The organism is Vibrio ishigakensis (assembly GCF_024347675.1).
In the GTDB taxonomy this organism is placed as follows: Bacteria; Pseudomonadota; Gammaproteobacteria; order Enterobacterales; family Vibrionaceae; genus Vibrio; species Vibrio ishigakensis.
The window spans coordinates 57,672-114,784 of sequence record NZ_AP024882.1; the positions used below are offsets into that span (position 1 = coordinate 57,672).

The 57,113-nt window shown below is 45.5% G+C and carries 55 protein-coding genes and 1 pseudogene (2 of these 56 cut by a window edge); 25 read left to right on the forward strand and 31 right to left on the reverse strand.

All coding sequences use genetic code 11. From position 1 onward, the window contains the following. On the forward strand, positions 1–849 hold the 3' portion of the coding sequence (locus Pcarn_RS14065) for an SMP-30/gluconolactonase/LRE family protein (protein WP_261836550.1). 78 nt of this gene lie to the left of the window's left edge; the window shows 849 of its 927 coding nt (coding positions 79–927); its start codon lies off the left edge, out of view; it ends in the stop codon at positions 847–849. 6 nt (positions 850–855) lie between these two features. Here the strand turns inward: Pcarn_RS14065 and Pcarn_RS14070 are convergent, their stop codons facing one another. Continuing rightward, the gene (locus Pcarn_RS14070) at positions 856–1,272 is read right to left on the reverse strand and encodes a MarR family winged helix-turn-helix transcriptional regulator (protein ID WP_261836551.1); all 417 of its coding nucleotides are present in this window, start codon (positions 1,270–1,272) and stop codon (positions 856–858) included. Further along, positions 1,226–2,165, reverse strand: a pseudogene (gene dmeF, locus Pcarn_RS14075) (CDF family Co(II)/Ni(II) efflux transporter DmeF). The gene Pcarn_RS14070 and the pseudogene dmeF overlap by 47 nt, the downstream one beginning before the upstream one ends. A gap of 163 nt (positions 2,166–2,328) precedes the next feature. Here dmeF and Pcarn_RS14080 point away from each other — a divergent pair. Next, entirely contained in the window at positions 2,329–2,649 is a 321-nt protein-coding gene (locus Pcarn_RS14080; RefSeq protein WP_261836552.1) for an NGG1p interacting factor NIF3, read from the forward strand. 4 nt (positions 2,650–2,653) lie between these two features. Here Pcarn_RS14080 and Pcarn_RS14085 read toward each other — a convergent pair whose 3' ends face one another. Continuing rightward, complete coding sequence (locus Pcarn_RS14085) at positions 2,654–3,562, reverse strand: LysR family transcriptional regulator (protein WP_261836553.1); 909 nt, start codon at positions 3,560–3,562, stop codon at positions 2,654–2,656. Positions 3,563–3,768: 206 nt separating this feature from the next. Here Pcarn_RS14085 and Pcarn_RS14090 point away from each other — a divergent pair, with 206 nt between their 5' ends. Together Pcarn_RS14090 and Pcarn_RS14095 are read left to right on the forward strand one after the other, a co-directional pair. Then, positions 3,769–4,089: a DUF3302 domain-containing protein gene (locus tag Pcarn_RS14090; protein ID WP_261836554.1), complete on the forward strand. Its 321-nt coding sequence runs from the start codon at positions 3,769–3,771 to the stop codon at positions 4,087–4,089. 4 nt (positions 4,090–4,093) lie between these two features. After that, positions 4,094–5,089, forward strand: a complete 996-nt coding sequence (locus Pcarn_RS14095) for an HlyD family secretion protein (RefSeq protein ID WP_261836555.1) — start codon at positions 4,094–4,096, stop codon at positions 5,087–5,089. Positions 5,090–5,124: 35 nt separating this feature from the next. Here the strand turns inward: Pcarn_RS14095 and Pcarn_RS14100 are convergent, their stop codons facing one another. Next, positions 5,125–6,201, reverse strand: a complete 1,077-nt coding sequence (locus Pcarn_RS14100; RefSeq protein WP_261836556.1) for an NAD(P)-dependent alcohol dehydrogenase — start codon at positions 6,199–6,201, stop codon at positions 5,125–5,127. A 384-nt stretch (positions 6,202–6,585) separates the two neighbouring features. On the opposite strand from Pcarn_RS14100, the gene Pcarn_RS14105 reads away from it, so the two are divergent. Continuing rightward, on the forward strand, positions 6,586–7,257 hold the full coding sequence (locus Pcarn_RS14105; protein WP_261836557.1) for a hypothetical protein: 672 nt from the start codon (positions 6,586–6,588) through the stop codon (positions 7,255–7,257). A gap of 181 nt (positions 7,258–7,438) precedes the next feature. Next, the gene (locus tag Pcarn_RS14110) at positions 7,439–8,221 is read left to right on the forward strand and encodes a polysaccharide lyase (protein ID WP_261836558.1); all 783 of its coding nucleotides are present in this window, start codon (positions 7,439–7,441) and stop codon (positions 8,219–8,221) included. Here the strand turns inward: Pcarn_RS14110 and Pcarn_RS14115 are convergent. Further along, on the reverse strand, positions 8,218–8,766 hold the full coding sequence (locus Pcarn_RS14115; protein ID WP_261836559.1) for a hypothetical protein: 549 nt from the start codon (positions 8,764–8,766) through the stop codon (positions 8,218–8,220). The two genes, Pcarn_RS14110 and Pcarn_RS14115, sit on opposite strands and share 4 nt — an antisense overlap. A gap of 200 nt (positions 8,767–8,966) precedes the next feature. On the opposite strand from Pcarn_RS14115, the gene Pcarn_RS14120 reads away from it, so the two are divergent. After that, a complete protein-coding gene (locus Pcarn_RS14120) occupies positions 8,967–10,409 on the forward strand; it encodes a cryptochrome/deoxyribodipyrimidine photo-lyase family protein (protein ID WP_261836560.1) in 1,443 nt (480 codons plus the stop codon). A 141-nt stretch (positions 10,410–10,550) separates the two neighbouring features. On the opposite strand, the gene Pcarn_RS14125 is transcribed toward Pcarn_RS14120, so the two are convergent. From Pcarn_RS14125 to Pcarn_RS14145, 5 genes are all read right to left on the reverse strand, one after another. Next, the gene (locus tag Pcarn_RS14125) at positions 10,551–11,369 is read right to left on the reverse strand and encodes an ETEC_3214 domain-containing protein (RefSeq protein WP_261836561.1); all 819 of its coding nucleotides are present in this window, start codon (positions 11,367–11,369) and stop codon (positions 10,551–10,553) included. A 73-nt stretch (positions 11,370–11,442) separates the two neighbouring features. Beyond that, positions 11,443–12,999, reverse strand: coding sequence for a transglycosylase SLT domain-containing protein (locus tag Pcarn_RS14130; protein WP_261836562.1), 1,557 nt, complete (start codon positions 12,997–12,999; stop codon positions 11,443–11,445). A gap of 83 nt (positions 13,000–13,082) precedes the next feature. Then, the gene (locus Pcarn_RS14135; RefSeq protein WP_261836563.1) at positions 13,083–13,691 is read right to left on the reverse strand and encodes an LPP20 family lipoprotein; all 609 of its coding nucleotides are present in this window, start codon (positions 13,689–13,691) and stop codon (positions 13,083–13,085) included. Between the two features lie 3 nt (positions 13,692–13,694). Continuing rightward, positions 13,695–14,696 carry a hypothetical protein gene (locus tag Pcarn_RS14140; protein WP_261836564.1) on the reverse strand — a complete coding sequence of 334 codons (1,002 nt, stop codon included), beginning with the start codon at positions 14,694–14,696 and terminating at the stop codon, positions 13,695–13,697. A gap of 48 nt (positions 14,697–14,744) precedes the next feature. Beyond that, entirely contained in the window at positions 14,745–15,728 is a 984-nt protein-coding gene (locus tag Pcarn_RS14145) for an LPP20 family lipoprotein (RefSeq protein WP_261836565.1), read from the reverse strand. 586 nt (positions 15,729–16,314) lie between these two features. Here Pcarn_RS14145 and Pcarn_RS14150 point away from each other — a divergent pair. Beyond that, entirely contained in the window at positions 16,315–17,493 is a 1,179-nt protein-coding gene (locus Pcarn_RS14150; protein WP_261836566.1) for a mechanosensitive ion channel family protein, read from the forward strand. A gap of 329 nt (positions 17,494–17,822) precedes the next feature. Here Pcarn_RS14150 and Pcarn_RS14155 read toward each other — a convergent pair whose 3' ends face one another. The 6 genes from Pcarn_RS14155 to Pcarn_RS14180 all read right to left on the reverse strand — a co-directional run bounded on the left by Pcarn_RS14155 (position 17,823) and on the right by Pcarn_RS14180 (position 26,255). Beyond that, positions 17,823–18,482 carry a CatB-related O-acetyltransferase gene (locus Pcarn_RS14155; protein ID WP_261836567.1) on the reverse strand — a complete coding sequence of 220 codons (660 nt, stop codon included), beginning with the start codon at positions 18,480–18,482 and terminating at the stop codon, positions 17,823–17,825. 150 nt (positions 18,483–18,632) lie between these two features. Beyond that, entirely contained in the window at positions 18,633–19,820 is a 1,188-nt protein-coding gene (gene manA, locus Pcarn_RS14160; RefSeq protein WP_261836568.1) for a mannose-6-phosphate isomerase, class I, read from the reverse strand. A gap of 66 nt (positions 19,821–19,886) precedes the next feature. After that, positions 19,887–20,468 (reverse strand): fructose PTS transporter subunit IIA, encoded by a 582-nt coding sequence (locus Pcarn_RS14165; RefSeq protein WP_261836569.1) that lies wholly within the window; start codon positions 20,466–20,468, stop codon positions 19,887–19,889. Positions 20,469–20,479: 11 nt separating this feature from the next. Beyond that, a complete protein-coding gene (locus Pcarn_RS14170) occupies positions 20,480–22,171 on the reverse strand; it encodes an alpha-amylase family glycosyl hydrolase (RefSeq protein WP_261836570.1) in 1,692 nt (563 codons plus the stop codon). 4 nt (positions 22,172–22,175) lie between these two features. After that, positions 22,176–24,797 (reverse strand): glycoside hydrolase family 38 N-terminal domain-containing protein, encoded by a 2,622-nt coding sequence (locus Pcarn_RS14175; RefSeq protein ID WP_261836571.1) that lies wholly within the window; start codon positions 24,795–24,797, stop codon positions 22,176–22,178. Positions 24,798–24,854: 57 nt separating this feature from the next. Next, positions 24,855–26,255 (reverse strand): PTS fructose transporter subunit IIC, encoded by a 1,401-nt coding sequence (locus tag Pcarn_RS14180; protein WP_261836572.1) that lies wholly within the window; start codon positions 26,253–26,255, stop codon positions 24,855–24,857. Between the two features lie 173 nt (positions 26,256–26,428). Between Pcarn_RS14180 and Pcarn_RS14185 the strand changes: the two genes are divergently transcribed. From Pcarn_RS14185 to Pcarn_RS14200, 4 genes are all read left to right on the forward strand, one after another. Then, positions 26,429–27,076: a MurR/RpiR family transcriptional regulator gene (locus Pcarn_RS14185; protein WP_261836573.1), complete on the forward strand. Its 648-nt coding sequence runs from the start codon at positions 26,429–26,431 to the stop codon at positions 27,074–27,076. An 18-nt stretch (positions 27,077–27,094) separates the two neighbouring features. Next, positions 27,095–27,781: a DNA alkylation repair protein gene (locus Pcarn_RS14190; RefSeq protein ID WP_261836574.1), complete on the forward strand. Its 687-nt coding sequence runs from the start codon at positions 27,095–27,097 to the stop codon at positions 27,779–27,781. A 105-nt stretch (positions 27,782–27,886) separates the two neighbouring features. Then, a complete protein-coding gene (locus Pcarn_RS14195; protein WP_261836575.1) occupies positions 27,887–28,306 on the forward strand; it encodes a hypothetical protein in 420 nt (139 codons plus the stop codon). Positions 28,307–28,402: 96 nt separating this feature from the next. Then, positions 28,403–28,843, forward strand: a complete 441-nt coding sequence (locus Pcarn_RS14200; protein ID WP_261836576.1) for a GNAT family N-acetyltransferase — start codon at positions 28,403–28,405, stop codon at positions 28,841–28,843. On the opposite strand, the gene Pcarn_RS14205 is transcribed toward Pcarn_RS14200, so the two are convergent. Then, the gene (locus Pcarn_RS14205; RefSeq protein WP_261836577.1) at positions 28,805–29,677 is read right to left on the reverse strand and encodes an ROK family protein; all 873 of its coding nucleotides are present in this window, start codon (positions 29,675–29,677) and stop codon (positions 28,805–28,807) included. The two genes, Pcarn_RS14200 and Pcarn_RS14205, sit on opposite strands and share 39 nt — an antisense overlap. A gap of 8 nt (positions 29,678–29,685) precedes the next feature. Further along, positions 29,686–31,644, reverse strand: coding sequence for a metallophosphoesterase family protein (locus Pcarn_RS14210; RefSeq protein ID WP_261836578.1), 1,959 nt, complete (start codon positions 31,642–31,644; stop codon positions 29,686–29,688). Between the two features lie 171 nt (positions 31,645–31,815). Between Pcarn_RS14210 and Pcarn_RS14215 the strand changes: the two genes are divergently transcribed. Further along, positions 31,816–34,224, forward strand: a complete 2,409-nt coding sequence (locus tag Pcarn_RS14215) for a phosphoethanolamine transferase (RefSeq protein ID WP_261836579.1) — start codon at positions 31,816–31,818, stop codon at positions 34,222–34,224. Here the strand turns inward: Pcarn_RS14215 and Pcarn_RS14220 are convergent. Then, the gene (locus tag Pcarn_RS14220) at positions 34,221–35,105 is read right to left on the reverse strand and encodes a LysR family transcriptional regulator (protein ID WP_261836580.1); all 885 of its coding nucleotides are present in this window, start codon (positions 35,103–35,105) and stop codon (positions 34,221–34,223) included. The genes Pcarn_RS14215 and Pcarn_RS14220 overlap by 4 nt on opposite strands. Positions 35,106–35,231: 126 nt before the next feature. On the opposite strand from Pcarn_RS14220, the gene Pcarn_RS14225 reads away from it, so the two are divergent. Together Pcarn_RS14225 and Pcarn_RS14230 are read left to right on the forward strand one after the other, a co-directional pair. After that, entirely contained in the window at positions 35,232–36,128 is an 897-nt protein-coding gene (locus tag Pcarn_RS14225; RefSeq protein ID WP_261836581.1) for an NmrA family NAD(P)-binding protein, read from the forward strand. Between the two features lie 114 nt (positions 36,129–36,242). After that, positions 36,243–36,845, forward strand: a complete 603-nt coding sequence (locus tag Pcarn_RS14230) for a LysE/ArgO family amino acid transporter (protein WP_261836582.1) — start codon at positions 36,243–36,245, stop codon at positions 36,843–36,845. Positions 36,846–36,894: 49 nt separating this feature from the next. On the opposite strand, the gene Pcarn_RS14235 is transcribed toward Pcarn_RS14230, so the two are convergent. Further along, positions 36,895–37,878, reverse strand: a complete 984-nt coding sequence (locus Pcarn_RS14235; RefSeq protein ID WP_261836583.1) for an HAD family hydrolase — start codon at positions 37,876–37,878, stop codon at positions 36,895–36,897. A 169-nt stretch (positions 37,879–38,047) separates the two neighbouring features. On the opposite strand from Pcarn_RS14235, the gene Pcarn_RS14240 reads away from it, so the two are divergent. Next, positions 38,048–38,419 carry a DUF2237 family protein gene (locus Pcarn_RS14240; RefSeq protein ID WP_261836584.1) on the forward strand — a complete coding sequence of 124 codons (372 nt, stop codon included), beginning with the start codon at positions 38,048–38,050 and terminating at the stop codon, positions 38,417–38,419. Between the two features lie 71 nt (positions 38,420–38,490). On the opposite strand, the gene zigA is transcribed toward Pcarn_RS14240, so the two are convergent. Continuing rightward, a complete protein-coding gene (gene zigA / locus Pcarn_RS14245; RefSeq protein WP_261836585.1) occupies positions 38,491–39,702 on the reverse strand; it encodes a zinc metallochaperone GTPase ZigA in 1,212 nt (403 codons plus the stop codon). Positions 39,703–39,796: 94 nt separating this feature from the next. On the opposite strand from zigA, the gene Pcarn_RS14250 reads away from it, so the two are divergent. Next, positions 39,797–40,222, forward strand: a complete 426-nt coding sequence (locus Pcarn_RS14250) for a TraR/DksA family transcriptional regulator (protein WP_261836586.1) — start codon at positions 39,797–39,799, stop codon at positions 40,220–40,222. Between the two features lie 63 nt (positions 40,223–40,285). Here Pcarn_RS14250 and Pcarn_RS14255 read toward each other — a convergent pair whose 3' ends face one another. The 4 genes from Pcarn_RS14255 to Pcarn_RS14270 all read right to left on the reverse strand — a co-directional run bounded on the left by Pcarn_RS14255 (position 40,286) and on the right by Pcarn_RS14270 (position 43,608). Next, complete coding sequence (locus Pcarn_RS14255; protein WP_261836587.1) at positions 40,286–41,143, reverse strand: DUF2608 domain-containing protein; 858 nt, start codon at positions 41,141–41,143, stop codon at positions 40,286–40,288. A 254-nt stretch (positions 41,144–41,397) separates the two neighbouring features. After that, entirely contained in the window at positions 41,398–41,625 is a 228-nt protein-coding gene (locus Pcarn_RS14260) for a hypothetical protein (protein WP_261836588.1), read from the reverse strand. 82 nt (positions 41,626–41,707) lie between these two features. Beyond that, positions 41,708–42,358 carry a flavodoxin family protein gene (locus Pcarn_RS14265; protein WP_261836589.1) on the reverse strand — a complete coding sequence of 217 codons (651 nt, stop codon included), beginning with the start codon at positions 42,356–42,358 and terminating at the stop codon, positions 41,708–41,710. A gap of 92 nt (positions 42,359–42,450) precedes the next feature. Next, on the reverse strand, positions 42,451–43,608 hold the full coding sequence (locus Pcarn_RS14270; protein WP_261836590.1) for an iron-containing alcohol dehydrogenase: 1,158 nt from the start codon (positions 43,606–43,608) through the stop codon (positions 42,451–42,453). Positions 43,609–44,536: 928 nt separating this feature from the next. Here Pcarn_RS14270 and Pcarn_RS14275 point away from each other — a divergent pair. The 5 genes from Pcarn_RS14275 to Pcarn_RS14295 all read left to right on the forward strand — a co-directional run bounded on the left by Pcarn_RS14275 (position 44,537) and on the right by Pcarn_RS14295 (position 47,037). After that, on the forward strand, positions 44,537–44,941 hold the full coding sequence (locus tag Pcarn_RS14275) for a helix-turn-helix domain-containing protein (RefSeq protein ID WP_261836591.1): 405 nt from the start codon (positions 44,537–44,539) through the stop codon (positions 44,939–44,941). Positions 44,942–45,001: 60 nt separating this feature from the next. After that, positions 45,002–45,391, forward strand: coding sequence for a VOC family protein (locus tag Pcarn_RS14280; RefSeq protein ID WP_315972691.1), 390 nt, complete (start codon positions 45,002–45,004; stop codon positions 45,389–45,391). A gap of 183 nt (positions 45,392–45,574) precedes the next feature. Continuing rightward, entirely contained in the window at positions 45,575–46,114 is a 540-nt protein-coding gene (locus tag Pcarn_RS14285; RefSeq protein WP_261836592.1) for a TetR/AcrR family transcriptional regulator, read from the forward strand. A 94-nt stretch (positions 46,115–46,208) separates the two neighbouring features. Next, a complete protein-coding gene (locus tag Pcarn_RS14290; protein ID WP_261836593.1) occupies positions 46,209–46,715 on the forward strand; it encodes a GNAT family N-acetyltransferase in 507 nt (168 codons plus the stop codon). Positions 46,716–46,779: 64 nt separating this feature from the next. Next, on the forward strand, positions 46,780–47,037 hold the full coding sequence (locus Pcarn_RS14295) for a YjhX family toxin (RefSeq protein ID WP_261836594.1): 258 nt from the start codon (positions 46,780–46,782) through the stop codon (positions 47,035–47,037). Positions 47,038–47,144: 107 nt separating this feature from the next. Here the strand turns inward: Pcarn_RS14295 and Pcarn_RS14300 are convergent, their stop codons facing one another. From Pcarn_RS14300 to Pcarn_RS14315, 4 genes are all read right to left on the reverse strand, one after another. Continuing rightward, complete coding sequence (locus Pcarn_RS14300; RefSeq protein WP_261836595.1) at positions 47,145–47,972, reverse strand: CPBP family intramembrane glutamic endopeptidase; 828 nt, start codon at positions 47,970–47,972, stop codon at positions 47,145–47,147. 39 nt (positions 47,973–48,011) lie between these two features. Further along, positions 48,012–48,464: a GNAT family N-acetyltransferase gene (locus Pcarn_RS14305; RefSeq protein ID WP_261836596.1), complete on the reverse strand. Its 453-nt coding sequence runs from the start codon at positions 48,462–48,464 to the stop codon at positions 48,012–48,014. Between the two features lie 76 nt (positions 48,465–48,540). Beyond that, on the reverse strand, positions 48,541–49,143 hold the full coding sequence (locus tag Pcarn_RS14310; protein ID WP_261836597.1) for a response regulator transcription factor: 603 nt from the start codon (positions 49,141–49,143) through the stop codon (positions 48,541–48,543). A 23-nt stretch (positions 49,144–49,166) separates the two neighbouring features. Beyond that, positions 49,167–50,978 carry a sensor histidine kinase gene (locus Pcarn_RS14315; protein WP_261836598.1) on the reverse strand — a complete coding sequence of 604 codons (1,812 nt, stop codon included), beginning with the start codon at positions 50,976–50,978 and terminating at the stop codon, positions 49,167–49,169. A 170-nt stretch (positions 50,979–51,148) separates the two neighbouring features. On the opposite strand from Pcarn_RS14315, the gene dsrO reads away from it, so the two are divergent. The 3 genes from dsrO to Pcarn_RS14330 are packed head-to-tail and all read left to right on the forward strand — an operon-like array spanning position 51,149 to position 56,102. Next, complete coding sequence (dsrO, locus tag Pcarn_RS14320; protein WP_261836599.1) at positions 51,149–51,916, forward strand: sulfate reduction electron transfer complex DsrMKJOP subunit DsrO; 768 nt, start codon at positions 51,149–51,151, stop codon at positions 51,914–51,916. Continuing rightward, positions 51,913–52,992, forward strand: coding sequence for an NrfD/PsrC family molybdoenzyme membrane anchor subunit (gene nrfD, locus Pcarn_RS14325; protein WP_261836600.1), 1,080 nt, complete (start codon positions 51,913–51,915; stop codon positions 52,990–52,992). The genes dsrO and nrfD overlap by 4 nt, the downstream gene beginning before the upstream one ends. A gap of 17 nt (positions 52,993–53,009) precedes the next feature. Further along, complete coding sequence (locus Pcarn_RS14330) at positions 53,010–56,102, forward strand: tetrathionate reductase subunit A (RefSeq protein ID WP_261836601.1); 3,093 nt, start codon at positions 53,010–53,012, stop codon at positions 56,100–56,102. 56 nt (positions 56,103–56,158) lie between these two features. Here Pcarn_RS14330 and Pcarn_RS14335 read toward each other — a convergent pair whose 3' ends face one another. Both Pcarn_RS14335 and Pcarn_RS14340 read right to left on the reverse strand, forming a co-directional pair. After that, positions 56,159–56,842 (reverse strand): fibrobacter succinogenes major paralogous domain-containing protein, encoded by a 684-nt coding sequence (locus Pcarn_RS14335; RefSeq protein ID WP_261836602.1) that lies wholly within the window; start codon positions 56,840–56,842, stop codon positions 56,159–56,161. 103 nt (positions 56,843–56,945) lie between these two features. Further along, on the reverse strand, positions 56,946–57,113 hold the 3' portion of the coding sequence (locus Pcarn_RS14340; protein ID WP_261836603.1) for an AraC family transcriptional regulator. 726 nt of this gene lie beyond the right edge of the window; only the last 168 of its 894 coding nucleotides appear in the window; the start codon falls outside the window, past its right edge; the stop codon is at positions 56,946–56,948.

The following is a 57,113-nucleotide window of genomic DNA, read 5'->3' on the forward strand; positions in this document are numbered from 1 at the left end:
GCAAGTGATGTAAATATTGATTCAGTAATCTCTATGCCGGTGGGACACTTCTTCGAAAACCTCACCTATCTCAACGACCAAGAGCTGATCACCTCAGATTACACAGGTCAGTCTCTATATAAATATAATGAGCAAGGCTTGGCATCACTATGGGCAAAGGTAGACGGTCACCCGGTATCTATCCGCTTTGATGAAAAGGGACAAGGGCTTCTTGCTGTGCATGAAATGTCTATCCTTGAGGGCGCAGATTTTGTAAATCATATGGCGCTATACAAGGTATCGAACGAAGGTAAACTCACTCGCTTGATGGGATTAGATACGCCTGCGTTTCTAAATGGCATGGTTTACCTTGGCGAGCAGCAATACCTAATTTCAGATGCGGCAAACGGCAAGATCTATCGATTTGATATGGCGAGCAATGAACTCTCAACATGGTTTGAAGATGAGCTCCTGCAGCCATTGAAAGATCGCCCAGGATTACCAGGCATTAACGGTATGCAGCTATACAAAGGTGCGATTTACTTCACCAACTCAGCGCAGCAACTGCTAGGTAAGATAAATATTGATGGCAATCAAGCTACCAAACTTGAGACGGTAGAGAAAGGCATTCAGGCGGATGACTTTATTATCGACGAGCAAGGCACGTGGTTTATCACCACTCACCACCACGAGATCATCAAGTACACTGCAGACAAAGAGAAATCTGTTGTGTTAAACCACGGTGTCGAGGGCAGCACTGCAATCCAAATAAGTAACCAAGACCCAGGCTACTTCTATATCACTAACGATGGCGGTCTACTATTTGGTGGCACCGACCACCCTGGTCTTCACAAGGTGCAACTTAAATAATTAGGTCTAGAACTCACGGTTCATCTTGGTTAACGCTGAGATGAGCCTTTCTTGTTCCTCAGACTCAATATTTCGAGTCAGGTCTTTAACTAAATCCAAATGAAGCTGATTATGATGGCGATGGATCTCTTCCCCTTTATCGGTAAGAGATACCACAATCGCTCGTCGGTCGGTTGGATGGGGCAAGCGCTCAATTAGGTCAGCCGACACTAGCTTATCCACCTGCACCGTTAAGGTGCCTGTGGTAATACTGAGCTTATCCGCCAACTCTTTCATCCTCATGGCGCCATGCACTCCCAGCACTTCTATGGTGTGCACTTGGGCTAGAGAGTAGCCTGTCTCACGAACAACAGACTGCTCCCAAGACGACATCTTGTCATAAAATTCTGTAAGTAGCTGATTTAACTGCTCTATGTTTCGCATGCTGATGAATGTACCTCGAGTGTAAGGTGATGGATCTTATCAAACTTTGCCAGCTTCTGCTTATACTCAGACACACTAATGTCGCTGTCTGAGACCAAGGTAATGGCTGCCGAATAATGATGACCACTTACCTTCCATACGTGCAGATCAGTAACCTCAGCATCAGCTGCTAACTCTTGCCTAATGGCCGCACGATACTCCTGCTCAATACTCTCGTCTAACAAGATAGGGCTGGTCTGTTTCAGCAGGTTAAAGGTCCATTTTCCGATAACCAAAGCACCGACCATACCCATGATGGCATCCAGCCAGTTCCATCCGTAGAACTTGCCAAATAACAGCGCGACGATAGCCAGCAACGAAGTAAGCGTATCTGCCAGCACATGCATATACGCTGCTCTTAAATTGTGATCGTGATGATGGTGGTGATGATCTTCATGGTCATCATGATGGTGATGATCACCAAGCAAAAACATACTCGCCAGATTCACAGCCAGCCCAATGCACGCCACCAGTATCGCTTCATTGAAGCGAATGGTCTCTGGGTTAAACAAACGAAATGCAGACTCTACAAACATCAGCAAGGCGACGATTCCAAGGGCGATGGCACTGGTGTATCCACCAAGCACACTGACCTTACCGGTTCCAAATGAGAACCTATCATCGTCCTGGTGGTTCTTTGCATAGCGATAAGCAAACAAGGTTATACAAAATGCGGCGGCGTGGGTGCCCATATGCCAACCATCGGCGAGCAGTGCCATAGAGCCGTAGGCAATACCTGCCGATATCTCCACCACCATGGTAGTAACAGTAAGCAAGAGCACGTAAAAAGTGCGTTTTTCACCGTGATGATTATGCCCAGAAAAATTATGTGAATGGGAAAGAGAAGAGTCCATCTTAAGTTACTCATTTAGTTTGACTGTCAAAATATCTAATCTAAATTTAGTTTGACCATCAAATTAAGTCAACGCATGATTCATTTTTGTTTTGAGATAGAGAAATAAGCCATTGAAAACGCTAAGCTAATCTCTATAGATTCAAAGATAGAGACACTGACTTATGAAAAAGATTATCTTCTTCGTGCCAGTTGAAGACGCAGAGAGCGTTAAAGAGGCAGTATTTGACGCAGGTGCCGGCAAGATTGGTGACTACGATAGGTGCTGTTTTGAAACCCAAGGCACAGGACAATTTCGTCCCCTAGCCGGAGCTAACCCACACCTCGGTTCTCATGGAGAATTAGAAAAGGTAAACGAACTCAAAGTAGAGCTGGTGTGTGATGACAAGTATGCAAAACAAAGCACTCAAGCACTTCTGGATGCTCACCCTTATGAAGAGGTGGCGTTTGAGGTGTATGACATTTTAGATTGGACGACGCTTTAACCTCCTAGGCAATATCGACTTCCGCAAGGGAAGCAATGATGGCACTCCTCAACCATTGATGTCCTTGGTCCCTCTTTTGCGATTGATGCCATGTCATATAGACTGGGACCTTTTGCGTCTCAAACGGGAGTGCAAATAGATTTAGATCAAACTTGTCTGCCATCTTGAGCGCATGCCACTTGCTGGTCACACACAGCCAATCCGTTTCTGAGGCGAGCATAAGCGCCGTCACCGTCGAACCAGTAGAGTAAGCAATCTTTCTTGGAGGCAGGTTAGCGTCAACCGCAACCGAGTCTAGTGTATTGGTATTTTGACGCTGAGTACGCCAAAGCAAGTGCGACTCTCGCATGAAATCCTCTTTGGTTAGCACATCTTGGATGCGTGGGTGAGACTTACTCACCGTCACCACCAACTCTTGCTCAAGCAGCAATTGATTGTGATATCCATGATCTTTCAGTGGTACCGTCGCCAAAATCACGTCTACTCGGCGTCTTCTGAGGTCTTCTTGACGATCCTGCTCATTAAGATGCTCGATGTCCGCTTGAATAGAAACATGCGGCGCGTGCTTTTGCTTGTATCGTTTAAGTGATGGAACCAAAAGTAAGTCTATGTCTTTATGGCTAGATACTCTAAAGGTACGTTGACTGCTCATTGGGTCAAAGGTCTCTCGAGATTCCGCGCCATCGATTAGCAAGCTCAAAGGTTCTTGAATATCGGCGTGAAGCTCAACAGCAAAATTGGTAGGAACAATTCCTCTTCCCTGACGTACAAACAGGGGGTCCTGATACTGCTCTCTCAGACGATTTAGGGCATGACTGACCGCCGGTGCAGTTATGTTCAGCGCTAGCGCCGCCTCATTAACACTCTGTGTTTTCATCACCGCATCAAAGGTTTTAAGAAGATTCAGATCCATACACTATCTCATTGATATTCATACATTAAACATAGTCTACCCAATTCAAAGCGGTGACTATTAAATATTGGTTAATCCAGATTGAAACAGACTTCAATAGTCCCCTCCACTGACCACGATTACTATTTACAGCAAAGGAAACCCACCAAGGAAATTAAGTGGTAGTTCCCGCCACTAAAGGTCATCAAACTAATAAAGGGGGTTCTATGAATCCGTTTCTAGATTACCTATCACTGGGAATCCTATTTCTGGTTTTAATCATATTCATCTATGGGTTGATACTGCTGCACGACATCCCCTATGAAATCGCCAAAAAGCGGAATCATCCCCACTCTGAGGCTATCCATGTCGCTGGCTGGATCAGTCTGTTCTTTATGCATGTTTTATGGCCGCTGCTCTGGGTATGGGCAAGCATGTATGACAAAGATAAACCGCAATGGCTGGGTAGCGAATCAACCGTTTCAAAAGATGAATATCAGGCCCTACTAAAACGTATTTCACAACTCGAAAAGACCGCACAGGAGTAGCACTATGGAAACCCTAATTATCCTAAGTTATATCGCCCTATGCGTGATTGTTTTTAAGGTATGTAAGCTACCAGTCAACAAATGGAGCGTCACCACCGCCAGTGTAATTGGCCTGTTCATTGTAGGCTGGATATTTTTGTATATGGCCATGTACCAGCCCGTTTCTCGCATGGCGCGACTCTACAGTGTCACTACCCCTATCACCTCTCAGGTTGAGGGCTTGGTGAACGACGTTTATGTCAAAGGCAATGAGCAGTTGAAAGCCGGAGATCCTCTGTATCAAATCGATCCAACGCCATTTCAGGATGAGGTAAACCGTATCCAGAGTGACCTAAAGCGCACTCAATCGGCTATCGATTACTTCCAAGCAGAATTGGCTCGCTATCAAAAATTGGGAAGCAAAGGATTCTCTTCTCAAGAGAAAGTGGACCAAGTTAAAACCAACTTGCTGAAACAAAAAGCGAGCAAGAGTGAATACCAATCTCAGCTGCAACTGGCTAAATTCAATCTAAGTAAAACCCTAGTGACCGCACCTACCGATGGTTATGTTACTCAGGTAGCGTTAAGACCGGGAATGAAGAGTCGCGTTGTGCCATTTCAGGGCAACCTGACCTTTGTACACAAAGAGGACAAACAGCTGTTCGCTGCATTCAAACAAGCACCGGCACGCTATATCAAAACCGGCTATCCGGCTGAAGTGACCTTCAACACTATTCTTGGTCATGCCTATAAAGCTCATGTGGTGCAGGTGAACGACATCTTTGCACAGGGCGCAGTGAGTGCTTCAGGCCAGATGACAGCACCAGAACAGTCGGCTCAACAAGGCAGAATCTTAGTTAAGGTTGAACTGGATAATCCAGATCTTGTAAAGGATATGCCATTACCCTCAGGTACAGATGCGCACGTGGCTGTCTACTCACCTAAATGGGAGATGTTTAGCGTAGTTCGTAAAGTGATATTGCGTATGCAAAGTTGGCAAAACTGGTTGTTTGAAGGCTAAAAGAACAAGCCCCTCATTTGAGGGGCTCGCTTTTGTCATTTCATCGACTGCATATCGATGACGAATCGATACTTAACATCAGATTTCATAACCCTTTCATAGGCATCGTTGATGTCCTGCATATTAATCATCTCTACGTCTGAAACTACATTGTGCTCAGCGCAGAAGTCCAGCATCTCTTGAGTCTCTTTAATGCCACCTATCAAGGAGCCTGAGATAATTTTGCGACCAAACGAGAGCGCTATGGTATTGACTTCGGTAACTGCCACACCGACCACCGCCATGGTTTTTCCCAGTTTAAGAAGAGGAATATAAGGGTTCATGTTGTGGGCAACTGGAATTGTATTGAGCAGGAAGTCGAACTTGCCCACTGCAGCAGCCATCTGCTCGTCATCTCTCGAAACCAAAACGCCACTGGCACCCAAGCGCTTGGCATCCTCACCCTTCTCTGGAGAAGTGGTAATCATGGTCACTTCTGCGCCCATAGCGACAGCTATTTTAACGCCCATATGACCAAGGCCACCCAAGCCTATTACTCCGACCTTATCCCCAGCTTTCACATCCCACTGTTTTAGAGGAGAGTATACTGTGATGCCCGCACACAGCAGTGGTGCCACGGCTTTAACATCCAGAGATTCTGAAACGCTAAGCACGAAGTCTTGGTCTACGACTATCTGGGTTGAGTAGCCACCTTGGGTAATGGCATCTGCGCCCGATTCATCAGGGCTACCATAGGTCATGATCATGCCCTTCTCGCAATGCTGCTCGAGATGATTCTTACACGGCTCACAAGTACGACAAGAGTCCACCATGCAACCTACACCAACAAGATCACCCGCCTTAAAGCGGCTCACATCCCCGCCCGTAGACACAACCCGCCCGATGATTTCATGTCCTGGGACAATAGGATATTGAGTAAAGCCCCAATCATTGTGCGCCATATGAATATCACTGTGGCATACCCCGCAGTATAAGATTTCGATATGCACATCCTTGGCACCAACCTGACGACGATTGAAATTATAGGGTTTGAGATCATCATCGCTATTGAACGCGGCGTAAGACGAAGTAGGTAGCGTAGTTTTCTCCCCGAATAGTCTGAATAAAACCACAATTGAGTATAGCTACTTTCCTGCTCATAAAATAAACAGAAAAGCCGCTCCTTCTTATATCAGGCTGAGCATTAACTTAGATCAATTAAACATCCTTAAATCCACTCTTAAAAATCAATCAATAGAGGGAGAACCATGTGCGATTTACTATCTTGCCATGCAAAGGAATTAACGCAGAGGAGGCATTAGACAATTAAATAGAGTAAGTAATGCAGTACAAGAAATTGATAGCAGCCACCACCTTATTAGGCCTGTATCTATCTACTGGGCTTTCACCGGCTTACGCCCAGGACAGCGAGGCACGCAAAGAATCAATCAAAGTGAGTAACCCGATAGCCTATGCAACCAAAATCATCGCCGATGAAATGTATCTTCCGGGGCAAAATGGCGCTCCCTCTCAGCGAGTTTCAACTCAACCTAGTCGCCCCCTACCCACTCACCGAAAATATCAAACTCATCAACAAGGTCAAACTTCCATGGGATACAAGACCTACAGGAGAGGGAACCGAAACCGCACTTGGTAAGGTGAACTATCAAGCATACTTCAGCCAAGCGACTCCGATGAGCTTTGGTGATGACTTTGAGGTCTCTTTTGGCTTAGGACCGAGCGTCAACTTTAATACCTCACAATTTGACAACCAGATGTTTGGTGATGATTCCACTCAAGCTGGCGTTGCCGGTGTTGCCTTCGCTAAGTCGGGTGGGTTTTCCGGTATTGCAGGCTACCAAAAGCTCTGGGCCGTTTCAGGGGATGACCTTGACACGCAGAGCATTCAACTGGTCGCTGGATACACGTGGAATAGTGGTTTCTCTGTCAATATGGCGCCCTACTTAACTCAAACCGGTGATGAAGACTGGTATATTCCGGTAGGTTTAGGCGTAGGCCAATTCTTCAAGCTAGGAGGGAAAGTGCCGATGAAGATCATTGCCAATGCTTACTACAATGCCAAAGTACCTGAGAGCATGGGGGATGACCACCAATGGCAGGCTCAGGTTGGCGTGATAATCATGGCACCAAGCGTGTTTGGCATTCCGTTGGGGTCAATGCCTCACTAAGGTGTCTAAGCAAACGATTCTTGGTCATCCCAGTAGCCTTTCCTAGGGTCAGAACAGTGACCAAAAACTCAGTAGCCCCGCTGTCATGGGGCTCAAATTCAGAATCCTTGTCTGTACAGCCATTTTAGATCTTATAATCTGGTGTCGCACACTCACAATAAGGCTTGGAAAAACTAACGGCATGAACCTCAAAGCACTGTTAATTGCGACTCTCTTCCTATCATCGGCAGCCAGTAGTGAAGAGCTACTCCAATGCCCTGAACTGAAAAACAAAACTGCACCTACTAGTCGATACAGCAGTTTTGATTCCTTGGCTGGCTGGGGCAAGCACTTTGGTTACGAGCACTCTGCTCAAATAGTCGATGACCCGACAGGCAAAGCAAATCAAGTATTACGAGTAGAGCTCAGAGACGGTGATGTTTATAGAACTCGCAGTGGAGAGCACTATCGAGCAGAGGTCTATGAAACTTTCAGAGCCAAGTTCGACACTCCCATGCAATACAGTTTTAAAGTGCTCATTACAGACGAATGGCAAACCGCAGACGTGCGTGCCTTGATAGCTCAATGGCACGGCACACCGGATAGGCACCTAGGTGAGATCAGTCGTAGCCCCAACCTAGGAATAGAGCTAAGAAACGACCGTTTCCTGATAAGGGGACAAACCAGTAGTGAGCCTATTAATCAGCACAATAAGATAGGCATGCACAGAGAAACCTTCTTTTTAAGTGAGCCCATCAAGCGCAACCACTGGTATCATTTTGATATCGATGTCACATGGAGTCATACAAACCGCGGCTCACTAAAACTCAAACTCGATGGTGATACCGTCATTGGCCACCAAGGTCCCACCAGCTATTACGACTGTGTCGGCCCTTACTTTAAAATGGGCATTTACCGAGATAAAACGCCAATGCCTTTTGTCATCTACTTTGACGACTTTAGCCGGCAAAACAATGCAGACTAACGAGGCGCAAGCACGCGTATCTTGGTTTGCTCCAGTTCCCAGAAAGGGGCGTTCCAAGAATAGGAATCTATTCTGTCAACCAATCCATTGTGCACAAAAAAGAGCTCTGCGCTTTGTTCCGCTGCTTCTTGGTTCTCGCTACGCTCAATTAAGACATCTTGAACAATACAGCCAACTCCTGAGGTATGGTTTGGCCAAGAGGTAATAGAGTGCTCTAGTACTGAATCATCGCCTTGTTTCTCTTGGAAGTTTGCGGTCTCTCCACATAGCTGAATGGACGAAAGATCTACCTTAAAGCTCCGCCTACCAGAATTAGAAAGTTGGTCTAACCCATCACCTGAATACTCCCCCTCTAGAAGACCATTGGAAATTTCCAAACGAATATGGTGCCCGTTAGATAGAAGTACTTCCGATAGTGGTTCGTCATGCCACACTTTCTCAGAGTCTTGGCTACTCGAAAACATAAAGGAAAGAGGTGTGCTTTGCGAACCGCCACAACCATTCAGTATGGTCGCCACGGCTAAAACGAATAGATATCTCTTCATGAGTGAACTCGGCTTAGAAAATAAGCATCGAGTATAATATTGCGTGATTTTTATACGAGGTTAGGAATTAATAGAATTGTTCCGCTTTTAGTTCTGGTTCTTGTCCTGACTCAATCAAAAAGGCTAAATGTCAATTGAGCTTCCATTTGTGAGCCAATTACTCTGTTCCTCGTAAGCACTTTTATTTTCAACATGTGAATATGCAGAAAATAAACATAGTGTGGTTTAAACGAGACTTGCGTTTAACTGACCACCAACCGCTCAAAGAAGCGATTTCAACCGGTACGCCTACCCTGCTGTTGTACATCTTTGAGCCATCGCTTCTGGATGACCAGCACTATTCAGAGCGTCATTGGCGATTCGTGTGGCAATCTCTTCAAGATATGAACCAGAAACTGGGCAACAACTCAGTACATATCATGCATGGTGAGACGGTTGAGTGTCTTGAGAGATTATCCCAAGACTACCAGATAGCTAGTCTCTACTCTCACCAAGAAATAGGGATACAGAAGACCTTTGATAGAGATAAGCGAGTAGCTGATTGGCTAGCAAACAAAGGCATTAGTTGGAAAGAAACGCCCTATGGCGCTGTGATTCGAGGCGCAACCAACAGAGAAGGTTGGGATAAACACTGGAAACAGGTGATGCGAGGTGAATGTGCCAACCCTGATATAGAGCGGAGTAACCTGATTTCTGTTGATATTGAAGAGTTTCAGCCTCCACAGAACTGGATTACTGAAAACCCCAAAATGCAGATCGGTGGTGCAAGCCATGCATGGCAGTGCCTTAGAAGCTTCTTCGAGGCCCGAGGGCAAGATTATTACCGCAAGCTCTCCAGCCCAGAAACCGCAGCTCAAGCCTGCAGTCGCATGTCGGCCTATCTCGCGTGGGGAAACATTTCGTTGCGAGAGATGTATCAGCAAGTACCCCTTCGTTGGAATACTAAAGGTTGGCGAAGAAGCTTAGTCGCCCTCTCCTCCCGTCTGCATTGGCACTGTCACTTTATTCAAAAGTTCGAGTCCGAATCCAGAATGGAGTCTCGATGCTTGAACCGCGGCTATGAGCCTCTACTCGACGCCAATCACAACCAAAGGCTAGTTGAGGCCTGGAAATCAGGACAAACTGGCTTCCCCCTGGTAGATGCCTGCATGCATAGCCTTGAGCAAACCGGTTATCTGAATTTTAGAATGCGCGCCATGCTGGTGAGCTTTTTAACCCATCACCTCAACTGCGACTGGCGCGATGGTGTTCATCATCTTGCTCGAGTTTTTTTGGACTTTGAGCCAGGTATCCACTACCCACAATTTCAGATGCAAGCAGGTGTTACTGGCGTCAACACCATACGCATCTATAACCCTACCAAGCAAGCAATAGACCAAGATCCCGACGGCATCTTCATTAAGCGCTGGATACCAGAACTTGCGGAAGTTCCGGTTCCCCTTCTGTTCGAGCCATGGAAGCTCACACCAATGGAACAGCAGATGTACGGAATCGCAGAAGATAGTATCTATCTGAGCCCCACCATCGACCTTAGACAAGCGGCCAAAGAGGCACGAGACCGACTGTGGGCATGGCGAAAACTGCCTAGCGTGCGACAAGAAGCGGATAAGATATTGGCTCGGCATGTAAGAACCAGGACATAAAAAAGCACAAGCGAAACCCTATGCTTCTATGCTGAAAGACTCCATAAACATTCTTTAACAATACCAGTTGCCTGTGAATTACAGTGCTTATGCCACGATTTTTTCACACTCGTTAATAAAAACGCAAGAGCCTATTATCAATTAACGTTTATTTATCAGTCTATATTCTGTGTTTGATAGAATTCCATCCTCTAATGAATTTATTCCTAAGGTACTGTAACCGAAAAAGTTTGGCTTAACTTTAGAGCGTAGCGCTTGAATAGATTCGGTAATATTTTCATCAAGCATAAATGCGTCTGCTACAGATGACAATAGTTGACGACTAGTTGAATCCATCGGTGAGGTGAATTCACTAACACCACTAATTGAAGAGTACAAGAATCCAAACTCTCCACCATTGTTTTCTTCAATATAATAATTACCAGTACGAGCATAAGAAGCTCGGGCATCGCTCACACTTTCTATAGCTTCAAAGTATTCATCAAAAAAACTTACACCTCCAGCATGCTCGATTGTCTCAGGCAAAAAGCCTTCACTTGGAAAAACAAGGTAGGCCACAATTGCATTGTCTCGACTAATGGCAGAAATAACAAAATTTTCGTCTTGATAGTATTTTATGACATCGCCCTCTGAAGACCTTTTAATATATACAGGGGCTCCAAATGTTTGGTCCAATACTTCAGAGGATGACCTTATATAGATTTTATTCAACTTTTTATGAGATGGAATATCCGTTAGTTGAGATAACCCAAAATCAGCCATCTTCTCTATCGCATCCACACTGTCGTTAAAACCTCCAAGAGCTATAGATACTATAGAGGCCAAACCAATAGTCCGAGCCCAACCTCCAGACCATATATTTTTTTTCTGAGCTTCAACAAGTTCTTCCTGAGTCTCCTGAAGCTCTTCTAATTCACCGTGTATATTTTTTTCCACTTCGCTCATATGAGTGACAGACATGATAATCCTTATTTATATCTAATAGTGCTTAAATATGTTAGAACCTTAATAAATAGAATTTCTAGACTATTGGCTATTTGTATAAAGCTATTCTACTACTTACCTTTTTCAAATAACCTTTTGTTTCATCATAAGGCAATTTCACCATAAGCTGTTCATATACCTCTTCAGGAGACATAGAGTTAATAATCTTAGAAGCCTTTCCGATATTTGTTGAGCGATCTAGGTTAAAAGCTCGAGCAACATTCCCTGCCCCAGTATTGTAAGCAGCTATGACACAGTAAAGCCTGCTTTCATCATTTTCAATTTTCCTCAGATATTTTCTATTCAAAATATCTAAGTAAGCGGTACCAGTTTCAACATTAATTAAAGGCTGATACAACTCAGAAGGCTTCATAGGCGCATCAATATTACGAACTTGTTTATTAACATCATGACCTGCGCTAGTTGGAACTACTTGCATCAAACCAAACGCAGGAATATGAGATTTAGCATCAGCTCGGAATGCCGATTCTGAATGCATGATCGCCATGATTAAAGCAGCATCCACCTCCCAGTTTTTACTCTCTTTTTCAGCAAGAGGCGCATATTTACTGGCACGTGTTTTTAAACTGTTTTCTGGCAACTGAACTTTATAGCTAACAACCTTTTTAGGTTTCTCTACCAAACTGGAGACAGTTGAAGTTTCAGGCTTAACAGTGCCTTGAACAGGCTCCATCTCAACTTTTGCAGTTTCCGGTGCAACTGCTCCCACATCCCGCTGACTAGCTTTTTCCTCTTGAGAATTCGTCGCAATCGATTCCGGTTGGACTTCTATGTTTTGGGACTGCTTTACAATAACCTCTTTGTTCTTAACCTCAGGTTCTTCGTTGTTTTTGATACTCTCAGCAACTTTAGATTTCTCTGCACGCTTAACTACGATGCCATATCGAGCTCGCATTCGTTCGTAAAGCTGACTTTGAGCTTCTATTCGCTCTTGTGCTTGTGTAATCAAAGCCATCTTTTTATTGTGTGCTCGCTGATAAATAAAAGAATCAGGAATGCCAGTATTTGAGTTTATCAATCGCTCTGCTTGAACATCTAACTCATTCATTTGACGTTGAGTTTGTTGAATAACAAATTCTTTTTCCGCATTTTCTTTTTCTAAAGAAAATTTAACTGCTTGATCTGTTGGCTTAAGCTCACTTAGGTCAACATTTTCCCCTAACACTTCTACCGGTAAACTATTAACTAATTTCTGAACTTCTTCTGGAGAACTATCTTTCTCTACCAGTACAGATATTATTGCTTCATTAGCCTCATAATCTACTGCGGTTTTAACAGAGTCATTTTTTGAGTAAGAAACCTCTTTAGTTTGAGATGAAACTTCACCCTCCCCCCAGGTCTCAATCAAACTGGATCGTCGAGAATCTAACTCCTTGGTATATTGATCTCTCCAAGCTTCGTATTCATCTAAGTAAGAATTAACGTAAGCATAAAACTCTTCTAGTTTTGCCTGTTTAGGTTGGGATACGTTCTTGACCGCTTCATCCAGGCGTTTTAACTGATCTGAAGAGGCTGCTGAAGCAGGTAAGTTAATTGAAAATGAGACTACTGTTGCTAATATCGTTTTGCCAAATTTTGAATACATATATCACTCGCTATGGCCATAAAAGAAATAAAGGCCACCAACAAGGTGGCCTCGACAGCGTTTAGTGAAGCTTTAAATCGCAATTACTTTTTGAGAGCTTGAAAGGCTGCTGCTAAATCTTCTTGCGCTTTCTCATTATTAAATTGGTTCCAAAGCTCTGAGTCTGAGTTACTTACAGAGTCAATTACCTCATTAACATGCTGGTCATAAGTAGGCTTATCCATGCTTACTAGGGCATACATATTACCTTTGGGATCAGTCGTGACCATTGCTACACGGGTATTTGCAAGTGTCTTTGAGACCACAGTTTGAAGCACTCTCTCAATATTTTCTTCGGCTTTATCAACGCTGGTTTCTGCGCCATTTTCTACTACAACTTCTTTATAGGTTGCAATGGCCTCGGTCAGCATATCATTGACGTCGGTTTGCAACGCCGCTGCCAAGTCTGCTCTGGCATTTTCAGTTGCACGTTTGCGCATCAAACTCATGCCACCCGCAGACTTCTTAGCAAGGCCTACTCCCATCAACTCAATGTCTGTTGGTGTTTGGCCACAGATCCATGAGGGAGCCTCTACTCCATATGCTTCAGGGTAGTAACAAGTCATTGCCGAATGGGTATCTTGCACGGATTTAGTACTTTGGCAGCCAGCTAACCCAAAAGTAAATACTAGTCCAATGATTATTTTTTTCATCAATTAGAACCCTAGTTTTGATTTGAGGTGGCATTCGGGATCTAGCATAGAACACTCGACTGAGGCGTTTACTTTACCCATAGAGCCTTTTTGCACTTTGAGAGCTGTTTCTTCATCTATCACAACCCAAGAATATTTGTCAGTTACAGCATTAATTTCATTATTCACGACATAACCTTCACCAATTGGGAAAACTTCAGTTTCACCTTCAAGAGATTTCACCGCATTAGTAAACAAAATATCAGCACCAGGCTTTATCTTCTGTTTCTTACCCATAGCGAGTTTAACTTGGCTACCAACTTCACATTGGCGCATCTCAATAACAGGAGCGCTTGCTGCCAGTGTCTTCCTCAACTCTGCAGAATAATTAACAGCCTCAGATGCTGACTTACTTGCCATACTTGTGTACTGAGCACCACTAATCGGGCAACTAGAGTTGCGAGCCTCTGTTGAAGCGTAAGTATCACCTTCAAGTTCAATGCGCTTTACAACATCCATACTTGGTAGAGCTACTATTTTTGCAATTGCCTTGACGTCAACGTCATAACGACACTTTGCAGGCACGACTTTTGTTTCACCGTCATCATTTTCGTACGTGTAACTTTCTTTAAAGCTCTTGCTCAGTTCAGAGGAAGTAATTTCAGTAATAACTGCATAGTCAGCAATTGGGACCCCTTTGGTGTTCAAACGGCCACTTTGCTCAGCGAGCTTAATCTCACTTTTAACTTTATTTGCTATTTTTCTATCAACTAAGTTTGCACCAGTACTATTGATTTGAGATTCTAATTCGTTTCGAAACACCGCCTGCATCTTTTTCGCCGCCACATCTTCAAAATCTATATCAATAGGCAGTACTACAACCTTCATATTTTCTGAAGAAGGAAGCTGTACTTCTGCTGTTTCCAATTCAACTCTTGTATCTGGCGTACAGACTGTATCAATACCACCTGCACAACCGGCCAAAGTACTTACTAGTGCACTAGCTACCAACGTTTTTTTTAACATTTTAACTCCGTTATATTCCATTATGGTTATTGTATTAAGGATTGGATGCTAATTTACTAAGCCTAAAGCACCCCAAACCCCTTTCTCCCTTACTTGCTCATCAAAGTGGCGAGCAGCCCCCTCATCAGCATATTTGTAACTAGTTACTGAGTTACCTGTAGAGATAATCTCACTACGTGAAATCACTTGGTTCTTTGTATTTGATATTATGATTTTTGAAACCAGCGTTGAAATGTATGCATCCGCTACTTTATTTCTGCGCCTTTCCGAAGAAACATAGACAATATGCGTTTGCTCATGACGTTTTGACATTGATGTCGCAATATTAAACTCTGATAGCTGTTCCCCTAAGAACTGCAATGATTGCTTTGATTGCACGTCGGATGACAGACGAATATATAAATTATTTCCTGTTTTTTCATAAGCATCAATATAAGATTCGAGTGATGTAGTAACGAATTTGTACGTACCATCTAATGGAACTAGCATTGAAGTTCGAACACTTGCATTGTGTTTCAATTGAAAAGCACTTCTATTATCTAACCACCAGACAAGCTTATCTTGACTTTTAAGGTTATTCAGCTCTGTTCTTGCTTTAAAGTCTATTTCTTCAAGCTCTTTTTTGAGTTGCTGTGCTACTAAAGACTTTTTCACTCTCACTTGAACAAAAGCACCAAGATCGTTCTCTTCCAATTGCATGAATTCAACACCATTAAGAGTTAGCGACTCTGTTCTTGTATTTATTTTATTGTCTACAAGACTATTAAAAGAACCCTTATTGTTGGTTTCTCTTAAGGTTTCTCTTATATAAGATGATGAATCTACTTGCGTCCATAGGCTTTCATTTATATTGTTTACCGCGATTTTTTTTGCGTGCGATAAAGTTCTTGCCTGTGCAACAGCATAGATATATTGGCTATCGTTTGTTTGCGGATTTGAGTACCAGTTAGGTTTGGTCGACTGACAACCTAGTAACATGGTTCCGCACGCGGCCACAACAAGAGCAATCCTGCTCCCTCTGCCCCATAACATGTTGTAATTCCATTACTTTTTTAACGTATATGTAGACGGTATAATAGGTGCAATAGAAACGCTGTCAAGAATTTTTATACAATTAGTTGACCAAGAATTGACGTTAACCTGACATTGAATAGCATTGTACGGGCATTTACTTCGTCGATTCTGACCGAAAAATCAACCTAGCTAACCAAGGGAAACTTACCCTTGAGAGTCGATTCTGTCCGCCTTAACTGATATGGCATTACAATCAAAATACCTCTGGTTTCCGAAAATTTTTTTAGCAATAGCAAAGTGATTTAAAGAACCAAGGTCTCAGATATATGATTGAATTTCAGACTGCTCGGTGTCGTCAATCCCTTCCTAAGTTAAAAAACCAAATTAATTAGGCAAAGCTAATTAACGAAAGTTTGAACTGGCTCATTGATTAGTTTGATTCTTGACCCTCATATTTCTATAGTTTAAATACTTGAGAAAATAAGCTACGTACTTCTAACTATTGATTAATCACAATAATTCCTGTTTTATATAAAAACCAACCAAGAAGCATAGATCGTGCTAATCAGGACAAAAGTTAATACAAGTAAGATACAAGGTAGCTATGGATTATTTAGAAGCTCTCAAATCTCTCTACCAGTCCTTGACTGAAATTGAGAAACATTTTTTTCAATTCACGATGACTGCAATTTCGTTCTGTTTTATACCTTGGATTGTAAGAACTATTCTATCTCGCTTCTTAGACATAAAAAGCAAGAGTGTCAAAAGTAATTATGAAATCCGTTTTCTTCATCGTGTTCAGTATTTATTTGGGTTTATCTTTAGCATTTTTTGGTTTCGATACTTTGGTGTAGTTGGGTGGTACAGTAAACTGGCAGAAATTGGGCTTTTATTATTTTCAGTTTTAGTAGTTCACTCTGTACTGGATTTCTTTGAAGACCAATTTTCACGAAGTTCATCTTTAGACGCGATTCCAATTAAGCCATTTATTGAGCTTATTAAAATTGTTACTTCTGTGATTATGCTTGTTCTAATAATTACTATCTTGCTAGAGATCCCACCTATGGCGTTGATTAGTGGCATAGGAGCTATGTCTGCGGTCCTGATTCTTATCTTCAAAGACAGTATTTTAGGTACTGTTACTGCAATAAAAATTAATGTACATAGCCTAGTGCGTAAAGGTGACTGGATTGAAGTAGAAAAATATGATGCGGATGGTGTGATTAAAGACATCACTCTTAATGTCATTACAGTAGAAAACTGGGATAAAACAACCTCTATAATCCCAACCTACGAAATACTCAATGTTGGCCTAAAAAACTGGCGAAGCATGACGACACAGGGAAGAAGGATAAAAAGAAGCATTGCGTTAGACGCAAATAGCATCAAGTTTTTAGATATGAATCATGTTCAAGAATTGGCGAGCGTGCCTTTGATTCGCCAGCAGATAACTGAACTGTGTGAGTCTAATCAATTGAACGAAATGGGTGATAACATGGCGAAAAGATGCCTGACCAACGCAGGGCTTTTCCGACTCTATGTGAAGGCTTATTTGCGAACAAGGGATGATATTAACGAAGAACATACTCTTATCGTCCGTCAATTGGATTGTTCGTCTAAGGGAGTTCCTCTTGAAGTATACTGTTTCACCAAGAATACCAATTGGGACCACTTTGAAACAGTTCAAGCCGAAATCTTTGAACACTTATATTCAGTTTTGGGACTTTTTGAACTCAGAGTTTTTCAAGACATTAGTCAACTAGACATAGAGAGAGCTGCCTGAAAACACTAATGAGCTGCATGAGCGTGAGTTTATCGAAACCCGCCGCCATTGGTTCACAGAGACTGTATCTCACGACACCGAGGGCCAGGTTAATGTCATCAACCTAATCGAAGGGCGTGAGGCAATCGTAGAGAGCCCAAGCGGCGCATTCGAACCTTATGTGGTTCACTATGCTGAAACCTTTATCATTCCTGCCAATGTCGGTGAATATACCATACGTCCATATGGTGAAAGCGAAGGTAAAGAGATAGCAACTCTAAAGGCATTCGTTCGTAACTAAAACAGAAAAGCACAGGTGAGAGCCTGTGCTTTTTCGCTTTCAATTGAACCTAGACTGCAAGCCCATTTTGTTTGGCGAACTCCACCAGCTTAGGTATGTCTCCTTTAACTAGAATTGGCATTGCTTGTTCAATCAATTCGATCTGCCAATCCCACCAAGCAAGCTCTAACAGCACTTTCTGCTCTTCTTCAGTGAACCTTGCTTTAACCACCTTCGCTGGGTTTCCTACCGCTATGCTATATGGCGGGATGTCGCTTGCCACAACTGATTTCGAGCCTACTATTGCTCCATCACCAATAGAAACACCCGGCATCACAGTGACTTCATATCCTAACCACACATCATTGCCTATTACCGTGTCTTTGAACTTTTTGAACGGATAATCGCTCAACGGCAAAGCCTCTGCCCACTTCTCACCAAATACAGCAAATGGGAAAGTGGTTATCCCAGAGGTCGCGTGATTGGCATCAGGCATAATGAACTGCACACCGTTGGCAAACGCACAAAACTTTCCGATATGAAGAGAGTTGCCAGAGATGCCAAAGTTATACAGGACATTCTTGGTTAAGAATTCTGTTGGATCTTCAAAATCACTGTAATAGCTATAATCGCCAGCATGCACATTCGTGACATCGCTCTCAGCAATAAGCGGCTTCAATAACACTGTGTTGTTAAAATCTTTGATCGGATATTTATTATTTGGGTTCATTGGGTCGTTCACGCAGGGGTTTAATTTCTTATTATCACACAAGCTACAGGATTTTCCTTTGGTCATGGCTATGCTTCTGATGCTAACTCTGAACCAATGAAAAAGGAGCTCATTTTGAGCTCCTTTAGACAAGTAAACTGTATCTTCAGTCTAGTTAAAGGCTCTTGCCAATGCGCCCCTGCCTTGATAGCGATACGTTCCTGCTTCATGACTCACGAACACTGACTCGCCTGCTTTCAACTGCACGCTTTTTTCTTGGGTAGAAACCTCTACCTCGCCTTCGATGCAGAATAAGATCTCCGCGCTTCTCAGGTGCTCGGTTCCAGTTTCGTCAATCACTGTGAGGATCTCAAATCCAAAGTCTTCAACAGGAATGGGGTAACTCAGTTTACCGCCGGTCGTGGTAGGTGTAAGCCTGATATCTTGAGGATGAATAGGCTCAAACACAGTGTTATCAATAAGCTCAGGCACATCAATATACTTTGGTGTCAGGCCTGCTCGAAGCACGTTGTCTGAGTTGGCCATGATCTCAAGTCCAGTCCCCTGCACATAGGCGTGAGGAGTTTCTGCATGCAGGAACATAGCCTCACCCGGCGCAAGCTCTATGGTGTTTAGCATCAAGGGAGCAAACAGACCGATATCATCTGTGTAATGCTCGCGAAAACTCGAGCTGTACTGCAATGCTTCTTTGCCCATTGGCGATTTAGGCGGGCGCTCCATTGCCAGATACAACTCATTTAGCGCTGCCTGTTTTTTCTCACCTTCAAGAGACATGATAGAGCTAAAGAACGCCTGCAGACCTTGAGGGTTTGGCTGCTGAGCAAGGGCATCGACCTCATGATTAAATGAGTGGATCTCAGCCTCTCGGAACAAGGCAACAATCTGCTCAATTGGGCGAAAGCCGTTCATCGCCTTGTAAAAGGTCAGCGCATACACCAACTCTGGCTTGTGGTTAGGATCTTTGTAGTTTCGATTCGCCGCTGACAGAGGGATACCTTGCTCATTCTCACGCAAAAAACCTAGCTCTGCCTTTTGTTTGCTTGGATGCACTTGAATCGAAAGTGGAGTGTGCGCAGCCAGTACCTTAAACAGATAAGGCAGATCACCGAACCTATTCTGAGTGTATTGGCCTAGGACAGACTCAGGATCAGCCGAGATCAGTTCAGATAGCAACTGCCCTGACTCCGCAAGCTTGGAACAGCCGTTCGGATGGGCACCCATCCATATCTCAGCCTGAGGCTGATCATCAGGGTTAGGAATACCAAACAGCTCTTTGATAGAGGTTTTGCTCCCCCAAGCATAGTTCTGAATGACGTTATCAAGTTTATAGATGGCCACTATGACTTCTCACTTTTCGGCACCCGCCTACACAGAGCAGAGCGAGTGCACCTTATCAAAAACGAACTAAAGCAGCAGGAACAATAGCGCTGAAATCGCGACGCCCACACCCAGCACGACTGGGTAGGCGATATGACTGATATCGCGGGCCATCACTGGGGTTTCTTCGTCTGAAGGCTCAACCTCTGCTTCATCTTCGTGACCAAACAGCGCCATCACTTCGCCTTCGGTTTGAGCTTCCAGTAGCTGCTCACGGAAGCTGTCTTCCACCAAAGATGAGGTAAGAGTAGTCAGCACCTCCATATGCGTAGAGCCCGCTTCTGCTGGCGGGATCGCCAGCAAGAAGATCATATTAACTGGCTCATCACCATCAATGCCGTTCCACATCAGCTCTTGCTTTACAAACGCACACGCAAACACGGGTTCGGTAACCGCAGAGGATTTTCCATGTGGCACAGCAAGGTGTTCACCTAAGCAAGTTGGTCCCTCTTCCTCACGCTTCATCACTGCATCCAAAAAGGCTTGTCTATCGGTAAGCTTTCCTTCTTGGTCGATTTTGTCAGTCAGGGCTTCAATCGCATGAATGCGACTCTCAAACACGGCATCTAGAACGATTAGATTCTCTGAAGTTAGATTCGATAATTTCATGTTCGCTTCTCTTATTGTTGTTTTAGCCAAACAAACTGATATGGATTCAATTCAAACTGCGCGTCCATAGCCTGTCCTGAAACCAGATCGCTACCACCCTGAGGAAGAGTTACCTGTTGTGACTTCTCAGTAATGTTCACCACAAAGTAAATAGCCTCAGCTCCTTCACCACGTTTTAGGCCAAACAAGCCATCACCCAGTTCAAGAACCTGCTGAGATGAACTCGGAGAGAACGCCTGTTGCTGCTTACGAATAGACAGTAGTTCAGTCAACTTAGAGTAGACACCATTTCTTAGTGAGCCCGCTTGTTCAAGCTCTTGCTCAATGGCATCAAGTGCGAACTTCTCACGGTTGATACGACGGTTAATGCCTGAGTCCAGCATGCCCTGTACATCATTTTCACTGCCTAGGAAGCTGTGATAGTAGATAGCAGGCACACCGATGAATGACAGCAAGATCGATTGAGCCGCGACAAACTTAGCCACCTTAGTGTCAATAGAGTCACTAGGTTCTGTGATTGCGCTTAAGTAGTTGATATTAAGCTCGTATGGGGATTGCGTGCCATCACCGTTGTTCTTGTAGTTTACGCGACCACCCTTGCGCTCCACCTCAGCACACATCATGGCTCTATCTTCATTACTCAAGATGCCTTCGGTTGGACGAACACCAATGCCGTCATGGCTGGCCAAGAAGTTAAAATAAGTAGTCTTCTTGCCTTGCTCTAAAGAGTCCATCGCCTCTTGAGTCAAGCCCCGCGCCCACTGGGTCAGCACAGAACTATTTTGGCTCATAAACCCATGCAGGGTCAGAGGTGGCAGTGGGAACTGATACACCATGTGCGCTTCATCACCGCCGCCAAAGTAAGAGATGTTCTCTTTATGCGGAACGTTGGTCTCGGTAATGATAAGGGTACCCGGCATCACCTCATCTAAGATGATGCGCCATAATTTGATGATCTCGTGTGCCTCAGGTAGGTGGATACAGCTGCTATTGAGTACCTTCCAGATAAAACCGATAGCATCTAGGCGGATTGAACGACCACCATTAGCGGCATACATCAACAGGATATCGATACTCTCTAGCAGTACCTTTGGGCTCTTGAAGTTGATGTCTATCTGATCGTCAGAGAAGGTGGTCCATACGTGCGTTGTCTCACCTGAAGCCTTAGTAAACGGAGTCAGAAGTGGCAATGCGCGCGGGCGCGTCACACTCGAGTAATCTAGGCTAGGATCAGACTCAACGAAATAGTCTTGATAGGCTTCATCGCCCGCTAAGAAGCGCTGGAACCAATCACTGCTCTTTGAGATATGGTTGATCACGCAGTCATACATAAGGTCAAAGTTTTCTGACAGTGCGTTCAATTCATTCCAGTCGCCGAGCTCCGGATCCACCTTACGATAATCCACAACGCTGAAGCCGTCGTCCGATGTATACGGGAACATAGGCAGGATATGGATATTTGAGATAGCGTTAGCCAGATACTTGTCCGCAAAGCGCTTCATAGTGCTGAGCGTTGGCTCACCCTCTTGGTGAAAGCTATCGCCGTAGGTAATCAAATAAGCCGTGCTCTCATCCACCCAATCCGCATAGTTTGGTGCTTTACCTTGCCACTTTTGCATAAGCGCATGAATATCAGAGGTAATAGTTGTAGCTTGGTCTTCGCCGTATAAGGCCGCGACCTTGTTATAAATCTTTTCGTTCATTTGATTACACCTTAAACGTCACACGAATATCGATTGAATTGTTTGCTTTTACTGCCCACTCTTGAGCTAGAGTGTGTTCGCGATAGTTCACCCTTTCTACCTCACCAAACTGGGCAAACTGAGTGATATCCAAAATCTGCTCCTGGTCAGTGGCATTGAACAGACGCACTATCACCGCGTTATCTTTAATAAACGAGTGACCTATGCTGGATAGCATTAGCGGCTGATGTACCTCAAAAAGGCTGAATTGCTTCTGGCTAGGGCGCGTTTCAAAACGCACTTGGAAGCGCTCTAAACGATTTTCAAAGCTATTTAGGGACTGCTTCTGATAGCTAAACGGCGCGTCTAGGTAGTCCATCTCTAGGCGACGTATAGTTTGGTGATCGACTTTATCGGTAAGTGCGATAGAGAACTCAAAGCTCATTGATTTTTGTAGCTGAGCATCCGGGGTATAAACCACAGTGTTGTTGATACCTGAGGCACGACCTGGTCGCCAAGTTAGGTTGTCCTTACCCAATCGTCCGGTCGATTTGAATAGAGTCAGCGCAATAGCGTCAGAGCGCTCCCCTTTGATCACTTGAAACTCTTTGATGCCACGACCATTCACGATTAAGCCCTTGCCGTGCTCAGCGATAGCTACCGCGCCGTCTGTGGTCTCGATATCGATTGGGCACTCGCGGAATTTCTCACGCCACCCCTCAAGGTTTGGAGCAACCTCACGCTGCATAAGCGCAAACGGCTGTGTGCTGATTGAGGTGTCGGTTTGAATATCTGAGCTAACCAATACTCGCACTCGGTGGTCGTCTACCTGATTTATGGTATTGACCTCAACCTTAAGCTGCTCATCACCTTGGTTCAGGGTCAGCTGGATATCTAGCACAATCTCAGCATCCATAATGCCTTGCTGGCGTGATTCCAGATTCTTTGGCACAGCAAGAGAGGCTTGCAGGGCCATGCTTTGCTCCATTTCACCTGTTTGAGTTGAGAGCCAATTCAGTTCACGAGTAGTTAGCGGCGTGTCGCCTTCTAGCGGAGAGAAATCGTAAGAATCACCATCGTCCGCCTGCTCTTCAAACGTCAGCAGTTGTGGTAGTGAGCGACCAGTGAGTTTGTCCTCCAAGGCCAAATTGCCCTTCTCAAACACAAGCTTGAATCGTTCGTTCTCAATGTATTGGTTATTGCTCGCCGAAACGGTGCTAGCACTGTCAGACGCAAGGACTTGGAAGACCTGATAGCCCATAGCCGGAAGTGCTTCCACTTCCACAAGGAGCTCAAAGCGATAGTACGGAGGAACAGGCACCTCTTTTTCACCGTCTTTGGTGACTTCGATGACCATACCGCCATCTAATGTCTCTCTATTGAGAACCTCACAGGTCAGCTCTTTCTCACCATCAAACAGCGAAATAGCTTCAGACTTGGAGAATGCAATCACCTTAGCTTTGCCACTGTATGGCTTAAGCTGACCGTTAAAGATCATCACCTCAGACTCATCACAGGCGCTGGTAGCAATCTCTTTGATGACTAGGTTGTAAAGGCCGTGGCAGATCTCTTCAGCTTGCTTAAGGCGATGCATGATGTCGGCATTGGTCGCATCACTGTTACAGCCACCAATACTGTCATGGGCGTGACATTCGATGATCTTCTTCCATGCGATATCAACCAGCTCAGTATGCACTGTAATACCTTGAGCCTTAGCAATAGCGATCACTAGCTCTAGCTTCTTCAACAGGAACTGCTCAATCTCAAAGTTAAGCTTTTTGATGTCGTAGCGAACCGAGCCTATGGTCTTGTGGATACGGGTATATCTTGGAGCTTTAAACTCACCCGTATAGGTTTCGAAGCCTTCGCTTTGCTCTCGAAGATAGCCAACAAAGCTCTCCATGGAGGAGATGCTGTAGATATCATTAGCTGGTGAGCGCTCGCTCGCCACAGCTAGGGTATTTGGCAGTTCAGGGTCGATATTGACTTGGTCGCCACCCGACGGGATAAGCACCTCATCAAGGCCTGACAACTCTTTGATCTTCTCAATCATAGGGAAGATCTTCTTATCTAAGTGCTCATCTGCAGGGATAATGTTCTTCGCTGCGCCATAACCATGAACTAGGTTGTAGGCATAGATGTCATCACCACCTGGAGAGTGCCACATGAAGTGTGACTTCTCTACCTGCTGGTCATAATCAATACCACGCCAGAAGATGATGTTGTCGATGCCCGCGCCTTGGAACAGGGTCGGCATCTGCGCATTGTGACCAAAGGTATCTGGCAGATAGCCCACTTGCATTGAGTGCCCTAGCTGCTCAGCAATGTGCATACCGTACTTTAGGTTACGGATAATCGACTCACCCGCTACATTGTAGGTATCGGTCTGGGTGTACCAAGGGCCGATGAAGAGTCTTTTGTCAGCCACCAGGTTACCCATACGCTCACGCATGTGAGGCAGTACTTTTAGGTAGTCTTCCACAATGGCCGACTGTCCATCTAGGTGATAACAGGTGTAGCTCTCTTGATTCTCAAGTGTCTCGATCACCTTAGTGAAATTGTAGGTTGCCAGCACATCACTGTCTTGCTGAGTGAAGTACCACTCACGATCCCAGTGAGTGTGCGGAATGACATGAACTTTAGCCATGGGGGAATTCTCTAGTATCTCTTGAAAGTTCAGCCCCCACTCGGAGGGCTGATGGAATTAGGTGTTTGAAGGTTGAGGTTTAGTGCAAAGCAGGAGCGCTATTGCGATAAACATGGAGCCTGCAAATACTGAAATGGTGTAGCTCACAGGATCTGAGGATAGGAACCATCCCCATACAGCTGGTAGTGGTAGGCTTTGCCAAACATCCAACACAACCGCCAGTTGAGTACCGATAATGGAGCCTAAGATCATGATTGGAATCATCTTAGGGTTCTTCAAAATAAATGGAATCGCACCCTCAGAGATACCGATCATGCCGAGCATCAATGATGTCTTACCTATGGTTTGCTCTTCAGCGCTGAATACAGGCTTGCGGAATCGACCATCCAATAGAGCGGCCAAGCCAACACCGATAGGTGGGATTACGATACCTAGCTCACGAGCAATCAGGTCAAAGCCCTCGCCCATGCCGTTCAGACCCAATGCTACCGAGCCTGCGGCTTTGTTGATTGGGCCACCTAAGTCAAAGGCCGTACCGGCAGCAATCACCATAGAATAAACGCCGCGTCCTGCATCCCCTGCTTGGGTAAACAGGTCAATCATGGCCAGGTTTACCGCGCCAAAGAACGGGTTGATGGCGTACTCCATGGTCAATACCATCACCACACCAGTAACAGCAGGCACCAGCAGCATGGTCTTAAGGGTCGTGAGCTCGGTCTTCACCTTGATTACGTCATTCAGGTAACGAACCAGATAACCCACTAGGAAACCAATGGCGATAGCACCAAAGAAGCCTGATGGCGCCCAGCCCTCTAAATCAAAGAAGCGCTTGTAGGGCTCATCGGTCATCAAGCCACCGATAAAGGCGGGAATAAGCGCGGGTTTACCGGCGATAGAATAGGCAAGATAGCCAGCAAATATTGGATACATGAACTTGATAGTCATGAAGCCAAGCTTATCTAGAGTTTCGATAGGCGTACCCGAGATATCGATAAACTCACCGGTGATCTTGGCTACCGCCATAAGCAAACCACCCAAAACCACAACCGGCAGCATGTAGCTGATACCCGTCATGATATGACCAATCGCCACCTGATACGCAGAGCGCTTCTCATCTGGCGACTCAACCTGAGCGGTCGTTTTTTCTTTGCCACGCAAAAAAGCGGTAGGCAATAAGTCGTCCACACGCTTGATCAGCTCTTGGGTACGAACCTTAAGAGGATTGACGTTATCGAAGCGCTCCATATCCATGATAGGCACGTCTACAGCCAGCACCACACCGTCCGCGCTGGCGATGTCTTGGGCCGTCAGTTTGTTCTTAACGCCGTCACTGCCTTGGGTTTCAACCTTAACCTCATAGCCTTGCTTTTCAGCCCAGGCTTGGATTTTCTTGGCAGCCATAAAGGTATGTGCAATGCCTGTAGGGCAGGCGGTCACTGCAACAATTTTTTTGCTCATGGTGATTTACCGTTATCGTTATTTATGGACGCAGTATATGGAGCAGCACCGAGCGCAGATACTGTTTCATGGTACAAGATCCGTATGACGATACTTTTGTGACATCAATCAATGTATTTCGATACTTATTCCCGCTTAATATTATTCATATAGTTTCCGTCTCCTCTTAAAGTATGATCACTTATAAAGGCATTGAGCGAACCATTTACGAATTTCTGATAAGTCACGCCAGTGAACTACCAGAAATCTCGGCCAAAACCATTGCCAATAAAGCACTCACCACCACGACTTCGGTGAACCGCGTGTGCAAGCGCATGGGCTATGCCAGCTACACTGAGCTTAGGTATCGCTTGGCTGCGGATCTCGAGAAAAAATCTGGCACAGAGGGAATCAAGGAAGAGACAAAGAATGAGATCACCCAGATCTCTGAGCTATTAAAACGTTCACCTGTGGTTTATCTCTACTCACGTGGCGCATCCATTACCAGCGCAAGCTATATGTCGCGTTTTTTATCGCTGGCGAACATTCCTCATCTTGTGATTACCGATATCCACCAACTTACCCGCGCTGAGCTAGGCACATTGCTACTGGTAAGTAAATCAGGTGAAACCCAAGCGGTTATCGAGATGGCAAACAACGCCAAACGCAAAGGGTTAAAGGTGATCAGCATCAGCAAGAGTCAATCCAGCCTGTCACAGTCCACACACCTCAATGTAGGGTTAGAAGAGCAAGTGGATGGCATTTCTCTTTATAGTCGTGAATCGCAGCTGCACATTCTCAGCATCGTGGATGCCATCGGCAAAGAGCTATTGACGTTTTAAGCCTATTTAGGAGGGCGCATGTCACCTTGGGTCAAAGCCGTTATTGCACAGCTAACACCATTGCAAGATAGCGAGAATGCTAAGGCTATGAAGGCCTACATGAGAGGCAGGTTTGCTTTTCTTGGCATTCAATCTTCCCCAAGGCGCGAAGCGCTTAAGCCACTCTTTACCGCCAAAGCACAGCCAGAGATGTCGGCTATCACAGGTATCGTGGATGAGCTCTGGTCACTGCCTGAAAGAGAATATCAACTGGTGGCTATAGACCTGCTCATCAAGCGCAAGAAACACCTCTCAGCTGATATTCTGCCAAAGCTCGAAACGTGGATTACCACTAAATCTTGGTGGGATACGGTGGATATGCTCGCCACTAATGTTGTGGCTACTGTCTACCTTAACCACCCTCAGCAGGCGTCGTCATATATCCAAAAATGGCGCAACTCTGACGATATCTGGCTACGCCGAACCGCCATTTTATACCAGCTTAAGTTCAAGCAAGTGACAGACGTTGAGCTTCTGTTTGAGCTCATCAAAGAGAACCAAACGGATAACGAATTCTTCATTCAAAAGTCCATTGGATGGGCGCTTCGCGAATACTCCAAAACCGATGCAAATTGTGTAATCGAATTTATTAAGTCTCAGCAGATTGAGGGGCTTGCTAGACGAGAAGGACTAAAGTGGCTTAAGAGTCGCGGCATTGTCGACTAGGCTCTCCCTTTTGCTTCGAAACAAATTGTTACCTCTAACTGTGTAAGAAAGCTGAATCTGCTTAGGTCTAGAGAGAAGAGTTTCGAATCACTTATAAGGAATAGTATGAACAGCTCGCTCAACCAAAAACTCTCCATTGGCCTTCTTACCCTTCGCGTCACCATCGCCTTAGTATTTGTTATGTGGGGACTGGATAAGATCCTCGTACCTGAACACGCGGTTAAGGTGTTTGCTGGCTTCTACGGGCTGAATATCTCTATCGGTATGTCTATCTTTATGGGCATTGCCCAGATGGCCTTCTTGGCTCTGTTTGTTTTTGGTCTATGGAAACACGTTACCTATCTGGCCATCTTAGTGCTGCATGCTGGCTCTACCCTATCCTCGTTCGGTAAGTATCTCGACCCGTTCAATAACCTATTGTTCTTCACCGCTTGGCCAATGCTCGCCGCCTGTTTCGTGCTTTATCTACTACAAGACTACGACACACTGGTGCTCGGCAAATCACGCAAGCCTGCAATGGTTTAAAAAGTAAGGACCTAGCCCCTAACTCCAACTAGGGGCTATTGACCTTGCAACATATTGAAAGTTAATGTTTTTAGTAAAGACTTTAACGAGACCAAAATGACGTTCGAGCCTATAACTCAAGATGAATGGCCGCAGATATTTGCGATATACAAGCAGGCTTTGTTTGAGCATGTAAAGGCGGTTTTTGGATGGGATGAGGCATTTCAAAAGCAGAGGCTAGCGCAAGAATACGACCAAAAATGGTTTCATTGGCTCTATCACAGCAGGGATAAAGTTGGCCTCGTTTGTTTTAAGCCAACCGCACACTCTTTGCATCTGCATTTGCTTATCTTGTTGCCGGACTATCAAGAACAAGGGTTAGGCAAGGGCGTGATGCAATTGATTGAAAGATTGGCTTTAGAGTCACAAAAGACAAGCGTGACTCTATCTAGTTTTACTCGCAATCAATCAGCCATTCGCTTCTATCAAAAGCTCAATTATCAAATAACTGAGCAAGACTCAGACTTTATCTCGATGCAGAAACTCATCTCGGATTAGTTTGGACGCTATACCAATCAAGGCGCCTTTATCTGTATGTTTACAGCGCATGATATCGCAGAACTCAAGATATTCGGGTTCAATCTGATTGAGGTTTTCGATCTGCTCTTCAAGATAACCCGCTTCTTTGGTGATAGGGCCGCCAATAAGCACTCGCTCTGGGCCAAGCACGGCTATGATGCTGCCTATCATGGCTGAGATCTGTCGATTATTTTTGCGGATCACCGACTGAATAGCCAAGTCATTCAGATTGTAAAACTCTTCAATCAGACTGTAGCGATCATCTGAGATTCGGTTTACCTTGGTGAGCAAACCGCGGCATCCCGCTTCGGCGCCAACAAAGGGGGATACCTCATAATCTTGCAACAGCGTTGCGCCAAACTCACCAGCGTTACCCTTCTTACCGCTAAAGAGCTGACCATTAATAATGACCCCACCACCAATAGAGGTGCCGATCACTACCACAGCCACATTGGATAGGCCTTTGGCATTGCCCGCGTGAAGTTCTGCCAGTGCAAAGGAGTTTACATCGTTCTCAACCGCCACCTTTAGACCATTACCCAAGGCATTAAAATCAATCTCACCTAAGTCTGGTACGCTGCGACTGATAGAGACTGCTCTTTGAGTTTGTTGGTCATAGCCAGCGGCGATACTAAAGCCGATACCATAAACATCTGGAAACTGGCTGATGATCTCTTTGAGGAGCGCCTCGGTTTTGCCTGCCCTTTGAGCAGGCGTCTTTACCGAAAAGTTTTTCTCTAACTCAAGGCATTCATTGACGATGCCGTATTTGATATTGGTACCACCAATATCGATGGCTAAAACTCGTTTCATTACAACACTCAGTGCCAATTCGCTTCTTCTTCACGGCCCTCAAACTCGACCGCTCTTCCCTCACCAATGAGCTGGGCTATCTTGGTAGGCCTACCCTCTTCATCCAGTTGAACTAAACCTATACCTGAGTGATTGAGCAAGCGCCGTCCTGAGGGTGCACCCATAGGCTTTCTTGGGGTAATGCGCATCAAGCGTCTTTTTGTGAACCAGTTCAGTGGTGAGCGCGGAGAATAGAGCCAACGATTGAGTTTATCCATAATGCCGAGCAGCGGCTCTGGGAAGCTGTTTCTCAAACCACTGCTACAGATCTGCCAGATTTCTGGACTGTTATGGCGCCCTCTTAGCTCCACGTCATATACAAACGAATAATGCACATCGCCACTGAGCACCACGAAATTCTGTGGTGTCTTCCTGTGACGAAATACATTCAAGATGCCTTGCGCGGTACCCGGATGCGCCATCCAATATTCAGCGTCCACCGCAAGGGGATGGCCACACGCGGTAACGATACGCTGAATGACCTCGATCAGCTTGACCCCAAAGATGGGGGCTGCTGAAACCAAAAGCACAGAAGAATGTCCACTCAAGCGATTCTGAAGCTCAGTTAGCGCCTCCCAATCCAATAAGCCAGAAGGCTGTGTGGCTGAACTTTCACTTCGCCAGCGACGCGTGCGGGTATCCAGCACTATAAGCGGCGGTGAGGTTTGCCATTCGAAGTCCCACGCTTCGAGTTTAATGAGCTTATCCAATAGCGCATCGAACGATGGCTCTGTTGGCGCATTCAATGCCTGTTGCACCTTTTCAAACATACTTGGTAAGAAGGTGTTTGGGCTATTCCCCCAAGCCTGATTAATAAGGTAAGCCAGCATGCCGTTACCTACCATCCGCTTGGATAACGGATGACTATATACCGTCTCTTCCCAGCCTCGATGAAGGTTGAAATCATCGGTGATATCGTGATCGTCTAAGATCATGGCAACCGGCAGATGCGCCATCACCCGCTGAACATTTGTCAGGCCAGCGATAAAGTCTTCCATCGCCAACTGCTCTTGTTGATACAAAGCCAGCTTCGCTTGAGCTATTGTAGGCGGCATAGCAGTGTCAGTTAGCTGCCAAGGCGTTTTCGACCACGACAGCAGATAGCACGCCATATACTCACCCAGACTGATGAGATGATTGTCGGCATTGGTGCTGGTAAAAATCGGCTTCTTGGCCCCGCCAAACAGTGTCTTCACCAGATTACGATTGTCTTCAGTGCACGGCAGGAGTTGGTCACGCTGATAATAGCTATCTGGATGCTGGTAAAGTTCGCCACTGCTCATGGTGACATCTGAATCTGGGTCGGTTCCCCACCGCTCTTCCGGAAACTGAAGAATGTTCGCCACTTGATGTATTGCGCTTAGCATAGGCCCTGCCACATCATCGGCATAGATCTGATCGCCCGACATCACCAACATCGAAGGCCACTCGTTCTCTACTTCAGAATGCTCCTTTGCGATAAGGCCTTGCAGATACTTATCCGCCTCAACCACGCCGTCAGTGCCTTGATAATGAGGCTTACGACATGAACCGTGCAGTAGCGAGCGCACACGCTGTGGAATTCGAAATTGAAGAGAATCTTGCTCTGGATAGAGCAATTCTGGCACAAGCTCAGTGATATCTTGCCAGGTATCACCTGATTTAAGTTCGAGACGATACTCTATGACGCTATCTGTAGGTAGCTCTGACTCTAGCTCAATATCCAATAATTGATACTTTAGCGCCGGCGAGAAATCTAAACTGATCAAGCCTTGGCTATTTGGCTTTAGATGATAGCTCTGTCTAGCTCCCCCATTCGGTGCTAGCTCGAGCTTTATCTCGACATCCTGACTGGTGGCCAACCAGATAGCCAGCTCAGTGCAAGAAACACGGCGCAGTATTGGACCTGCAATAAGAAGCGGGATGTTGGGCTTGTGTTCAATCGTCAATTGAGGTGTTGTCCTTGGCTCAATGGGACTTAAAGTGTAACCAGATATAGATTACTGAAAGCCAAGGTTATGTAAACAATTGCAGAGAGCTTTTCTGAGCAAATCTCGAGCACTCATGAACAAAACCGACTCTATACTTAAGGTTCAAGGAAGATAACTGGGCTTAGGTGTATGGATATACCTTTTGCAGGGATTCGCGGCGGATTGGCGCGCCTGTTATTTCTGCTTTTGTTTACCACTTTTTTGGCGATGGGCTTTCGCTATTTCGAGTCCGCTACGCTTTTTGAGCAAGGACTCGCTTTAAGCTCTAGTCTGTTGTGGCTCATCTTTGCCTTTATCTATCCTGAGGCTAGCAAACGCCTTTGTATCAGCTTGTTGCTCAGTACTCTAAGCCTGTATTCCTATAAAGAACTACTCACAAGTGCCCCGGAGTATGGTTCCTTAATCGTTATCAGCAACACCTGGCTACTGCTGTTCTTAATGAGTCACTCTCGATATCAGGTAGTTCGACTTATCAGTCAACTGTTTGCCATCACCCTTACCTTGTTGGCCACTACCATGTTACTCACTGCCCTCTACTACGGCAGTATGGACAAAGAGCTAGTGTTTGCCCTGTTGCAGACCAACACTCAAGAGGCATGGGAATATGTCGGCTTTCTTGCCGACAGCGAGGCTACAGGCATAATTGTATTGTGCTTGTCACTGCTTGGGTTATGGCTCTTTTCACCGCGAACAACGCATATATCGGCATCTCTATTTGCCCTGCTTTTAATTGCTATGTCTGCAATTGCGACCACTCTACCCGCCAGTTTTACGGGCATTAACGACTCCCTCGCTCATGCAAAACAATACCATTTCGAGCTAGCAAAGCTACACGAGGTCATTAACAAGCGCGACTCATCAAACTACCAATACAGCGCGACGGCAACCAGCGATGCTAGTCTTCATCTTCTGGTGATCGGTGAATCACTGTCTCGTTTCCATATGTCTAGCTATGGTTATCGCCGTAATACCACACCTTGGATAACCGAATCGAAGCCGATCCAGATTGAGCATGCCTACTCAAGCCATACCCACACCATGGAGGTGTTAACCTTAGCGTTAACTCAGAGTAATCAATATAACCAGTTGGATTACTTCCAAAGCGCATCCCTTATCGATGTGCTCAATCAGGCCGGATTTCAAACCGCATGGATCAGCAATCAGATCTCCGCAGGAGAGTGGGACAATCACACCTCAGCACTCGCCTATGAAAGCGACTACGTGCGCTTCATTAATACCAACGTTGGCAAATCTGACTTCACCCGAAAGCCAGATATGGCTTTGGTATCAGAGCTCGAAAGCTACCTATCTACACAAGACCTCAATCAAAACCACTTTATCGTCTTGCACATGATGGGAAGTCATATCGCCTACTGTGACCGCATCAAGGGAGTGCCTAACTCCCTGTCCCCAGCATCAAACTATCTCTATAGCAGCAAACAAAACGACTGCTACGACGAGACCGTAGCCTATGCCGACAAGGTGCTAGAGAAAGCATTTAATCTGGTATCCAAAACCCCGCACTTTAGCTCGATGACTTTCTTCTCAGACCATGGCGAAGAGGTGTTTGAAAAACTGGGTCACGATGCACGTCGATTTAAGGAAACCATGGCAGAAATCCCATTTTTGGTGTGGACAGCGAGCGAACATGCTGAGCTTAAATCAAACCAAGACCGTGTATTCACTAACGACCTATTATTTGAATATGTGCTCGGCCTCACGCAGGTTGAAAGCAGCCTAAGAGAAGATGCCTTCGATTTAGGCTCTGCCGATTACGAGCTTGATGAGCATAGTGCCAAGACCATGCACGCTACTGTTGCTATTCAAAGTCTACCTTTGTATCAGGCACAAACCGCACTTGCAGACAAAAACCTGATGGCACACAGAGTAAACACTGTAGGCGCAATGGATGATGCCAAACATCAAGGCTTTAAACAGATAGAAGTTGACCTGATTTTCGATGAAAAGAGCGGCAAGTTAATGCTAGGTCATGGTCAGAAAACACTGTCTGGGCAGAGCTTAGAAGAGTATCTAGCCTTTGAAAACGGTCAGTTCGAAGCACTGTGGTTCGATGTAAAAAATCTCGACCAGAACAACTTAGAGGATGTAGTCGAACAGCTAGAAACCTTGGACAGTCGCTATCAAATAAAACCAAGAACTCTAGTCGAAACTTCCTCGACTTCCCTTCAAATAGCCAAGCTTAGCAGCCTAGGTTGGAAGATGAGCTATTACCTACCAACGCAGTTATCTCAGCAGTTGCAGCAAGCAAATGAAGCAGAGATAACTGACTATGCTAAGGGCCTCTTTTTACAACTCAAAGGTCAAAAGATGCGATCGCTGAGTTTCGATATCTCGCTACTTTCCTTCGTAGAGGAGAGCCTCAAGAAGGCTGTAGTAGAGCCTCTCGAACTAGAGATGAACACTTGGACATCATTTAAAGCGAGTGACCTAGATCTCGAGGCCAAACTTGTTCGAGCTGGGGCGAACAAAGACTTCAAGCACGTGATTGTCATTCACAACACTCGATTCAGACTCTAACCAAAGGCATCACCTTTTTCCTTCAAGAAATCGATAAGAGCGCGCACTCTAAGAGGCATCAATGCCTTTTCCTGATAGACAGCGTAGATAGGGATCTTAAGGTCATGAACCTCGGGTAGGATTCGCACTAACTCACCACGCTCTAGCTCATCGTTCACCATAAAGCTTGGCATGATGGCAAAGCCCACGTGATTTAGCACAAAGCTTTTTACCGAAGCCGAGGTGCGAAGCTGAACCTTGGGACTGTGAGCCAGCCGAGTCACTTTTCCTTCAGAGTTGGTAAAGGTTAGCTGTTTATCTCCATGAACAATGTGATGGCTCACCCAATCCAAGTCCAGCAATTCCTCTGCGCTTGCTGGGGTTCCATTTTGCTCGAGATACTTGGGCGTTGCGCAGAGCATGTCGCTAAAATATCCCAGCTTCACCGCGTATAGGCTTGAATCCTCCAAAGCTGACGATGCGCGTAATGCCACGTCACAACGAGACTCAATAAGATTGCTGTAGCCATCACTCTCGATGATATCGAGCTTTATATCCGGGTAGAGATTCAGAAACTCACTCAGCAGCCCTCCAAGAGCGGCGATAGGTGTGGCCACACGAATAGTGCCACTGGGCATTTGATTGACATCCTGCGTCTCGGCATTTGCTTCACTCGCAAGCTCATCAATCAGCTTGCACTTCTCATAGTAGCGAGCCCCTGCATCGGTCAAAGACAGAGAGCGAGTAGTTCTGTTAAGTAAGCGAGTATTCAAGTTTTGCTCGAGTTTGGTGACTATCTGCGAGACCCGCGCTTTGCCAATATCGAGGTCGTCTGCCGCCTGAGTAAAGGACTGTTTTTCCGCTACCTTGGCAAACACCATCATGTCGTCGAGAGAGATCATAGGAGCTTTGTTTAGTTATACTTAACAATTAGTTTATTAAATTGCTAATTATCTATCAAATTGAAAGCTATATAGTTACTCCATCGACGCGGCACTCACCGCCCTAATCCAGATGGAGATACAGATATGTCACACTCAAAGATCCTAGTCACCGGCGCTTCAGGTAAACTTGGTCAAGCGGTAGTAAAGAGCCTACTTGAAGAGATCAAACTAAGCCCTGAGCAGCTTATCGTTACCACTCGTAATGCCGAAAAACTCAGCGCACTGTCTGACAAGGGTGTCGAGGTTCGAGAAGCTGATTTTTCAAACCCAAGCTCACTAGAGAAAGCCTTTCAAGGTGCCGATAGCCTGCTTCTGATCAGTATCGACGCATCAGGCCCGCGTACTGAATCACACCTAAATGCGGTAAAAGCAGCTGAGAAAGCTGGAGTTAAGCACATTGTTTACACCTCGATGCCAGCAGCAGAAAAATCACCTGTAGGTTTTGCTCACGAGCATCAAGATACAGAGAAAGCTATCAATGAGAGCCAGATCCCGAATGCGACCATTCTTCGCAATAACTGGTACTTTGAAAACTTGCCTGAGTACTTTGCAAGCATCCTACAAACCGGTCACTGGCTAACCTCAGCAGCCGAAGGTAAAACGGCTCAATTATCTCGAGCAGACCTTGCGCTAGCAGCTGCTTCTGCAGTAGCTAACCCAACCAAGGGTAAGCAAACCCTTAGCATGAATGGTGTCGACTCCTTTACTCAAGATGAAATGGCTACTGAACTGGATAAAGCGCTAGGCACTTCTATCAATATGGTGCACTTGAGTGATGAGGCATACCAAGCACAGCTAGAGTCATTTCAACTCCCAGCACCTATCGTTGAGTTGTGTGTGACTATGGATAAGCACAACCGCCAAGGTCTATCCGATGGCCGCAGCGATGCTTTTGAAGCCCTTACCGGTCGCAAGCCAATCAGCTTTAGTGCTTGGATTGAGAAAAACAAAGCACAGCTTAGCTCGCTAGCAAATGTTTAAGTAACTTGGGTGGCTCAGCCACCCTTTTTGTTCGCGCCTTAAATATTTCTATGCTGAAATTTGAGTAGGTTTGAGGTTACACTGGATGAATTAAACCTATTCAATGCTGCTTCCATGTCCACCTATATTGCCGGTTTTTCTCTTGGCCTATCGCTCATTCTCGCCATTGGCTCACAAAACGCGTTTGTCCTAAAACAAGGACTAAAAAGTCAGCATATCTTCGTTATCTGCGCGGTGTGCGCCATCTCTGACGCTATCTTGATCAGCCTTGGGGTGGCTGGGTTCGGTGCTATGGTGAATCGTTTTCCGGAGATAGAAACCTTTGCTCGCTATGGCGGTGCACTCTTTTTGAGTGTGTACGCTCTGCTTAGCTTTAAATCAGCGTTCACCACAGACCATGCGCTGGAATCCGCTGGCGAATCCAAGGGCTCACTGACCAAAGTCATTCTCATGTGCCTGGCCTTTACTTGGCTCAACCCACACGTGTATCTAGATACCGTGGTACTACTTGGCTCGGTTTCTACTCACTATCATCCAGACCAGTTGCAGTTTGCCGTTGGAGCCATGACCGCCTCTTTCGTATTCTTCTTCTCTCTGGGTTATGGCGCTCGCTTCCTTGCACCAATATTCAATAAGCCAAGAGCATGGAAAATCCTTGAGTTCTTAGTAGGTGTGATTATGGCTTCTATCGCAATTACGCTAGTTCGAGGAGCTTAATTTGTTCGGGTCTTCCTAACTAAAGCTAAGAAGACCCAATACAATTAAATTAGTAAACGCTACACCAGTCGTTCTTCATATCAATAAGCTTCCAATCCTCTCGAGAGTTCGCTTCATCTAGCGCTTTGTTTAAACGCCCAACATGAGACTCTCGATCATACTTCCACTCACGCTCGGTGTCTGTGTGATGAACAATCATTGCCATCGAGTTGGGCTGACTGGTTGCCCACTGCATCATGGCTTGATCACCATCTGAGTTACCTACTGCTAGCACCGGCTTTTTACCAATAATATGCTGGATATTTGTAACCTTGCCTTCTTTATCATCAATGGTAAGAACAGCATCCTTCTTGATTACTGCTGGGTTACCCTCGTTATATTGATATTCGTACCTGAGTGCACTGCCAATGATCTGCTCTGAGGGTACGTTATACACCTCTGGTGCCCATGCCCTCATAAAATCCACGCCACCGCCAGATACAATGTAGGTTTTAAAGTCATTTTCTTGAAGGTAGAGCAACATCTCCTTCATCGGCTTATAGGTCAGGGCTGTGTATTCTTTATTGAATCTTGGGTCTCTAGCAACCGACAACCACTGTTTCACTGTCTCCTGATACTGCTCAACAGTCATCCCTGAATGAGTCGCCATAACCAACTTGAGTAGACCTTCATTACCACTGGCTAGAACAGCCTCGGTATCTCCAGCAAGCACGGCTTTGAATGGTTGCTCGGTCTTCCATTCAGGATGCTCCGGCGCCTTTTTTTTAACCTGATCCATGGCAAAGGCAAGTTGGAAGTAGAAGGGCTTCTCTGACCAAAGGGTTCCATCATTATCAAATACTGCGATACGGTCTTTTACTTCTATAAATCCCGAAGACGCTTTGTTGGTTGAGCGATCTACAAACTTAACTAGCGCTTGTTTGCTCTCTACATCTTTCCAAGAAGGAAGCAATGAAGGATCGCAATCTTTGGCAAAGGAGTGAAAAGATAGGCTAGACAAAACAGCTATAGAGATCAGACTTAGTTTTTTCATTTAAATCATTCCGTTAGGTCACAAAAATAACTTAAGAATTAGTCTACTAGGCGCTTTAACTTTTGGTTAATTATCGAGCATATAACTTAAGGTTATCGCAACTAAGCTCTATTTAATTCCGACTTCTCAACTACACTGTTATCCGAATAACCCCATGCTAGGAATCATGATGAACAGCAAAAATAATGTACTTGGCGAGCCATTGGAGCTTTGCGGTTGCAAACCCATTACTGGATATTTCAGAGACGGCTACTGCCGTACCGATGGCAGCGACATGGGTCAGCACACTATCTGCGCAGTCATGACTGAAGACTTTCTCGCTTTCACCAAAACCCGAGGCAACGACCTTTCTACTCCCAACCCAGAGTTTAACTTTCCGGGATTGAAGCCAGGTGATCGCTGGTGTCTGTGTGCACTGCGTTGGAAAGAAGCGTGGCAAGCCGGATGGGCTCCGCTAGTAGTATTAGCAAGTTGCGAAGAGAGTGCCCTCGAAATTGTGCCACTCGATGCACTGAAGATGTACGCCACCACCTCAGAATAAACAGTGAAGATAGTGGCAATCTCAATGCTAACGCTCAAAAATGGAGTCAGCTTTTAACCCCAACTCCGGTATTACTGAGCGCCCCAACTTGGAAAAGGATCTTCTAAAGACAACCAATAACTGCGACCTTTCTCTATCTCCTCTTCGGTAAGAAGACAATCATTGAGCGCAGATGTGAACCTAGCCTCATCTATACCCTGTCCTATAAACACCAACTCCTGCCTCATATCACCAAACGGTTCTTCCCAGTGTTCGTAGATAGCGTCTAGATATTCCACATCTGTGGGCCAATGCTCTTTTGGCACAGCCTTCCAAAAGGTTCCAGCTAATCCATAGCGTGCAATGCCACCAGCTTGGCTCCATTGCCCAACAAGATCAGGTCGTGTTGCTAACCAGAAGTAGCCTTTTGAGCGAATAAGCTTGCCAAAGCCTTCTGTGTTATGCAGAAAGTCATAAAACTTTTCAGGGTTAAACGGTCGCCTCGCGGTGAAGTGGAAGCTACCAATGCCATACTCTTCGGTTTCAGGAACATGCTCACCTCGCATCTCCTTAAGCCATCCCGGCGCTTGCTGTGCCCTAGCAAAATCAAACGAACCAGTGTTAAGCACACTATCGAGCTCGATTTCGCCATTAGCGATAGGAATAATCTTGGCATGAGTATTGAGGGTTTTCAGAATCGCAACCAACCTATCTATTTCTTCCTGAGAGGCAAGATCTGTTTTGCTGATTAAGATCACATCCGCAAATTCCACTTGATCAACCAAGAGATCCGCAACGCTGCGGTCATCGCCCTCTCCCAACGACTCTCCCGTGTCACTGAGCTGTTTTGCCTCATCGTAGTCTCGCAGGAAGTTTACTGAGTCGACCACGGTTACCATGGTATCTAGCCTTGCAACATCATTCAGAGAAACGCCACTATCGTCAGCGAAGGTGAAGGTTTCAGCGACGGGCAGTGGCTCTGAGATACCTGTTGACTCTATGACGAGATAATCAAAACTTCCGTCTCTTGCCAGCTTAGTTACCTCGACTAATAAGTCCTCTCGCAAGGTGCAACATATACAGCCGTTACTCATCTCAATGAGTTTTTCTTCACTCCTATTCAGGGAGACCTCGTTCTTAACTATGGCAGCATCGATGTTGATCTCACTCATGTCGTTCACTATGACTGCGACCTTTTTGTCTTGCCTATTGTTCAGTATATGGCTGAGTACCGTTGTCTTGCCTGCCCCCAAAAAACCAGAGAGTACGGTCACTGGAAGCTGATTTTGAGTCAAATTGTTCATAGACCACAAATCCAAATGCTATGTTATAACATATCAGTATTGTAGCTATTGATTGAAGATTTGCCCCGCAAGTTGATTCAAAAGGAGTGAGATTATGGCTGAATCCGAAAAGGTTCTACTGACAGAAGAAGAGATCATTGCTGCGCCAGAGTCTGAATACATGAACGATGATCAGCTACGATTCTTCGAACACAAGCTAGAGGAATTGTATGAGTCAACTTGTGCTCGAATCGAGGAAGCAAAGGAGAGTATTGTTGCTCCAATGGAATTTAGTGACGATAACGATAGGGCCTCTAGCGAAGAGCAATCTGCTATCGCACTGCGCATCGTTGATAGGGAGCAAAAGCTACTTCCAAAAATCCAAAAAACCTTGAGGCTACTGCGTGCGGGAGATTATGGCTATTGCAAAGAATCCGGCGAACCCATTGGCGTTCGTAGGCTTATCGCTAGGCCGACCGCTGAATACTGCGCTGAAGTAAAGGCCCAGAAAGAGCTAAAAGAGCACCAGTTCAGAGGATAGCAAACAGTATAAAAAATCCGTGTAGCTTATCACTACACGGCTTGTTCATATCAGGGAGCTAGATTAACGTCCTAGGCAAGCGTCGCCAGCGCGAGCCGGAGCAATCTTGTCTAGGATAAGATTCAGCTCTTCCCAATCTCGAGCCATCTTGTCGGCCTGCTCTTGAGTTAGCACTGAGCCGTTTGCCTTAATACGGTCTTCTTCAACCTTGGTGTAGTAGAAGATGCTCATGTCTACTGTAGAATCATCTTTGTAGGCTTCTTCCATATTAACGATGTTCTTCTTGCTATCGTCAATGAACACCACACTGCTGAAGCTCTGATCCGTCTTATCTAGGATGTATTTCAGCATAGTGCCTTTGTTCATACCTGTAGTCATCATGATGCCATTGATGTAGCTCAGCGGACGCTCTGGGTTATCGATATAAATAGGCAACTCATCTGAGCCTTTCTCTTTTAGCGGCGTGATAGTCATATCAAACTGGTTACGATACATCTCGCGCTCGGTAGCATAGCGATAGTTTGGAGAGCGAGAGGTCAATGCCATAACCGTAAGCCCCTTGTCCTGCCAACCACGTACTGTATTTGGTACTTGGTCTTCGATGGTCTTCATCGGCACAAGTTCATACAACAAACCGATAGAATCTTCGAACAAGCATTCAACCTTATCATCCTTGGCAGGCTTAACATCTAGCTTGCCACGCTGCCATTGATACCAGATATCACCACCGATATCGGCCGTTGAGGTAAGCAAAGTGTTATCGATATCAATTACGATAAGTGGGTTCTCTCCTTTCGCGGTCAACTCGCTAACCTTGGTTGCCACATCTTGGAACTTATCCGTCTCTTTAACCACAACATCTGCAAATGCGTTGCCGGCAAAAGAGAGTGCGCAAAGCGCCGCTATCGTTTTTAGTTTCATTGTGTTTTCCTTAAACTTGATATCACTTGCTTGAAGGCGATGACATGGAGTCATGCAACCATGATTAATAAACGCTTACACAAAACGTTAAAAAGGCGTTGATTATCAATGATTTCCAGACAAACAAATGCATAATAGATCACACAAATGTAAGCCGCGTTATTTCTTTGCATAAAAAAAACCGACATAAATCACATCAAGTCTCAACTTGCTGTATATGGTATATCGGTCTTATAAAGAAGGAGGAAGTAACACTATTGGTTTGATTCTGTCTCTGCCTGTTGAAACCAAGAAATCACTTGACTCAAATAGGCCTCACCGTATTTTTCGGTAAATTCTTGGGTGGTTCTGTCAGATGAATCTTGCAGCGCAGCTATTCTCGAGCGGGAGTATTCTGGTGTAAGCTTTATATTGCACCGCTCTGTGATGGCCTGTCGCCACTCGTTATAATCATGAAAATAAAACTCTGTGTTGTCTGCCATAAGCTAGATTCCTTTTGCTTTGGTGGAGTGTAAAAGAGTATAGACCTTGATAAACCAACATTTTGAGAAGGCTATTCTACGGTTACTCCAAGCGCAAAATCTCTTGCCACTGCGCAGTGTGACTCTCAAGAGCCTCTCTCACTTCAACGTTAACTTCATCCTTGGTTTTCTGCCAATAGATACGTCCCCGTTGAACAAACAACATATCTAAATAACGTCCATTGTTCGTTTCGACCAGTGTTGAAAACTTGGCTATTTTCTCTTCTTCATAACGGCTGTTGCCCGTCATTATCAAAAAAACACGCTTGTTGTGAAAATCGTGATTCTCTACGAATGACCAGATAGGAACCGCTGGCCTAAACCACCAAGTTGGCGCGCTCAATATTATTAGCTCATATTGATTTAAATCGACTGGAGGGTGAGAGATTGGGCTAGAGACCACCTCAGCCATGGCATCATCAGAGGCCTTCTTTAATCCTTTCAGGTCATTGGCGTAATTTGGGGCATCAATCTTAAGGAAGTCTGCATCGAAATACTCTGCCGCTACCTTAGCTGCGGCCTCTGTATTTCCGGTGCGCGAAAAGCTCACCACCAACACCTTAGCTGGATCATTAGTTGGCTTGGCATAACTGGCAGATTCAACCCAATCGGTTTGTGTTTTGTAATACCAAAAGCCAGCAATGGCCGCGGCAAACCCAAACACGCCTACAATTAACAAAACCTTTGATAACATCGACTTAGTTCTTCCCTCTCAGAGCTTTAACGATAAAGAGCCGAATAAGCGATGTGCTTATTCAGCTCTTAACTCTAGTTTAAACCGTTTTTCTATTTAGCTGCGGTTAAGATTTTGTGCACTATGTCTAAGGTCAGATCTCCTGTCTCAGAAAGTGCAGTCAGGCCCATTTTCTCCATGTTGGCGACCACTGTATCTATATCGGAATCGTTGATGCCGTAATGCGTCAAATTTGTGACTATACCAAGGGAGTTAAAAAAGGCTTCGGTCTTATCGATAGCAGAATTGATCTTCTCGTCGTCACTACCTTCATTAATCTCCCAAACACGCTCAGCGAACTGAAGCAATTTCTCTCGCTTCTGTTCTTTACGTTCACGGAGAAGCGATGGCAGGACAATCGCTAAAGTACGACCATGAGCAATACCAAACATGGCCGTTAGCTCATGCCCTATCATATGGGTCGCCCAGTCGTGTGGTACACCCGAGCCAATCAAGCCATTGAGTGCCATAGTTGCAGACCAGATGAAGTTTTTTCGAGCGTCAATATCATCCTTGTCGGCCAATGTTGTTGGGCCAATCTCAACCAGTGTCTTCAATAGCCCTTCGGCAAATCTATCTTGCACCATGCCGTGGACCGGATAGGTGAGATACTGCTCAACGACGTGCACAAAAGCATCTGCTACACCGTTTGCTACCTGCTCGTCAGGCAAAGTTCTGGTCAAATCTGGGTCTAGGAAAGAGAACTTAGGAAACACTAAGGGCGACATGAAGGGATACTTCTGGTCATTATAAGTAACCACCCCAAATGGGTTCATCTCTGAGCCGGTTGCAGGCAAGGTAACCACGCAGCCAAGGGGAAGCGCTTCACTCACAGGCACTGGGTTAAAGCCGTGGAATAGCAGAGTATGGTGCTCACTGTCTGCTGTCGAAGCAAAGGCAACGAACTTAGTACCATCCATTACCGAGCCACCGCCAACAGCCAGCAGAAAATCCACTTTTTCAGCTTGTACTATCTCTACCGCCTTCATCATGGTATCGAACTTAGGGTTGGGCTCGATACCACCAAACTCAATCACCTCACGACTGCCAAGCGCACTGGCAATCTTATCTAGGGTTCCAAATTTCTTAACACTACCGCCGCCGTAAAGCACCATTACTTTTGCATTCTGTGGGATATGCTTATCCAACTCCGCGAGACGATCCTGCCCAAAAACAATTTGAGTAGGATTGTAGAAATCAAAGTTTTGCATTGCTTTCTCCTTTCGGTTGAGTCTGTGCAACTTAGTGGCCTTAATGCATTATCAAATCAGCTCACAGGCCAAACACATGTCTAATACTGCTGATAGGGTTAGTCGGATCCAAAATAATTTCGTGACGACGGCAGGCTCATGTAGTTCAGTTAGTGTAGGCATCTTTTTGGTAGTGTGTGGAGAGAGTCGCAAGAGGCTGTAATCGACACTTTTAATGTAGAACCACTTCACCTCAAAGTGCCTGTCTTTTATAGAGCCCAACAACTCGCTACAAAAACCAACTCAAAAGGTCAACAGACCCTAGTGGCACCCAATACGGTAACGGCACATCTAATCAAGCAAAAACACGCACGCGAGCTAAAATTGTTGGGTTATAACTTCATCAATATTGAGGCATTGAAATGAGTGCATTCTTAGTAACTGACCACATTGTTGGTGTCTTGGCTGTAATGCAAGCCTAAGCTGAACCCTAAGAAACCAACCATGTTTAGCCGCAAACACGTCGCCAAGCTACTCAATTCGTTTCTAGTCAGCTATCAAGCAAGGTTGGTCATGCTCAATCACAATTCCTATAGCAGTATCCGACAACCCAAAAAATGGATGGCCATTACTGGTGACCCTAAGAACTGGAGCTAATCTATGACAGCTCAGCTATGTTCAAAAAAGGTACAGGCTACTACCCAAAAATGTGCCAGAGGTTCAATAAAAGCAATCTAGAATAAGTTTTCTAGTCACCTTCGCTATCTTGAAGCTAAACAGAAACAGACAGGGTGCCCATAAACGGCTGTTACCCGCGTTGAGCAAAAATAAAACCACAACTAGAGATTGATTTCATTCAAAACTTGTAGGTCTCTTTTAAACTGATTGTGGAATGAGTCTCAAACAGCTGTGTTAAGCTTGGGATTGACTCGAACGCATGTGAGCTGAAATGTCTTCAACGCCAAAAACATTCTATGAACAAGAGATAGACCGCCTAGACAGCGAAGGGAATTTGCAACCAAAGCAATATCTACTCATCAGACAATCCAAGGCGTTTATGGAAAAGCATTACGCTGAGAAGGTAGAGCTGGATGACCTAGCTAGAGCGGCCTTTATGTCTCGCTTCCACTACGTGAGAATATTTAAGCTAATGTATGGTGTCACCCCGCGAAATTACCTTAAAGACCTTCGTATCACCAGAGCAAAGCAACTACTCAAGGCGGGAAATTCGATCACCCAAACCTGTTTAGATGTAGGTTATGACAGCCTTTCAACCTTCTCAGCTATGTTTAAAAAAGGAACTGGCTACTCCCCAAAAGAGTATCAGCAGCTCAACAAAAGCAATCTAGAATAAGTTTTTAGTGACCACTTTCGCTATCTTACCCCTATACACAAACAGACAAGGTATTAACCAGTGATTAAGATTGCCCTAACCAGTGTCCCAGTCGAAGACCAAGATAAAGCCCTCGATTTCTATACCAGCTTTCTCGGCTTCATCAAAAAGACCGAAGTTCCCATTGGAGAGCACAAGTGGCTCACTGTAGTTTCACCTCAGGAGCAATCAGGAGTGGAGCTACTGCTCGAACCACTAGCATTCGAACCAGCAAGACAATATCAACAATCGTTAAAAGAAGCCGGTATCCCTTGGACATCCTTTGCTGTCGATGACATCCAGGCCGAATTCAAAAGGCTTTCTGATTTAGGCGTGGAGTTTTCAATTGAACCACGAGAAGCAGGTCCTGTGATGATTGCTGTATTGGATGATACTTGTGGGAACTACATTCAGTTGATGCAAGAGATATAACTACACAGTGAGAAGCTATATCACCCTTGTGAGTAGCTACTCCTGCCCCCCTTTGAAGATCCCTAATCAAATTCTCTGAGCAATAAATATACGTTTTTTCTTAAAACGCTTGCAGTCATCCCTCAAAACAAATAAATTACGCACTAACCGGACGGTCAGTCGATAACACTTAGAGTATAAAGAATGGATAAAAGACAAGAGATCATCGAAGTCGCGACTCGCCTTTTCTCAGAGAATGGCTTTGAGAAGACGCCCGTCTCTCTAGTTTGTGAAGAAGCAAAGATATCCAAGGGGTTAGTTTTCCATCACTTTAAAAACAAGAACGAGCTTTTAAGGCAAGTCTTTGTACACATCTCAAAGGTGATTGAAGAAGTCGACAAAGCCGATGAAAACGTAAGTGACAAGGATATCCAACTAGAGGCTATGATCGATTCTATCTTTGATGGAATGACCGTCCCACAACACAGAAAAATGTACCAATTCAATTTCAGTGTCATGGTTCACCCAACAACCAGAGCGATAGTTGCGGACTTAATTGAAGAGCGCTATGAAGGACTTCAGGCCTCAACAGAAGCTGTTTTTCGCGCGTTAGAACACCCAAAACCTGAAGTTATAGCCAAGATGTTTATCGCAGAAATCGATGGGATATCAATGAATTACCTGCTTAACGATAGTTTTCCTATCGATGAAGTTAAGCAAGAGTTTATTAAGAAATACTGTTAAACAGATTCAAAAACACGCTAAACAACAGCGTGTTTTTTTAGAAGCAACATACTAACCGACTAGTCAGTCACTAACTTATAAAGAGGACAATAGAATGAAAACACCTTATCAAATTCAATTCGAAGCATTTGCCAAAGCCGGTGGCCTTTACGACGAAAGGCACGCAAAACTATACGCCGAGTTTGCTGACAACCTAATCGCAGACGGTAGCTATTCAATAATCTATGAGGGTGTGGCACACGCCTGTTACACACCTATCACCATAGATGCAGCTCCACATCTTAAATGCTATGTGCTAGCACCATTGGCAGTGCTACCTGAATATCAAGGTCAAGGTTATGCCACACGATTGATGGAACAAGCAGAAAGTGAGTTGGATGCAGACGTCATCTTTGTGATGGGCGAACCCTTCCACTACGCAAACCGCTATAACACGCCACACAAAGTGCTACCACCGGTCAGAACGCAAGCACCTCTGGAATGTTGGTTCGCAAGAGAGCTCACTGATGGTGCTCTAGATGGTGTCGGTGAATCTACCTCATCGCTTACAGGTCCTTACGCAGAACCATTAATGTGGGGCCACCCTAGCGAACAGGTATAAAAGCAAGGAGAGCTGACAAATTCAGCTTTCCTGAAAACAAACGATTTAAAGACAAGAGAGAACAATGAACATTTCGAAACACGAACAGCGCGTATTGCACGTCCTAGCATTAGGCGGAGAAATTCAATACCAGCGTAGTGAGAAGAGCAAGATCAACGAAATTCTGTGCTTCACCCGTGAAGGTCATGTACTTTCCGACTGTACATTAGAGGTATTCAAAAGACTGAAAAGCAAGAAATTCATTCGATCTAAAAAGAGCATGCCTTATCGCATAACTCAACTAGGTGCGGCTTCTGTTAGGTCTCAAATGGTGCAACGTTAGCTTGGAACTACAAGTATGTACTAATCAAACCCACATAAACTGAAAGGTACCGTAATTAGCGGTGCCTTTTGTTTACAGGTAGCTGGTTGATTATTTTACACTCATTTTTACTTCATCATTGGATAAGTGAAAAACAGCAAATGAGTGAAATTAAACAAGAAGTGGAATAGCACTGCGACCCATAATCGCGAGCTGAAATGAAAAATCAATCCATAACCAAGACCTGCTAAGGAAGCAAAAACAACCAGCAGTAAACCACCACCCATATGTGCTAAGCCAAATAACAGACTTGCTATCGCAACACCTAAATGCCAACCATATTTTTTGCACAGTACCTGCTGTAGAAAGCCACGGAAAAAGGCTTCTTCAGCCACACAGGTAAGCAGAAAATTATTTAACAAAAACAACCACCACCAACTTGGCAGTGAAAGCTCGGGCGATAGAGGGCCTATCCACCACGCAATTAACAGCAAGCTAAACAGTGGGACTGCGCTGTATAAAATAGCTTTTTTATTAAATACTTCCTTACTGCCAAGAAGCGAGGGGTAAGCAAATAACAAACCAAAGAAGACAAAGGGCTTATCCAGGTTCAAGTGCATGGTAAAGGGTATACTTCGCTCTCCAGCCGTAACAGCATCGAGAACCTTGGCATTACTAAAACCCGGTATTAAGTGTAAAAAGAGAGTCGCGCTCCAAACAACAACAAACAGGTAACCTAGGAGTTTCCACCTACCTTGTAAAGTTGGGATACGATACGCAACGGTAAGCCCTGTACCAAGGGTGATCAAACCGATTGTATTGATTTTGCTCTCTATAAACCCTCCGATTAAACTAACAGCAATGAAAGCTATGCTGAGCTTGGTTTGATGGCAAAAAGCAAAAATTATGGCTAGACAAAGCGGTAGCCAAATCCACATTGAGGAATCTAGAGTCAAAGGAAATCCTTCAAGGTGTGTGATCCATAAGCGTTTGTTTTAGAGTGCCTTTGTGAAGGTGACCTTGTGATCGCCTTGGTCATAATAGTGCTCAACCACGCCCTGCTCCGCGTAACCAATCGATCTATAGAAAGTCCTAGCAACTTCGAAGTCTGGCTGACTGGAGGTTTCAACCAATAATAACCTTTGAGACTGTTCTAATAGAGTCTCTTCCATCAGAGACATCAGAGCTTTACCAATGCCTTTTCTATGATGTTCAGGATCAACAAGTAACATCAAAACGTTCCACGTTTTGTTGGTCATTTCCATAGGCTCACAATAGGCAACACCTGTCATCAACTCGCCTTCAAATGCCCCAAACCAAAGAGTGCCTTGTTGGCTGTTGTCGAAAGACTCTCCTATGTAATCTACCTCTTCTGCTTCGAACATCTGGGATTTCTTGGCTAGAGATAGAATGGAGGTTTTATCGGTTGGGTGCAGTTTTCTGATCATTGTTATTCCTTTTGCTAGCGCTAGGTATTAGTGCTCTTGATTCCGATTGTAGAGCTTATTTTATTGGGGTTTAGGTCTACCCCAACTTCCCATATATATAGGCAAGCTCTGCTACCGTTTTTGACTCGAACTTTTTCATCAGATTCGATCTGTGTACTTCAACGGTTCTCATAGCAATACAAAGCTCGTCAGCAATACGCGCGTTGCGCTTTCCTTCGATAATGAGCTTTAAGATATCCAGCTCTCTTTGGGTGAGAGAGTCATAGGCAAGTTGTGCTTCTTTAAGATCAAGAACACTTAAAGACTTAGCCAGACCTTCATGAATCGCTTGGGCGAGGTCGTCACCTTTCACCGGTTTTTGGAAGAAGTTCACCGCTCCCGCTTGGAGTGCATCCACCGCCATAGGCACATCACCATGACCGGTCAGGTATATCACTGCTAAGGGACTCCTAGCATCATTTAAGATCTGATGAACCTGCTGTCCTCGAAGGTTTGGCATTCTGCTATCCAAGATAACGCAGCCCGCTTTTGTGATATCCACACTATCCAGAAACTCCTGTCCACCCTCAAAGTCCGTCACTGAAAAGCCGTGTTCTTCCAACATAAAGGCAAGTGAATCTCGAACGGACTCATCATCATCGACCACATAAACCGGAAGTGAAATATCTTGCTCGCTCATTAAATCTGTTGCTCCTTGTTACCTTACTCATCAGCGGTAAACGGCAAACTCAAAGTTACCATACAACCCTTTGGTTCAACTGACTTTATAATAAATTCACCATGATGTATCTCCATCACATCTCTGCAGATACTTAAGCCCAAACCCAATCCATCACTCTTAGTGCTTACGAACGCCTCAGTCGGTTTGTCATGGGTAAGACCAGTACCATTGTCGCGAATCTCAATCTCAACCTGACCTTGCTGATAGTTGGTGTACAAAACGATCTCAGCTTGATAGTCGTCTTCGTCCGCTCGTGCCACACAGGCATCAATCGCATTGTTTATGACATTCACCAGTACCTGCTGAATTCCAACAGGGTCTACCTCAATAAACCTGGCTGTACCTTGCTGTCCACGTATCAAATCTATCGACTGTTTTTGCAACCTGAAATCAAGAAGCTCTACGGTATCGCTGATCAGTTGTTCTAGATCCGTTTCACTCATCTCCACGCTGCGCTTTTTAATCAAATTTCTCAATCTTTGCACAATCGCATCAGCGCGCTCTACCTGAGCCTGAATCTTAGTCATTACCGGGATGATATCTTGATGGGGACGTTCTTTTTGCAGTCGCAAAAGCCCACCTTCACTGTAGTTTCGAATCGCCGCCAATGGCTGATTAATCTCATGGGCAATGCTACTGCCAAGTTCACTGACTATCATAAGGCGCTGGGAATGTTCGAGCATCTCGCTCTTTGCTTTTAATCGTTGCAGGGTCAATTCAAGCTCTCGCTTACTTTTACTGAAGCGATACTCGAGCCAAAAGTGATAGATATTCAGGAAGATAACGAAAAGAAACAGTGCCCAACCCCACTCTTGGTGAGTTCGAAGCCACCTCAGCCCCTCTTGCCACCATGGTTGCTGCAAAGGGTGCAGGTCCATCGCCTGATAAAGCTTATCGATTGAAAGTAAACTGACCGGAGGTGCCCAGCCTGAGGCTTTAGCTGCAATTGCAGCTGGATTGTCGGATTTCATCGAAAGCAGACTTTGACTCATCTTCTTTGCCAATTCGTCAGAGCCTTTGCCTGTTTTTGCCAGAGACCAGTTTGGATACAAAGTGGTCGACACCTGACAACTTTCCTCAGCTGAGCTTTCAGCATTCAAGACTCGAAACTTATCGACATCCAGTAACCCCTCTCGCCCCATCTGCTCAAGCAAACACGCAGGGACAACCGCCGCATCTACGTATCCATCACGGAGCTGATATAGGTTTGCATCTACAGGAAAGCCTAAGAAGTTAGCCTCTGCATAGAAGGTATTTGGGTCAATCCCTTGCTGGATTGCTTCATACCTTAGGGTCAGGTAGCCACCGAACGCTCGCTCCGACACAGCGGCCATGGGATGACCAGAAACATCTTGAAGACTTTGATAAGACGAATCGGCTCTTACTACTAAGGCAGAACCTATGCTTGCATTGATATTCTGGCCATTTCGATTAGAAAGCGTCGCTATCCAAGAGAGAGAATACTGACGCCCTAGCCTTACCGCCTGGCCGGGGTTGGTCAAAACAAAGCTCATATTCTGATTTTTCACAGCCTCACTCATGCCGTCTAGGTCGAGCAAATGCAATACAAAATGTGCCTCGGGGATAATTTGATTTAACCAGTCTATTGTTGGTTGCCATCGGCTCTTGGCATAAAGATGACCGCGAATGGCCAGCACTCCAACGTCTACTTGAGTTTTTTGCTCAAGCGTCTGTCCACTTTGTGTTACCGATGATGTCTGTGCTTGGCTGAACATCGACATCAAGCTCAATAGCACCAACAAAATGGTCTGAAATATACGAACTTTTTTCATGTCAGGTGAGTTGTGATTCCTTGTTTACTCATTCAAATATCATCCTGATGAACCATTCCTTTTTTGTTCTAGATCAATCTAGATTCGAGTATGTGGAAATCCACAATACCGACTGCAGGCGCCTTTTTCGACAATAGATTCAAGCATTAAACAATCTTAGCAGGTTCGTTATGGATTCTACCAAACGTCGATTTCTCAGCGCGATTACCGCTGGCGCTGCGCTGATCCCTGTTGCAGGCATAGGAACTGCAACAGCAGCACCCATTATTCGAAACAACAATGAGCCCGACCGAAAAGGTCAAGTGGGTAAACGCTACGCCATGGTTGTTGACCTTCGCAAATGCGTGGGCTGTCAGGCCTGTACCGTTGCGTGTAGCATTGAGAACCAAGCCCCAATCGGTCAATTTCGTACCACGGTTAAGCAGTACGAGGTGAGGCTCAGCGACGGAACGACGGCGACCGAAGAAGTAAAATCCTTCATGCTACCTAGGCTCTGTAACCACTGTGAGAACCCGCCTTGTGTTGCTGTTTGCCCAGTTCAAGCCACCTTCCAGCGAGAAGATGGGATTGTAATGGTAGATAACAGCCGCTGCGTAGCCTGCGCCTACTGTGTTCAAGCTTGTCCTTACGATGCACGCTTTATCAACGAATCCACCCTGACTGCCGACAAATGCACCTTCTGCGCCCACCGCCTTGAGGATGGTTTGCTACCCGCTTGCGTTGAAACCTGTGTTGGTGGTGCTCGCGTAATTGGCGATCTTAATGACCCAAATAGCAAGATCCGCCGACTCATGACAGAGCACAAAAAAGACATCAAGGTACTAAAACCTGAGGAAGGCACCAAGCCACACGTGTTCTACATCGGCATGGACCAGAGATTCACCTCTCATATCGAAGGCAAGTCTGCTATCTACGACCCTGAAGGAGACAAAGCATGATCATTACTGAAGTACTGGTGCCGCCGCAAGCCGTTGCTTGGCTTCCATGGGCCGTTCAATATTTTTTCTATATAGGCTCAGCCTATGCCGCTGCGATCCTATTTCTGATAGCCCTCGTATTCTCGAACCATACCAGCCATAGACTCCGCTCTGCCTTGGTACTCACCATGGCGATTGGCGCTATCGTGGGCCCACTGGCACTTACAGGCGACCTCCACCAGCCTGGAAGAGCGTGGCACTTCTACGCGCACCTTACCCCATGGTCTTGGATGTCGCTGGGTTCACTGTTCCTACCCCTGTTCTCAGCAACCACAATTGCAACGGCTTGGCTTTATTTGCGAACAGACTTGGTAAAACTGGGTGAGCAACAAAGTAAGGTGTTTCAATTACTGTCGAAACTCTCGCTAGGTAATTGGAAAACCAGCCGATCCCTTATCTTGGTTTCTGCCAGCCTAGCGGTACTGTCGGGTCTTTCTATTGCGCTCTATACCGGCGCAGAGATCGCAGTGGTTCAAGCACGCCCCCTTTGGCACCAACCCGCATCTCCTGTGATCTGGTTTGTTACCGCATTCTTTGGTGCGACTGGCTTCGCTCTGCTTCTTTGTACACTTATCCCTTCAGATACCAAGCTCACCAATGGTGATCGAAAGCTACTTAAACGAGCAGTCTCCATCACTTCAGTATTGGCATTATTAGTTCTTGTTATTTGGGCTTCAGGTCATGCCTCCATCCCTATCTCTGAAGGCAGTCATTGGGTATTTAGCATCTCGTTACTGTGCGCGCTGTTTGTTGCCTGCTTCGCTATCACCTATGCGGTATTCAACAAGCAAAAAACCAATCGCATTGGCTTGATACTGTTATCTGTCTTCACACTAGTAACCTGCTGGGCAGTGCGCTGGGTCACCATGATAGATGTGCAAACCATTCCAAAATTTGATGTCGGCCCTTACCCCTATGAACTGCCTCTAGGTGGCAGTGGACTGCTCGGTATTGTAGGCATGTTTGGTCTGTGGATAGCACTCGCTCTGCTTGGTTCAGAGCTAGTACAAGACAAACAACTTACATCAAAACACTAATTTCAGAGGATTTCATTATGGATAACAAACGTCGTCAGTTTTTGAAATCTGGCTTAGCAGTAGGTGGTGTAGGTGCCTTTGCTGCTGGTTATGCTTCAACAACCAAACATATGCTCCAAGGTGCCGTAGATGGCACTGCGGGTGAGAAAACCAAAAGCATCCATCACGGCAATTCATTAGAGCCTGAGTATAAGGTCAACAAGAGTGACAACCTTATCCCAAACCCAAATCAAAGGGTTGCTCCTTCTATGTGCTTCGGATGTTGGACCCTATGCGGGCTTAGAGTACGAGTAGACAACCGAAACGATGAAATACTGCGTGTATCAGGTAACCCATATCACCCGCTGTCTCATCAATCGCACATTCCCTACAACACTCCAGTGAAAGACGCCTATCTTGGGCTGACTGGTGAAGCAGGTCTTGAAGGACGTTCCACCGCATGTGCTCGTGGCAACGGCATGCTAGAGATCCGAAACAGCCCTTATCGCATCACTCAGCCACTTAAGCGAGTAGGCAAGCGCGGTGAAGGTAGATGGGAACCTATCAGCTACGAACAGCTGATCAAAGAAGTGGTATATGGCGGTGACCTGTTTGGTGAGGGGCATGTTGAGGGTTTAGCTGAAATTCGCGATCTAACCACGCCTGTTGATCCAAAAAACCCTGAGTACGGACCAAAAGCAAACCAGCTATTGATGACCAACGGTAGCAACGAAGGCCGTGATGATATCTTTAAGCGCTTTGCTTTCAATAGCTTCGGTACTCGTAACTTCGGTCACCACGGCTCTTATTGTGGTTATGCGTTCCGCGCTGGTAGCGGCGCATTTATGAATGACCTCGATAAGTTTGCTCACCTTAAACCAGATTTTGATAACGCTGAATTTGTTATCTTTATCGGTATGTCACCGGCGCAAGCGGGCAACCCATTTAAGCGCCAAGCACGTCAATTGGCAAAAGCACGCACTGAAGGCAAGCTGGAGTACACCATTGTCACCCCTAGCCTACCTGCTGGTTCGTCTAGCTTGGCTGCCGGTGACAGAAACAACTGGCTACCAATCAAACCTGGTACCGATTCCGCACTTGTGCTTGGCATGATCCAATGGATCATCGATAACGAGCGCTACAACAAAACCTTCTTGGCGCAACCTGGACCTAAGGCGATGGAACGTGCTGGAACCGCACACTGGTGTAATGCCACACACTTGGTTATCAGTGACGATTCGCACCCAAGACACGGTAAGTTCTTGCGTGCATCGGAAGCTGGATTGGCATTTGAGGGAGAGCCATTATCTGAAACCGACCCATATGTCATCGTAAGTGCCAGTACTGGTGAGTTAGGTGTGAACACTCAAGCAGAGGAAGCTGAGCTATTTGTGGACCGTGAGGTTGAGCTAGCATCAGGCCTTGTTCGAGTGAAATCCTCACTTCAACGCTTAAAAGAAGAGGCCTTCAAGTATGATCTCGACTTCTATAGCAAGCAATGTGACGTTTCGGTAGACGACATGACGGTCCTTGCCAAGCGCTTTACCAGTTACGGAACCAAAGCCGTAGTAGATACCCATGGCGGTAACATGCACACCAATGGTTTCTACAATAGCTTTACCATCATGATGCTCAACGCCCTTGTGGGTAACATCAACATGAAAGGTGGCGCCATGGCCAAAGCCGGTGGTTACCCTACTTCAGCAAACGGCCCTCGCTACGACTTTACCAAGTTTGATGGCAAGGTAGCACCAAAGGGCGTATTCCTATCACGTAGCAAGTTCCCTTATCAGAAAACCAGCGAATACAAGCGACGCGTTGCTGCCGGTGAATCTCCATATCCAACTCGCGCACCTTGGTACCCTATCTCAGCACCGTTGTTAACCGAACACCTGTCGGCTGCTGTTGATGGCTACCCGTATCGTGTGAAAGCGTGGATAAACCACATAGCTAACCCGCTCTACGGTATTCCAGGCTTAAAAACACTGCTTGAAGACAAGCTTAAAGACCCGAAACAGCTTGGCTTGATAGTCTCTGTGGATGCGTTTATCAACGAAACGACGAAACTCTCAGACTACATAGTGCCAGATACCGTGACCTATGAGAGTTGGGGCATGGCGATGCCTTGGCACGATGTGCCAGTGAAAACCATCACCGCTCGTTGGCCTATCGTTGAAGCGCGCACAGATAAGACTGCCGATGGCCGTAATATCTGTCTCGAGAACTTCCTTATCGATCTGGCTAAGGAGATGAAGCTGGGCGGATTTGGCGACAAGGCTATCAAAGGTGCAGACGGCAGTTGGCACGCAATTCACAGTGCTGAAGACTATTACCTACGCTCGGCGGCTAACTTGGCCTATGTAAAGGGTGGCGTGCCAGAGGTCACCGCAGAAGATATAGCTTGGTCTGGACTTGAACGTTTGCTGCCTAGCATGCAAAAAGCGCTATCCCATGAAGAAATGAAGCGCGTGGCCTACATCTTGGCTCGTGGTGGTCGTTTCGAGGATGCAACCGAGACCTATAAAAGCGAGCAAATGAAGTATAAATGGACTCGACCTGTGGCCATCTGGAACGAGAAAGTAGGCAGCTCACGAAACACCATGACGGGTGAGTTGTATAGCGGTTGCCCTACTTGGTATCCACAAAAGCTGATGGACGGTACACCGCTTGAGAGCATGTATCCAACGAGTGAGTGGCCATTTAGTCTTACCAATTTCAAATCGAACATTCATAGTGCTGTGTCGAATCTGTCACCTCGTTTGAATTCGATTAAGGGCGTGAACCCTGTTTATATACACCCAGAAGATGCGAAACGAGCAGGCATTGAGACCGGTGATGAGTTTATCATTGAGACCCCTAGTGCCAGCACCAAGGCATTAGCTATGGTGGTATCTGGCATCCGTCAAGGTAGCCTCGGATTTGAGCACGGCTTCGGTCATACCGAGCTTGGTGAGCGTTCCCACTGGATTGGTGACAAGCAACAGCCGGTGAAATCTCATAGCCAAGACGGGGTTAACATCAACGATGTGGGTTTGATTGACCCAACCCGCGAGGGCAAAGGCGTGATGCTTGACTGGGTGGTGGGAGCTGCTGCTCGCCAGTCACTTCCTGCGAAGATCCGCAAAGTCTAACTGGCTCATTAAAATGCCCCGCTTTATCAAGCGGGGCATTGTGATTTCTGTAGGGGCTAGATCTTCACACATCTCACCGAGAACATGTAATCCTTAGTACTGGTTGTGCGTCTGATCTCACCTTTGTGTGGATTCCACCAAGAGTACGCTAGGGTACGAATATACGCCTCTTTTTCACTAGCATTGCTGGCTGTCCAAAACTCGGTGTATGCCCCTTGGGTGATGTACCACCCTTTCCATTTCACTCCTGCGGGACGTGCGGCAAAGCCGTGTTTGTTTACATCAGCACGATCGAAATTCTTAAACAGACCATCTGCTTGCTCCTCTTTAAGTTGTACACCAAGGTCTTGTTCGCCACCGCGCCAACCATCTGAGTTCACTTCTGTTTCAGACATACCTAGGGCTCGTTCTAGGGTTTTCCAGTCTTCATCGGTTGCTACGCGAAAGCCCTCGGAACAGATGTTTCTATCATCATTCACATCATGCCAGTCATAAAGGCAACCATATTTCAGTAAGTTCGCTTCATCATCCTTCGGAATTGCGGCAGAGTTTAATTGTGAGCCATCTTGAAACTGGGTACTTCTGAGGTTTTCAGCCATCCAGATCTGCTCACCAATTTTCACAGTGCGGTAGGTATTCCCTTCCCTATCTTTAACTGTATCTTGTTGATTGATGTCATTAGCAAAAGAGGTAGTAGCAAGCACCATACTGACTCCTAGAGATGAGATAAGCTTTTTCACAACGGTTAGCCTCGGCTGAACATATGCAGCTACTTTATCTCTCACACCGACTACAAACTAGGCGATATACTCTTTAAAACATGCCTATTCGTATCAACCTGAGTTAGGCTATGTTTTCGAGTAGCGCTTTGGACTGGCTCCACTGCTTAGGTGATTGGCCATACATTCGCTTAAACTCGCGGCTAAACTGTGATGAACTGACATACCCCACCGCCATCGCCGCTTCACTGACATTCATGCCAGCCGCTATCTTCATTGCAGCGTTATTCAG

What these genes read in the sequence shown, in the direction of transcription:
- Pcarn_RS14070 (WP_261836551.1), bottom strand. Translation starts at nt 1,272, where the DNA reads ATGCGAAACATAGAGCAGTTAAATCAGCTACTTACAGAATTTTATGAC.
- Pcarn_RS14080 (WP_261836552.1), top strand. Translation starts at nt 2,329, where the DNA reads ATGAAAAAGATTATCTTCTTCGTGCCAGTTGAAGACGCAGAGAGCGTT.
- Pcarn_RS14085 (WP_261836553.1), bottom strand. Translation starts at nt 3,562, where the DNA reads ATGGATCTGAATCTTCTTAAAACCTTTGATGCGGTGATGAAAACACAG.
- Pcarn_RS14090 (WP_261836554.1), top strand. Translation starts at nt 3,769, where the DNA reads ATGAATCCGTTTCTAGATTACCTATCACTGGGAATCCTATTTCTGGTT.
- Pcarn_RS14095 (WP_261836555.1), top strand. Translation starts at nt 4,094, where the DNA reads ATGGAAACCCTAATTATCCTAAGTTATATCGCCCTATGCGTGATTGTT.
- Pcarn_RS14105 (WP_261836557.1), top strand. Translation starts at nt 6,586, where the DNA reads ATGGCGCTCCCTCTCAGCGAGTTTCAACTCAACCTAGTCGCCCCCTAC.
- Pcarn_RS14110 (WP_261836558.1), top strand. Translation starts at nt 7,439, where the DNA reads ATGAACCTCAAAGCACTGTTAATTGCGACTCTCTTCCTATCATCGGCA.
- Pcarn_RS14115 (WP_261836559.1), bottom strand. Translation starts at nt 8,766, where the DNA reads ATGAAGAGATATCTATTCGTTTTAGCCGTGGCGACCATACTGAATGGT.
- Pcarn_RS14120 (WP_261836560.1), top strand. Translation starts at nt 8,967, where the DNA reads ATGCAGAAAATAAACATAGTGTGGTTTAAACGAGACTTGCGTTTAACT.
- Pcarn_RS14125 (WP_261836561.1), bottom strand. Translation starts at nt 11,369, where the DNA reads ATGTCTGTCACTCATATGAGCGAAGTGGAAAAAAATATACACGGTGAA.
- Pcarn_RS14130 (WP_261836562.1), bottom strand. Translation starts at nt 12,999, where the DNA reads ATGTATTCAAAATTTGGCAAAACGATATTAGCAACAGTAGTCTCATTT.
- Pcarn_RS14135 (WP_261836563.1), bottom strand. Translation starts at nt 13,691, where the DNA reads ATGAAAAAAATAATCATTGGACTAGTATTTACTTTTGGGTTAGCTGGC.
- Pcarn_RS14140 (WP_261836564.1), bottom strand. Translation starts at nt 14,696, where the DNA reads ATGTTAAAAAAAACGTTGGTAGCTAGTGCACTAGTAAGTACTTTGGCC.
- Pcarn_RS14145 (WP_261836565.1), bottom strand. Translation starts at nt 15,728, where the DNA reads ATGTTATGGGGCAGAGGGAGCAGGATTGCTCTTGTTGTGGCCGCGTGC.
- Pcarn_RS14150 (WP_261836566.1), top strand. Translation starts at nt 16,315, where the DNA reads ATGGATTATTTAGAAGCTCTCAAATCTCTCTACCAGTCCTTGACTGAA.
- Pcarn_RS14155 (WP_261836567.1), bottom strand. Translation starts at nt 18,482, where the DNA reads ATGAACCCAAATAATAAATATCCGATCAAAGATTTTAACAACACAGTG.
- Pcarn_RS14165 (WP_261836569.1), bottom strand. Translation starts at nt 20,468, where the DNA reads ATGAAATTATCGAATCTAACTTCAGAGAATCTAATCGTTCTAGATGCC.
- Pcarn_RS14170 (WP_261836570.1), bottom strand. Translation starts at nt 22,171, where the DNA reads ATGAACGAAAAGATTTATAACAAGGTCGCGGCCTTATACGGCGAAGAC.
- Pcarn_RS14175 (WP_261836571.1), bottom strand. Translation starts at nt 24,797, where the DNA reads ATGGCTAAAGTTCATGTCATTCCGCACACTCACTGGGATCGTGAGTGG.
- Pcarn_RS14180 (WP_261836572.1), bottom strand. Translation starts at nt 26,255, where the DNA reads ATGAGCAAAAAAATTGTTGCAGTGACCGCCTGCCCTACAGGCATTGCA.
- Pcarn_RS14185 (WP_261836573.1), top strand. Translation starts at nt 26,429, where the DNA reads ATGATCACTTATAAAGGCATTGAGCGAACCATTTACGAATTTCTGATA.
- Pcarn_RS14190 (WP_261836574.1), top strand. Translation starts at nt 27,095, where the DNA reads ATGTCACCTTGGGTCAAAGCCGTTATTGCACAGCTAACACCATTGCAA.
- Pcarn_RS14195 (WP_261836575.1), top strand. Translation starts at nt 27,887, where the DNA reads ATGAACAGCTCGCTCAACCAAAAACTCTCCATTGGCCTTCTTACCCTT.
- Pcarn_RS14200 (WP_261836576.1), top strand. Translation starts at nt 28,403, where the DNA reads ATGACGTTCGAGCCTATAACTCAAGATGAATGGCCGCAGATATTTGCG.
- Pcarn_RS14205 (WP_261836577.1), bottom strand. Translation starts at nt 29,677, where the DNA reads ATGAAACGAGTTTTAGCCATCGATATTGGTGGTACCAATATCAAATAC.
- Pcarn_RS14215 (WP_261836579.1), top strand. Translation starts at nt 31,816, where the DNA reads ATGGATATACCTTTTGCAGGGATTCGCGGCGGATTGGCGCGCCTGTTA.
- Pcarn_RS14220 (WP_261836580.1), bottom strand. Translation starts at nt 35,105, where the DNA reads ATGATCTCTCTCGACGACATGATGGTGTTTGCCAAGGTAGCGGAAAAA.
- Pcarn_RS14225 (WP_261836581.1), top strand. Translation starts at nt 35,232, where the DNA reads ATGTCACACTCAAAGATCCTAGTCACCGGCGCTTCAGGTAAACTTGGT.
- Pcarn_RS14230 (WP_261836582.1), top strand. Translation starts at nt 36,243, where the DNA reads ATGTCCACCTATATTGCCGGTTTTTCTCTTGGCCTATCGCTCATTCTC.
- Pcarn_RS14235 (WP_261836583.1), bottom strand. Translation starts at nt 37,878, where the DNA reads ATGAAAAAACTAAGTCTGATCTCTATAGCTGTTTTGTCTAGCCTATCT.
- Pcarn_RS14240 (WP_261836584.1), top strand. Translation starts at nt 38,048, where the DNA reads ATGAACAGCAAAAATAATGTACTTGGCGAGCCATTGGAGCTTTGCGGT.
- zigA (WP_261836585.1), bottom strand. Translation starts at nt 39,702, where the DNA reads ATGAACAATTTGACTCAAAATCAGCTTCCAGTGACCGTACTCTCTGGT.
- Pcarn_RS14250 (WP_261836586.1), top strand. Translation starts at nt 39,797, where the DNA reads ATGGCTGAATCCGAAAAGGTTCTACTGACAGAAGAAGAGATCATTGCT.
- Pcarn_RS14255 (WP_261836587.1), bottom strand. Translation starts at nt 41,143, where the DNA reads ATGAAACTAAAAACGATAGCGGCGCTTTGCGCACTCTCTTTTGCCGGC.
- Pcarn_RS14260 (WP_261836588.1), bottom strand. Translation starts at nt 41,625, where the DNA reads ATGGCAGACAACACAGAGTTTTATTTTCATGATTATAACGAGTGGCGA.
- Pcarn_RS14265 (WP_261836589.1), bottom strand. Translation starts at nt 42,358, where the DNA reads ATGTTATCAAAGGTTTTGTTAATTGTAGGCGTGTTTGGGTTTGCCGCG.
- Pcarn_RS14270 (WP_261836590.1), bottom strand. Translation starts at nt 43,608, where the DNA reads ATGCAAAACTTTGATTTCTACAATCCTACTCAAATTGTTTTTGGGCAG.
- Pcarn_RS14275 (WP_261836591.1), top strand. Translation starts at nt 44,537, where the DNA reads ATGTCTTCAACGCCAAAAACATTCTATGAACAAGAGATAGACCGCCTA.
- Pcarn_RS14285 (WP_261836592.1), top strand. Translation starts at nt 45,575, where the DNA reads ATGGATAAAAGACAAGAGATCATCGAAGTCGCGACTCGCCTTTTCTCA.
- Pcarn_RS14290 (WP_261836593.1), top strand. Translation starts at nt 46,209, where the DNA reads ATGAAAACACCTTATCAAATTCAATTCGAAGCATTTGCCAAAGCCGGT.
- Pcarn_RS14295 (WP_261836594.1), top strand. Translation starts at nt 46,780, where the DNA reads ATGAACATTTCGAAACACGAACAGCGCGTATTGCACGTCCTAGCATTA.
- Pcarn_RS14305 (WP_261836596.1), bottom strand. Translation starts at nt 48,464, where the DNA reads ATGATCAGAAAACTGCACCCAACCGATAAAACCTCCATTCTATCTCTA.
- Pcarn_RS14310 (WP_261836597.1), bottom strand. Translation starts at nt 49,143, where the DNA reads ATGAGCGAGCAAGATATTTCACTTCCGGTTTATGTGGTCGATGATGAT.
- Pcarn_RS14315 (WP_261836598.1), bottom strand. Translation starts at nt 50,978, where the DNA reads ATGAAAAAAGTTCGTATATTTCAGACCATTTTGTTGGTGCTATTGAGC.
- dsrO (WP_261836599.1), top strand. Translation starts at nt 51,149, where the DNA reads ATGGATTCTACCAAACGTCGATTTCTCAGCGCGATTACCGCTGGCGCT.
- nrfD (WP_261836600.1), top strand. Translation starts at nt 51,913, where the DNA reads ATGATCATTACTGAAGTACTGGTGCCGCCGCAAGCCGTTGCTTGGCTT.
- Pcarn_RS14330 (WP_261836601.1), top strand. Translation starts at nt 53,010, where the DNA reads ATGGATAACAAACGTCGTCAGTTTTTGAAATCTGGCTTAGCAGTAGGT.